Genomic DNA, 54523 nt, shown 5'->3' with positions numbered 1-54523 from the left:
TCGTCAAGGAGATCCAGCGCTCCCTGCTGTCCGCCGACGTCGACGTCTCCCTCGTGATGGAGCTGTCGGACTCGATCAAGTCCCGCGCGCTCGAAGAGGAACCGCCGGGCGGCACCACGGCGAAGGACCACGTCCTCAAGATCGTCTACGAGGAGATGGTCGAGCTGGTCGGCGACTCGACCCAGCTCCCCCTCGAGAACCAGACGATCCTGCTGGCCGGCCTCCAGGGGTCGGGGAAGACGACCTCCGCGGCGAAGATGGCGTGGTGGTTCTCGAAGAAGGGGCTCCGCCCCGCGGTCGTCCAGACCGACACCTTCCGCCCCGGCGCGTACGACCAGGCGAAGCAGATGTGCGAGCGCGCCGAGGTCGACTTCTACGGGAACCCCGACAACGACGACCCGGTCGACATCGCGCGCACCGGCCTCGAAGAGACCGCCGACGCCGACGTTCACATCGTGGACACGGCCGGCCGACACGCGCTCGAAGACGACCTCATCGCGGAGATCGAGGAGATCGAGAGCGTCGTCGACCCCGACCGCTCGCTGCTCGTCCTCGACGCGGCGATCGGCCAGGGCGCGAAAGAGCAGGCCCGCCAGTTCGAGGAGTCGATCGGCATCGAGGGCGTCGTCATCACCAAGCTCGACGGGACCGCGAAGGGCGGGGGCGCGCTGACCGCGGTCAACGAGACCGACTCCTCGATCGCCTTCCTCGGGACCGGCGAGACGGTCCAGGACATCGAGCGGTTCGAGCCGTCCGGGTTCATCTCCCGGCTGCTCGGGATGGGCGACCTGAAGCAGCTCTCCGAGCGCGTCGAGCGCGCGATGCAGGAGACCCAGGAGGAGGACGAGGACTGGGACCCCGAGGACATGCTTCAGGGCGAGTTCACCCTGAAGGACATGAAACGGCAGATGGACGCGATGAACAAGATGGGGCCGCTCGACCAGGTGATGGACATGATCCCCGGGCTCGGCGGCGGGATGATGGACGAGCTCCCGGACGACGCGATGGACGTCACCCAAGACCGGATGCGCCGGTTCGAGCGCATCATGGACTCGATGACCGAGGAGGAGCTGGAGAACCCGCGCGTCGTCGGCCAGTCGCGCACGCGGCGGATCGCCCGCGGCTCCGGCACCGACGAGGAGACGGTCCAGCAGCTGCTCGAACAGCACTCGATGATGGAGCAGACGATCAGCCAGTTCCAGGGGATGGGCGACGGCGACATGCAGCGCATGATGAAGAAGATGGGCGGCGAGGGCGGCGGCCTCGGCGACATGATGGGCGGCGGCAAAGGCCCGTTCTGAGCGGCGCCGCGAGAGGGCCGTGCGAGAGCCCGCCCCGTCCGGTCGAGCCGACGACAGGACACTTCTGACGCGGCCGAGACGACCTCGACGTGAACGTTCCCGACGCGGTGACCGAGAACCTCGGATACGCCCTCCTCGGCGGCCCGGCGGTCGCCGCGGTCTCCGGGCTCGCCGGGGCGGCCGTCTTCGGTGCGGCGGGCGGCGTCGCCTGCGGGGCGACCGCGTACGGCCTCGGGTGGGCGCTCGCCGCCCGCCGGTCGCGAGGAGACGCGGCACCGCCGTCGGAGGCGGACGAGTCCGGTGACCGCCGCGAGGCCGAACTGGAGGCCGAGAAGGGGTCGTACGGCGGCGGTGGCGGATAGCGCGGGACCGTCCCGCCCGGCGGTCGGCGCTTCAGGCCCTTTATGTCGCCGACCGAGCAAGGACGCCCGATGCCTTCCCGTCGAATCGGCGAGTACGACGCCCTGCTGCTCGTCTCGCTCGTCTGGTTCCTCGGGAAGTTCGTGCGGTACCTCTTTCCCCCGCTGTTCGAGTCGATACAGGGCGCGTACGGCGTGAGCAACGCCACCGTCGGGACCGCGTTCACCGGCTTCATGGTCGTGTACGCGCTGTTGCAGTTCCCGAGCGGCGCGGTCGCCGACCGCGTCGGCCCGGTGCGCGTGATCGTCGCCGGCGCGCTCGTCGCCGGGGCGGGCTCGCTCGCGGTCGTCTTCGACGCCCCCTTCGCCGCGCTGGTCGCCGCCATGGTCGTCATCGGCGCGGGCACCGGGGTCCACAAGACGGTCTCGGTGCGGCTGATCGCCCGCGTCTACCCCGCCCGCACCGGCCGGATGCTCGGCGCGCACGACACGCTCGGGGCGATGGGCGGGGTCGCCGCGCCCGCGGTCGTCGCCGCGGTCCTCTCGGCCCCGCCCGCGATCGCGACCGTCCTCGCCCTGCTCCCCGGCGCGGACTGGCGGGCGCCGTTCCTGCTCACCGGGGCCCTCGCCGTCGCGCTCGCGGTCGCTACCGCAGTGCGGCTCTCCGGGTCGGCCGCGGCGGCCTCACCGACCGACGAGGACGAGAGCCCCGGCGCGGCGGCGTACCTCCGGCTGTTCCGGAAGCCGCGGTTCGCGGCGTTCGTGCTGGTGACGGTGGCCTTCTCGTTCGCGTACAACGGGACGGTCGCGTTCCTCCCGCTGTACCTCTCGGAGGCGGCCGCGCTCCCCGCGACGACCGCGAGCCTGCTGTACTCCGCGCTGTTCGCGGTCACGTTCGTCCAGCTCGTCTCCGGCGACCTCTCGGACCGGCTCGGCCGCTTCCCGGTCATGGTCGCCGCGCTGGGCCTCGCGACGGCGGCCCTCGCGGGTCTCGTCGCGCTCGCCGGGGCCGGCGCGCTCTCCCTCGGCGCCCTCGTCGTCGCGCTGGGGCTCGGTTCGCACGGGTTCCGCCCGGTCCGCGGCGCGTACCTCGTCGAGGCCCTCCCCGACAGGCTCGCCGGCGGCGGGCTCGGCGTCGTCCGGACCCTCCTCATGGGCGGCGGCGCGCTCGCGCCCGCCGCCGTCGGCGTCATCGCCGACGCGGTCGGGTTCCGGCCGGCGTTCGCCCTGCTCGCCGGCTCGATGGGGCTCGCGGCGGTCGGGGCCGCCGGGCTCTGGCTGACGGAGTGAGCGGGCGCGTCCGATCGCGCCCCCCGCCCGCGGCGCTCAGTCCAGCGGCTCGGGGTCGAACGCCTCCGGGTCGAACTCGTGGTCGCGGAGGCGGTCGGCGTCGACGGACCGCAGCACCGACTCGTTCGTGGCCTCGAGGACGACCGGCGGGGCGACGCCGGCCTCCGCGGCCTCCAGCCACCGACCGACGCAGAGACACCAGCGGTCGCCCGGCGTCAGCCCGGGGAAGTCGAACCGCGGGCGCGGCGTGATCAGGTCGTTGCCGCGGTCACGGCTGTACCGAAGGAACTCGGCCGTGACGACCGCACAGAGCGTGTGCTCGCCGGCGTCCCCGTCGACGTCGCGGCAGCGGCCGTCGCGGAGGTAGCCGGTGGTCGGCTCGTGGCCGCAGGCGGCCAGCTCGCCGCCGAGGACGTTGCGCTCGTCGCGGTCGCCGTTCGCGTCGTCCGTCGACATGGACGCGGCTACGGTCCCCGAGGGAATAAACGGCCGGCAGCCCGCCGCGGGCCGTCGGACGAGCGTTCGCCCCGCGGTATAAGTGGGACGCCGCCGAACTATCGCCGATGAGCCGGAACGACGAGGTCGCGACGCGGTTAGAGGAGTTCGCCGACCTCCTCGAGGCGACGGGCGTCGAGTACAAGCCGACCGCCTACCGACGGGCGGCCGAGAACGTCCGCGACCACCCCGCGCCGATCGAGGGGCTCGCGGCCGAGGGCGAGGACGCGGTCGCCGAGATCGACCGCGTGGGCGACGCCATCGCCGCGAAGATCGTCGAGTACGTCGAGACCGGCGCGATGGCGGAGCTGTCCGCGCTCCGCGAGGAGCTCCCGGTCGACATGGCCGGGCTGACCGCGGTCGAGGGGGTCGGCCCGAAGACGGTCGGCTCGCTGTACGACGCGCTCGGAATCACCGACTTAGACGAGCTGGAGGCCGCCGCGGAGGCGGGCGAGATCCAGACGGTGTCCGGGTTCGGGGCCAAGACGGAGGAGAACATCTTGGACAACGTCCCGTTCGCGCGGGAGTCCCGCGAGCGGACCCGCCTCGGGGACGCCCGACCGGTCGCGGACGACGCGCTCGCGTACCTCGCCGACCGCGACGCCGTCGAGTCCGTCGAGGTGTGCGGGTCGATCCGCCGGTGGAAGGCGACGATCGGCGACATCGACCTGCTCGTCGCCAGCGAGGCGCGCGAGCCGATCGTCGAGGCGTTCACCGACTGGCCCGCCGCGGACGCGACCATCGAGGCGGGGACCGGGAAGGCGAGCGTGCGCGCCGACGGCACGCGCGTCGACCTCCGGATCGTCGACCCCGACGAGTTCGGCGCCGCGCTCCAGTACTTCACCGGGTCCCGGGCGCACAACGTCGCCGTCCGCAACCGGGCGATCGACCGCGACCTCAAGCTGAACGAGTACGGGCTCTTCGACGTGAGCGACGTCGACGAGGAATCCGCCGACGACGCCGTGGACGGAGCAGAGACGGACGCCACCCGCGTCGGCGAGCGCGTCGCGGGCGAGAGCGAGGACGCGGTCTACCGCGCGCTCGACATGGACCCGGTCCCGCCCGAACTGCGCGAGGACCGCGGCGAGGTCGCGGCCGCCGCCGAGGGGGCGCTCCCGCTGCTCGTCGACTCGGGCGACCTCCGCGGCGACCTCCACACCCACACCGACTGGTCCGACGGCGGCTTCTCGATCGCCGAGATGGCCGCCGCGGCCGCGGAGCGCGGCTACGACTACCACGTCGTCACAGACCACGCGACCGGGCCGGGGATGGTCGGCGGCGTCGGCCTCGACGAGGCGGCAATCGAGGAGCAGGCCGCGGCGATCGCCGAGGCGGCCGACGAGGTCGACGTCCCGATCCTCCACGGGATCGAGGCCAACATCGACGCCGACGGCGACCTCTCGACCGACGACGAGACGCTCGCCGCCCTCGATCTCGTCGTCGCGTCCCCGCACGCGGCGCTCGGACAGAACGGCGAGGCGGCCACCGAGCGGCTGGTCCGGGCGGCCGAACACCCGCACGTCGACGTCCTCGGCCACCCGACCGGCCGCCTCATCAACGAGCGACCGGGGCTCGACCCGGACGTCGAGGCGGTCGCCGAGGCGGCCGCCGCCTCCGGCACCGCGATCGAGGTGAACGCGAACCCCGCCCGGCTCGACGCCGACGGGGAGTTCGTCCGGGCCGCGATCGAGGCGGGGGCGACGATCGCCGTCGACACCGACGCGCACGCCCCGCGCGAGCTCGACAACGCGCGGTACGGGATCCACACCGCGCGCCGCGGGTGGGCGGAGGCCGCGGACGTGCTCAACGCGCGCTCGCTCGACGGGCTCCGCTCGTTCCTCCTGTGACCGGGGACGCCGAGCGCGACGCCCCCGAGTCGTCGGCCGGCGACCGCCCACCGGTCCTGGTCGACGTGATGTGCGGCAAGCTCGCGACCTACCTCCGGATCTGCGGCTACGACGCCGCCTACGCGCTCGACCGCGGTATCGAGGCCGACGACCGGCTCCGAGAGATCGCGGCCGCCGAGGACCGCGTCCTCCTCACGCGTGACCGCGAGCTCGCCGACAGCGCGCCCCGCGGCGACCCCGCCGTCGACGCCGTCCTCCTCACCGAGCGCGACGTGGTCGGCCAGCTCCGCGAGTTCGCCGCCGCCGGATACCCGGTCGAACTCGCCGACGAGCCGACGCGCTGCGGGTCGTGTAACGGTCCCGTCGAGCGCGCCGACTCCCCCGAGATCGACGCCTCCCCCGCCGACCGGCCGGAGTACGTCCCAGACGACGTCGGGACGGAACGCCCGGGGTGGCGCTGTACGGAGTGCGGCCAGTGGTTCTGGAAGGGCGGCCACTGGGACGACGTGGCGGCGCGGCTCGACGGGATCTGAATGCGCGGCGCCCCGACCGAGCGTAACCGGTTTGCCCGCTCGCCGCGTACTCCTCGCCGATGGAACGCGAACGGGCCGTCGACCGCTTGGAGTCGCTCGTCGATCGCGTCGCGAGCGAGCCGATGCCGGTGCCCGTCCGCGAGGTGTGGGCGTTCGGCGACGTCGCGCTCGGGCTCGACCCGGTCGACCGGCTCGACGTTTACCTCACGAAGGACGTGATCATGGGCGGCGACGGCGACGCGGCCGCCGAGTTCGAGGCCGAGTACGGGATCCAGGGAGTGGGTACGACGGTCGACGCCGAGTGGGCGACAGCGCACCCGGACCGCGTGCGGACGAGCGACAACGGGTACGCGGCTCCGGAGAAGTGCCTCGCGGCCGAACTCGTCGCCGACGACGAGCCGATCCACCTAGAGGTGTGTAACGCGAGCTTCGAGGACAACGTGCGCCAGCGCCTGAAGGGGGCGCTCGCCCGGGACGCTTACGAGGAAGTGCTCGACCCCCGCGGGGTCTGCCTGTGGGTGGACGGCACCCGCGACGAGGAGGCGTTCGAGCGACTCCGCGCGGGCGACCTCGCGATGCCGACGCTGCCCGCCGCGCTCGGGATGCTCGGCGCCGACGAGAGCGCCGCGAACGAGGCCGCCGACGTGCTGAAGGGGCGGCGCGCCGAGCAGGAGGGGTCGTCCGTCCGCGGCGACATGGTCTGACGCCGGGCCGCCGCGGTCTCGTCGGCGCGTCGCTCGGTCGCCCTCGCCTCGCTCAGTCGCCCTCGTTTCCGATCAGGAACTCCCCGTCCCGGTACACCGTCTCCCCGTCGAACGCGATCCGCGCGTCGGCGCTCGCGTCGCGGATCAGGTCGGCGTGGACCGCGCTCTCGTTCCCGGTCCGGTCGTCGGGGACGCACTCGGAGAGGGCGTCGCCGAGCGCGACGTGGACCGTGCCCGCCGCCTTCTCGTCGAACAGGACGTTTCCGGTGACGCGGTCGACCCCCTCGTTGGTGCCGATCCCGAGCTCGCCGACGCGGCGGGCCCCCTCGTCCGTCCCGAGCAGGGAGTCGAGCACGTCCGCGCCGCGCTCGGCCGCCCAGTCGACGACCCGGCCCTCCGCGAACGAGAGGCGGATCCCGGCGGCCTCCCGCCCGCCGCGCCGCAGCGGGTGATCGAACCGGACCTCTCCCTCGACGCCGTCGACCGTCGGCACGGTCGCGACCTCGCCGCCCGGCATGTTCTCCCGGCCGGCGTCGTTGTACGCCTCCATCCCCGCCACGTCGAACCGGAGGTCGGTGTCGTCGCCGGCGACCACGCGGACCTCCTCGGCGGCCGCGAGCCGGTCGGCGACCCGCGCCTGTCGCTCCCGCATCGCGGCCCAGTCGCGGTCGACGGCGTCGTACACGAGCGAGCGCCACGCGGCCGCGCTCAGGTCGGCGCGCTGCGCGTCGGCGGGCGTCGGGTGCTGCGTGATCACCCACCGGGTGTCGAGCCGCTCCCGGAGCAGCGGCTCCTTCGCGCGGCTCGCCGCCCGCCCCGTGTCGGCGTCGACGTCGCTCGTCTCGGCGGCGTTGCGCGCGCCCTTTATCAGGATCACGGCGTCCGTCTCCGCGAGCGCGGCGACGCGGTGTCCCTTCGGTCGGTAGTCGTCGGGGTCCATCTCGCGAGCGTACGCCCGCGTCGCGCGCGGATTCCGCCACACGGTCGTCGGGCGCGCGCCGCGGCGGCCGAGCGCCTCGTACAGCGCCACGACGAGGTCCTCGGCGGCGGTCGGCGCGCGAATCTCCACGTCGTCCTCGGGACCGACGTCGGTACAGTGGTCGACGAGCACGCGGGCGTGGCGACGAATTCTGTCGTCCATACCGTCCGGTAGGTCACTCGAAGGAAAGTCGTGAGCCACGCGCCCGGGACGGAAGTGAAACTGGACGCCGCCGCGTCAGTCGCCGCCCGCCACCCGTCCCACGGTCACGTCGAACGGGACGTACTCCACGCGCTCGTACTCGCCCGCGCCGATGGCGTCGACGACCTCCCGGCCCATCTCGCGCCAGCGCCCGCGGAGGTCGTCGTACGCGCGCTCGGAGGTCGCGGCCACCAGCTCGTCGCGATGGTCGGCCAGCCCCGCGCCGGAGGCCTTCCGCGCCGCCGACCGCAGCGCGGCCTCGGCGTACGGCGGCTCGGTGCGCTTCTCGTGGACGTACCGCCGGGTGCGCACGCCGACGAGCCCCGCCGCGTCGAACGCCTCGCGGACCCGGTCGCCGAGCGCCACGTCCGTCTCCACCCCGTCGACGTACGCCTCGCGGGCCTCGCGCTCCAGTCGCTCCTCGGCGGCGACGGTCGAGGCGACCCGCACGTCGCCGTTGTCCGGCTCGATCGCGGCGACCAGGTCGTCGGAGACCCGGGCGAGCTCCCGGACCGCGGCGGTCGGGTCGGGCAGGTTGATCAGCAACGCCTGACAGACGGCGAGGTCGACCGCGTCGGCCGCCATCGGCAGTCGAGCCGCGTCGCCGGCCGCGTAGCCGATCTCCCCGTCGCTCTCTTCGCGGGCGACCGACAGGAGCTCGCGGTCCGCGTCGACGCCGATCACCGACGCGTTCGGCCCCGTCGTCCCGCCGTCACTCCCCGTCGCTCCCGTCTCCGCGGCCAACACGCGGGTCAGCTCCCCGGTGCCGCAGCCGACGTCGAGGACGCGCTCGCGGCTCGACAGCGACAGGTCGGCGAGCGCTTCGCGATCGTCCTCCCACATCCCGCGGCGGGTGTGTTCGAGGTACTCGGCGGAGAAGCGTCGCACGCCCCCGGTTCGGCGCGGGCGAAAATAAACGTCCGGAGATCGACTGCGGCCCGCCCCTTGGTCCGCCGCTCACTCCTCGTCGGGATCTCTTTCGTCGCCGTCCGTCTCGGTTTCGCCGCCGCCGAACCCGAGCACGTCGACGGCGAGGACGGCGGTCACGCCGGCGCAGTAACCCACGAACGCGCTGGTCACGCCGATCGCGGCGAAGCTCAGCGCCACGTCGCCGAGCCCCGGATCGCCGCCGTTGACGCCGGGGACGCCGACGAGCGTCCCGACGAGGACGAACCCACCGAGGACGACCGCCGGCACGGCGCCGACGGTCAGACAGGCCGGTCCCCCGCAGCGGGCGTACGCACCGGCGGCGGCCAGCGGCCCGGGCGCGTAGAACACCAGCAGCGGGAGGAGCCGGTCGGTCAGCGCGGCCGCCGCCGTCGCGCCGACCGACTCGGCGACGAACGCGGCGACGAGCGCGAGCGCCACGACGGCGGCGAACCCGACCACCAGGCCGACCGCGCGACCGCGGCGGCGACCGACGAGCAAGGCTCTCGTGGTGGACATGTCCGCGGATCGCCCGCGAAATGACTTAAAACCGCGTCGGACGGACGGCGTCGGTCCGGACGACGCCTCAGTCGCGGCGGAGCTCGCGCACGCGCTCGATGTTCCACGCGAAGCTCTTCCCGTCCTCGGTCGGCGTCTCCAGCGCCAGCGGCACGTCCGCCAGGTCGGGGTGGTTGAGGAACCGCTCCATCCCCGCCTCGCCGATGTGGCCCTCGCCGATGTGGGCGTGTTCGTCCTTGTTGGTGCCGCACTCGTGTTTCGAGTCGTTGAGGTGGACGTACTCCAGGTGTTCGAGGCCGACCACGTCGTCGAACTCGCCGATCGTCTGATCGACCGCCTCGGGCGTCGAGAGGTCGTACCCCGCCGCGAACGCGTGCGCGGTGTCGACGCAGACGTCGATGTCGGTGTCGGTGCGGTCGACGATCCCCGCGAGGTGCTCGAACTCGCCGCCGAGCTTCGTCCCCGCGCCCGCGTCGCTCTCGATCAGGATCGTGACGCCGTCGGGCACGTCGACGTCGTCGATCACCGACGCGGCGTTGTCGAGGCCGCCCTCGACGCCGGCCCCCGTGTGCGCGCCGAGGTGGACGTTCACGTACGGGATGCCCAGCTTGTCGGCCGCGTCGACCTCCTTTTGCATCGAGTCGAGCGACTTCTCGCGGAGCCCCTCCTTCGGCGTACAGAGGTTCACGAGGTAGGAGGTGTGGATCACCCACGGCCCCTCCAGGTCGCGCTCGGTGCCCTCCCGGAACCGCTCGGCCTCCTCGTCGCCGATGCCCGGGTCCTGCCACACCTGCGGCGAGTGGGTGAATATCTGTCCGCAGTTGCCGCCGACCTCGACCTGGTTCGCCACGGCGTTGTCCACGCCGCCGGCGATGGAGACGTGCGCGCCGACCTTGAGACTCATACCGGTCACAGGGGGGCGGCCGGAAAAGCCTCTTCGGAACCGGGTGAATCGCCGCCGACGTTCGTCCCTACGCGCCGCCGCTCCCGGGCCGGGTCCGGATCCACTCCTCGTTCCGGTACTTCTCTTCGACGAGCTCTTCGGCCCGCTCCAGCTCCGCGTCGGTCCACGAGCCGTCCGCGTCGACGGTCGCGCCGGGCGTCGCGCCCGCCCAGTCGGCGAGCGCCGCCTCGACGGTCCCCACCGCGTCCGGGCGGTCGACGTCGACGAGGTCGTCCATCCCGACGACGCGCTCGCGGAACTCCTCGGCCGTCACCGGCGGGTCGGCGAAGACGCCGAGGTGCCGCGCCGCGTCGACCGAGAACGTCAGCGAGCCGTGCTGGATCACCGCCTCGCGCTTGCGGTACTGCGCGTTGCCGGCGATCTTCCGCGGGTCGGTTCGGTCGCCCGGCCCCGGGGCGACCACGTCGTGTGCGGGGTGGAGCTCGCGGAGGTAGCAGGCGGGCCGGTGGAGCTCCGGCATCGGTTCGTCGACGTAGTCCGCGTCGATCCCGAGCCGGTCGAACGCGTCGAGGACGGGCTCGCACAGCAGGTGGTAGCAGTCGAGCAGTTCGCCCGGGACCGTCTCCGCGGGGACCGCGATCGAGTAGGCGATGTCCCCCGTCCGGTCGTGGTAGATGCCGCCGCCGCCGGTCTGTCGGCGCGACACCTCGATCCCCTCGCGCTCGCAGAACGCCCAGTCGACGCTCGCCGGCTCTTGGTGGCGACCGAGCGTGAGACAGCTCGGGTCCCAGCGGTAGGTCCGGAGCGTGGCCGGACCCCCGGCCGCGGCGGTCTCGGCGGCGACCTCGTCTAACGCCATCTGCTCCGGTCCGGGGCGGGCCTCCTCGCGGATCAGCCGCCAGTCGACCGCGGGCGCGCTCATGTTCGCCCCATCGCCCGCCGCTCCGAAAGCGGTTGCGCTCGGCCCTCGCGGTCGGCCCGATCGAGATTTGCTATCGCGGCATACGCTATATCGCCCCCGGCGCCGAACGCGCGTCCCTTTTACGAATCGCCGGAGTAGGGGCGCGCATGGTGCGAAACGTCGCCGGCGACATGGCGGAGCTCGACCCCGAGGACTTCTACCTCCTCTCGGGCGTCGAGCAGGGGATGCGCTTCTCGGAGTGGGTCCGCCGCGACAAGCTCCCGGACTACGCCGACCTGACGCGCGAAGAGGTCGACTACCGGATCGACCGCTGCCTCGACCGCGAGCTGATCGAGCGGAAGACGATCCAGTACGAGGGGTACCAGCTCACCTTCGAGGGGTACGACGCCCTGGCGCTCCGGACGTTCTCGGAGCGCGAGACCATCGACGGCGTGGGGTCGCCGCTCGGGCTCGGCAAGGAGGGCGACGTGTACGAGGCCCAGTCGTTCCGGCCGCTCGCGCTGAAGTACCACCGCGAGGGGTACACCAACTTCCGCGAGGTGAAACGGGAGCGCGAGTACACCGCCGACCGGGACCACGTCTCGTGGCTGTACACGGCGCGCAAGGCGGCCGAACGGGAGTACGAGGCGATGGAGGCGATGTACCCGGACGTCTCCGTCCCCCGGCCGGTCGATCACAACCGCCACGCCATCGTGATGGAGAAGTTCGCGGGCGTCGAGCTCTCGCGCGCGAAGCTCGACCCGGAGCAGGCGGTCGGCGTCCTCGACCTGATCCTCCGCGAGCTCGCGACCGCCCACGAGCTCGGCTGGATCCACGCCGACGCCTCCGAGCACAACGTCGCGGTCGCCGAGAGCGGCGTCACTATCTTCGACTGGCCGCAGGCGGTGCCCGTCGACCACGAGAACGCCCGGGAGTTCCTCGAGCGCGACGTCGAGAACCTCGTCCGCTACTTCGGCCGGAAGTACCCCCACGAGGTGCCCCGAGACGCCGATATCGAAGGGATCGCCGCCGCTATCGCCGACGACTCGTTCGAGAGCGTTCGGGCGTTCGGCGCCGAATAAATCGCATAGCGCGATACGAAACTGCGGATCGCCCGCGACACCGCCGGTCACCGCCGCGCCGCGTCTGCGCCGCTCTCCCCGGTCCGACCGTCCCGCTGGGATTTAGGGCGGCCTAAGATTCGAAACCGTCTTAATCCTTTAGGGTGGCCTAAACCGTATGGAACGAGACGCGGACCGACCCGCCGGCACGCGCCGCGACGCGATCAGGTACTGCGGCGCCGTCGCCGGCGCGGGACTGCTCGCCGGATGTAGCGGCACCGAGTCGACGCCGGACGGGTCCGGCTCCGACGGGAACGACGGTTCGGCGGCCGACGGATCCGGCGGCGACTCCTCGAGCGGGGGCGACGGCACCGACTCGTACACGGCCGAGATGGCGCCGGTCGGCGAGGTCGCGTTCGACTCCGTCCCGGAGGACGTGATGGTGTACAGCCTGCTGTACGCCGACCTCGCGGTGGCGCTCGGACACGGCGACGCGGTCAACTCGCTCGGGTTCGACGCCGAGGCGGGCGGAAACACGCTGGACGCCTACTACGCCGGCCTCGACGGCGTCTCCTTCGACCGCGAGGGACTGACGCAGCTCAACTCCGGCTCCGGCGGCGGTATCTCCGTCGACCGCGAACTGCTGTACGAACTCGACTCCGACCTCCACCTCGCGGACCCCTGCCTGTTCGCGTCCTTCGACGGCTGGAGCGAGGACGACGTGGCCGACGTGCGCGACCGGGTCGCCCCGTGGTTCGGGAACGTCTACAGCCGCCGCCACTCCGAGCCGCCCGAGGGCTGCCGCGACGACTACGCGTACTACACCCTCCCGGAGATCGGCGAACGCGTCGCCGCCGCGTTCCGGGAGTCGGAGCGGTTCGCGGCGCTCGACGCGGTTCGTCGGGACCTGGTCGAGACGATCCGAAGCGACCTCCCGCCGGCCGAGGAGCGCCCGACGGTCGCCTCGCTGCTGTACATGGACGGGACCTACTATCCCTCTCGGACCGACGAGCCAGGGTTCGCGAACGCGCACGTGCGACCGTTCGACGTCCCGGACGCGTTCGCGGGCGACGACGTCACGTACGAGACGGCCTACGACCACGAGCAGCTACTGGAGGTCGACCCCGACGTCGTCCTCCACCAGTACGGGATCGCCTCCTACTACGACGTCGGTGCGACCCGCGAGGAGCTGGCCGACCACCCGGTCGCGGGCGAGCTCTCGGCGGTCGCGAACGACCGCTTCTACCCGTCCGGTGACCCGGTCCAGGGACCGATCATGAACCTGTTCCAGCTGGAGATGACCGCGAAGCAGCTGTTCCCGGACCGGTTCGGCGCGTGGCCGGGCTACGAGCACGGCGACGACTACCCCGGCATCCCCGCCGACGAGCGCCTGTTCGACCGCGACGCGGTCGCGTCGATCGTCACCGGAGGGGCGGAATGAGCGACGCCGCCGATCGCGACGTGGTCGTGGTCGGCGGCGGGCCCGCCGGCTGCGCGGCCGCGGTGTTCGCCGCCCGCGACGGCCTCGACGTCACCGTCTTCGACCGCGGTCGGTCGTCGCTCGCGCGCTGCGCGCACCTGGAGAACTACCCGGGCTTCCCGGCCGGTATCGACGTCGGGACGCTCGCCGACCTCATGCGTGCGCAGGCCGAGCGCGCGGACTGTACGGTCGTCGCGGACCTCGTCGAGTCCGTGGCGCGGTCGGGCGTCGACGGCGACGGGGGCGCGGCCGCGCGGTTCGTCGTCACGCCGCGGGAGGGCGATCCGGTCACCGCCCGCCGAGTGATCGCGGCGACGCGCTACGGCGGCGAGTACCTGCGCGGGCTCGACGACGAGGACGCCATGTTCGAGCGGCGCGACCGCGGCGGCGAGACGCGGGAGACCTTCGACCGCGAGTACGCCGACCGCGACGGGACGACCCCGGTGGATGGCCTCTACGTCGCTTCCCCGTCCGACGCCGACCGACAGGCGGTCACGGCCGCGGGGCGGGGCGCTCGCGTCGGCAAGCGAGTCGTCGCGGACGCGCGGGTCGACGACGGCTGGTGGCCGGCGGCCGCCGAGCGCGTCGACTGGGTCCGCCGCGAGGCGGCGCTCGACGACGAGTGGGCGGACCGCAACCGCTGGGCCGAGTGGTTCGACGCCGAGCACGCGGACGGACCGGTCGACCCGGACTCGGAGCGGTTCGCGCGGGTCCGCGAGGCCGCCGTCGACGCCGCGCGCTCCGCGTACGTCGACGCCGACGAGGAGGCGGCCCGCGCGGCGGCGGGACACCGCGCGCTCGCCGCGCACCTCGACCCGGAAGCGGTCGTCGACGCGCACGGGGCCGACGCGCTGCTCGACGCCATGGACGACGAGGCGGTGGCGGCGTACGCGGCCGGCGACGGACCGAACGCCGGGCCGGTCGAGGAGGGGACGCGGTGAGCCGCGACGGGCCGACGGTCGGCGGCGGGGTCGCGGGCGGCCGAGCGGCGGCCGACGACCGGCTCGGGTGGCTGTTCGACCCCCGTCTCCTGACGGTCGCGGCCGGGAGCCTCGCGCTGGTCGTCCTCGCGGGGCTCGCTCAGGTGAGCTTCGGGGCGTACTCGATGACGGTCGGGCAGGCGTGGCGGGCGGTCCTCGACCCCGCGGTGCTGCTCGATCCGCGGTGGCTACTCAACTTCCTCGTCGGGGAGGAGCTCATGCGGGCGATCACCGGGTTCCGGGGCGAGTTGCCGGAGCTGGCGCGCGAGACGCTCGTCGTCTGGAGCATCCGCCTGCCGCGGGTGCTCGTCGGCGCTATCGTCGGGATGAACCTCGCCGTCTCCGGCGCCATCTTTCAGGCGGTGACGCGGAACGAGCTGGCGAGCCCGTTCATCCTCGGCGTCTCCTCCGGCGCGGGGCTGATGATCCTCCTCACGCTCGTCGTCTTCGGCGGCCTCTCGGCGTTCCTCCCGATCATCGCGGCGGTCGGCGGCTCGGTCGCGTTCCTGATCGTGTACGCCATCGCGTGGAAGAACGGGACGAGCCCGGTCCGCCTCGTCCTCGCGGGCGTGATCGTCGGCACCGTCTTCAACAGCCTCCAGACGGGGCTGTTCTTCTTCGCGGACGACATCGGCGTCGTCCAGTCGGCGATCCAGTGGACGACCGGGTCGCTGACCGGGACCGACTGGGAGCAGGTGCGGACGGCGCTCCCGTGGACGCTCGTGGCGCTCACGCTGTCGCTCGCGGGCTCGCGGCAGTTGAACCTCCTCCTCTTGGGCGAGCAGACGGCGAAGTCGCTGGGGATGTCCATCGAGCGGGTGCGGTTCGGGCTCTCCGGCGTCGCGGTGCTGGCGGCGGCCGCCAGCATCGCGGTCGCGGGGATCGTCAGCTTCGTGGGGCTGATCGTCCCTCACGTGGTCCGGAACCTCGTCGGCAGCGACTACAAGCGGGTGATCGTCGGCTGCCTGTTCGTCGGCCCGGCGCTGATGGTCGGGGCCGACGTGGGGGCGCGGCTCGGGATGAGCGTCCTGACCGGCGCCGACGCGCAGATTCCGGTGGGGATCGTCACCGGGCTGGTCGGCGGCCCGTACTTCCTGTACCTGATGCGGCGACAGCGGAACGTGGGTGACCTCTGAATGGCCATCGAACGCGCGAACGCGACGGAGCGGGACGAATCGAGCGGCCCGAGCGAAACGAAGCGATCGGGCGGCACCGACGCCGCGGAGACCGACGCGAGCGACCTCGACGGCGAGGACCTCGTGCTGGCCTACCCGGAGGCCCCGGAGCCCGTGATCGACGGCGAGTCGATCGCGGCCGAACCCGGCGCGGTGACGGCGCTCGTCGGCCCGAACGGCTCCGGGAAGAGCACTCTCCTGAAGGGGCTCGCGAACCAGCTCGCGCCGGACGACGGCTCCGTGCTGCTCGACGGGCGAGACGTCCGCTCGATGGACACGAAGGCGCTCGCACGGAAGCTCGGGCTCCTCTCACAGGAGAGCACCTCTCCGGACAGCATCACCGTCGAGGACCTGGTGTACCACGGGCGCTACCCGCACCGCGGGTTCTTCGAGCGGACGACGGAGGCGGACGCCCGCGCCGTCGAGCGCGCGATCGAACTGGCGGGCTGCGGGCACCTCCGGGACCGCGAGGTCGGGAGTCTCAGCGGCGGGCAGAAACAGCTGGCTTGGATCGCATTGGTGTTAGCGCAGGACACCGACGTGCTCCTGCTCGACGAGCCGACGACGTTCCTCGATTTACACCACCAGATGGAGGTGATGGAGATCATCGAGACGCTGCGTTCGGAGAGCGAGGTCACCGTCGTCGTCGTCCTCCACGACATCGAACAGGCCGCGCGACTCGCCGACCGCGTTGTCGCGCTCAAGGACGGTGAAGTCCGGGCGCGCGGCCCGCCGGAGGAGGTCGTCACGGAGGAACTGCTCTCGGAGGTGTTCCGCGTCGACGCCGACGTCGTCGACACCGACCGCGGTCCCCGCGTCACGCCGCTGCGAGCCAGACACGAGGAGTGAGCCGACCCGGCGTCCGGGGCCGGCAAGTGTTTAGGTGGGCCTAAAGATCGGAGCGGTTAAGTTGTTTTAGGGTAGCCTAAAAATATGCTCAACGACGAAACATCCGGCGCGTCGACGCGCAGAGCGTTCGCGAAGTACGGCGGCGCGGTCGCCCTCGGCGGCCTCCTCGCCGGCTGTACCGGCGGCGAGTCCGACTCCCCCGCCGACGACGCGGAGGACTCCGGCCCGTCCGACGACGGTTCGGGCGGGTCGTCGGGCGAGCCGGACGAGACCGGCGACGGAAGTTACACGGCGTCCATCTCGCCGACGGGCGAGGTGACGTTCGAGTCGCCGCCGGAGACGGTGTTCACCCGGCTCACCCACCACGCGGGCATGGCGTTCGCGCTGGGGAAGGGCGAGGGCGTCACCGCGCTCCACGCGCCGGACTACTACGACGGGCTCTGGAACCAGTTCGTCGAGCGGCTCCCGGGCGTCTCGCTCGACTGGTCGGGCCTGTACTCCTCGTGGCAGCCGGACAAAGAGAAGCTGTACGAGCTCGACAGCGACGTCCACCTCGCCGACCCGGCGTGGATCACTCGGCAGGACGCGTGGAGCCGCGACGACATCGACGAGATCGGCGAGCGCGTCTCGCCGTGGTTCGGCAACTCGCTGTCCGACCGCCATCAGGAGCCGACGGGCGAGTGGGCCGACGGCTACCAGTACTACGGCCTGTGGGAGCAGTTCGAGATCGTCGCCGACGCGTTCCGCGAGCGCGAGCGCTACGAGGCGCTCGCGACGGTGCGCGAAGACCTCCTCGCGACGATCGACGAGCGCCTGCCGCCGGAGTCGGAGCGCCCGACCGCGATCATGGTCGCCGCCGCCGACATCGAGCAGATCTACGCGTACACGCTGAGCAACCCCGGCTTCCTCACGTCACACACGCGTCCGCTCGGACCGCGCGACGCCTTCGAGGGGAGCGTCGACTCCGGCACGGTCGTCGACTTCGAGACGATACTCGAGGCCGACCCCGACGTCATCCTCTACCTCGGCGGCTTCGAACCGGGGACGGACATGGCCGGCCGGCGGGCCGCCTTCGAGGAGGACCCCGTCGGGTCGGAGGTCACCGCGGTGAAGAACGACCGCGTCCACCCGCAGGGCGCCCGCTACCAGGGACCGGTCCTCAACCTGTTCCAGCTGGAGATGACGGCGAAGCAGCTGTATCCCGAGGAGTTCGGCGCGTGGCCCCGCTACGAGGAGGGTCCGTACCCGGCGATCCCGGACGACGAGCAACTGTTCGATCGCGAGCGGGTCGCGGACGTCATCAACGGGGACCCGTAGATGCGCGCCCGCGAGTGGGCCGTTGCGGCGACGTACGGCGACCCGACCGACTACGACGTGCCCGCCTTGCCGACGTGGCGCGTCGAGCGCGGCGGGAACGGCGACCTCGCGTTCGCGGCGGCCGGCCGCGACGAGCCGTTCATCGCGGCCGAGCGGCCGGTTCGGGTGCGCCGGTGACCGGCGCGGGCGGGCCCGTTCGGACGCCGCGGTCGAGCGCCCCCCGCGACCGAAGTCACTACTTCGGCGCGTCCCTGCGAACCGGTATGGACCGGAGCGAAACTCGGGCGGTCGACCGCCGCCCACGCCGGGTGTTCGGCAGATGACCGACGACGGGACCGCGGCTCGCGACGTGGCCGTCGTCGGCGGGGGCGTCGCCGGGCTCTCCGCGGCCGTCTTCACGGCCCGACAGGGGCTCGACACCCTCGTCGTCGACCCGGGCGAGTCGATCCTGCGGCGCAACGCGCGTCTCGAGAACTTTCCCGGGTTCCCGCTCGGGGTGAACCCGCGCCGGCTCCTCGACCTCCTCGGCGAACAGGCCGAGACCGCCGGCGCGGACCGGCTCGACGCGCGGGCCACCCGGGTCGGGACGGTCGGCGCGGTCGACGACGCCGCGGCGGACGACCCCGACCCGGCGGCGAGCGCGCGGTCCGACGCCGCCGCCGACGGCGCGCGGTTCGTCGTCGAGACCGACACCGCCGACCCGGTGCGGGCGCGGTACGTCGTCGCGGCCACGAAGAACGAGGTCGGCTACCTGGAGGGGATCGACGGCGTCGGGATCGTCGACCGCGGGAAGTCGTACGTCGACGTCGACGAGCGCGGACGGACCGGCGTCGACGGCCTGTACGCGGCGGGGCGGCTCGCGGAGAAGCCCCATCAGGCCGCGGTGTGCGCCGGCCACGGCGCCGAGGTCGCGGTCACGCTGTTGGAGGACGCCGACGCGCCATTCTACCACGATTGGGTCGCGCCCGAGGGGTACTTCACCGACCGCGGCCGCGAGGTGCCGCCCGGCTGCGAGGAGATCGACGCCGACGAACGCCGGGCACGCGAGGCCGCCGCGCTCGACGCGACGCGCGAGCGGTTCGCCGAGCCGCACCCGGACCCGCAGGAGACGCACCCGAGCCTGGAGGACTGAACGCACGCGACCGGACCCACCCAACCGTGATCGGACCCACGCTACTCGACATCGCGGGCCACATCGAATCGCTCGCGGCCGACGACGGCGAGTTCTCGCTCGTCTGCGCGCGGTACGGCGACCGGCCCGTGCCGGCCTCCTGCGCCCCGGACTCCCGCGTCCCGGCGCCCGCGTCGCCGCCCTACTCCTCGTCCGGCTCGATCCGCACGAGGTCGGCCTCGACGTCCTCGACGAACGCGCCCTGCCCCCCGACGGTGACCTCGCCGTCGTCCGTCTCGACGACGAGGGAGTGTTCGACCGGGAACTCGTTGTTCGTCGGCTCTACCATCCCCTGCTTCGTCTCGACGACGCGCCCGACGAGTTCGACCGCCTCGTCGTCGTCGGTCCGTCTGCCGGCGACGGTCACCCGGGGCGGGTCGCCGGCGCGGAGCCGTAACGTCGCCTGGAGGACGGTGTGTCTGAAGTCCGTGTACTCGGCCGGGAGCGGCGCCGGGTCGGCGACGAGTACCTCGGTCGCGGCGGGCCAGTAGTTCCCGAGGAACGAGCCGACGATCACCGGCGCGAGCTGCTCCTGCGCGAAGGCGATGGCCTGCCGGTCGGTCGTCGACCGGCGGAGCAGCTCGGGCGGGGCGACGACGCCCGCCGCGGAGTCGACGGTGAGCAGCGTCGGCATCGCCTCGCTCCAGGTGCGGACGACGTTCGCGACGCCCGACAGCGCCGGGTCGTCCGCGCCGAGGTCGGCCGCCGCGTCGGAGACGACGAGCAGGACCAAGACGCCGCGGTCGGCCGCGTCGACGAGCGCGTCCCTGATCTCGGGGAGCTGTCCGGCGGTGAGCGACAGCGTCACCTCGGAGTCGGCGCCCTCGAGCAGCGAGCGCATCCGCTTGAGGACGGTGACTCGCGACTTGATCACCTCGAACTGCTCGGCCTGGCGCTCCACGCGGGAGTACCGCTCCGCCAGTCCGGGCCGCATCGCGTCCACGTCGGACCGGAGCCGGTCTATCACCTCCTCGGGCGGGTTCGCGCGGATCGTCGTCGGCACGACGTGGTCGTTCACCTCGACGAAGCCGCGCTCCGCCAGCGACTCGCTCACGCTGTAGACGTACCGCTTCGAGACGCCCGCCGCGTCGGCGACGGTGCTCGCCTTCGCCTCGCCGTGTTCGAGCAGACTGAGATAGGTGTCGACCTCCTTGTCGGAGAGTCCGAAGCGACGGAGGAGGTCGGTCAGCGTCCGGTCGTCCATACGCACGCCTCTGCCGAGCGACACTTATAAGGGTCGGTACCGGGCGGCGCCGCGGCCCCGCGACCCACCGGCGACGGCCGACCGCTCACCGGAGCACGGCGACGGCGTCGACCGCGACCCGCCCCCCGCCCTCGCCGTCGCGTTCCACCGCGCTCCCGTCGCCGAACAGGTCCGTCTCGACCCCGTCGGGGACGGCGACCGTCGCCGGCTCCGCCGCGAAGTTGACGACGACGAGCAGGGGGTCGCCCCCGTTCCCGTCCCCCCTCGGCGGCGTCCGCTCGTACGCGGTCACCCGGTCGGCGTCCCCCTCGACGACGCGCACGTCGGCCGCCCGACCCTCGAACGTCACGTCGCCGTCGCGGAGGAGCGGTTCGGCCCCGCGCAGCGCGACCAGCCGCCGGTGGAACTCGGTGAGGTCGTTGTCGCCGTCGTGCCACCGGATCGGCCCGCGGTACGTCTCGTTGCCGCGCTCCTGTCCGGCGTAGATCATCGGCGCGCCCGGCAGCGTGAACGTCACCGCGGCGGCCGCGCGGAGCGCGTCGCGACCGTACTCCGCGAGGTAGCGGTCCTCGTCGTGGTTCTCGACGTACCGCATCTGCGAGCGGCCGTCGTCGAAGCCGAGCCACTCGCCGCGCGCGAGGGCGGCCTCGACCGCGTCGGCCGGCTCCTCGCCCGCGCCGACCGCGCGGAGCGTCTCGTACAGCGAGGTGTCGTAGTGGCGGTGGAACTCCCCCTCGCCGTAGAACGGGTCGTGGGGCAGCGTCTCGTCGAGGAGGAGGGTGTCGTCCGGCACGCGGTCGGCCACCTCCTTCCAGAAGCCGTGGGGGACCCCCCACGCCACGTCGGCGCGGAAGCCGTCGACGACCCCCGCCCACTCGTCGACGACGTCGAGGAGCCACTCGCGGACCGCCGGGCTGTCGAAGTTGAGGTTCGGGATGCGGCCCCACTCGAAGTAGTAGTCGGGGGCGTCGCCGTCGTCGAGCTCCGCCCAGTCGATCCCGGTCACGTCGGCGGCCGCGTCGGTCCGGCGGTAGTGGTCCGCGTACGCGTCGACGCCGGCCGAGTGGAGCTGGAACGCCGGGTGGTCGCGGGAGGTGTGGTTGATCACCAGGTCGAAGACGACCCGGATGTCGGCGTCGTGGCACGCCGCGACGAGCGACTCGAACGACTCGCGCGAGCCGAGGTCCGCGGCGGTGTCGTAGTAGTCGGTGACGTGGTAGCCGTGGTCCGTCGGCGAGGCGAGGACGGGCGTGAGCCAGAGCGCGTCGACGCCGAGGTGCTCGAGGTACTCGACCCGGCGCTCGATCTCCGCGAACGTCGTCGGCAGCGTGTCGCCGGCGAACGACCGAACGAAGGCCTCGTAGATCGTCGGCGACTCGGCCCACTCGGGCGTCGGGTTCGGGTCGGTGACCCCGACCGACGCGGCCGTCACGCCGGCGTCGTCTCCGTTGGTCGCGGGGGCGCCCACCCGAACCGTCTCCGCAGCGCCGTACCGCTCCCCGTGCGGGACCGCGTGAATCCGGACCGAGTCCGGGAGCGCGTCGAGCGGGACCGAGAGCGTCCGGCCCTCCGCCCGCGACTCGATCGCCGCCACCGTCTCCGGGCCGGCGTCGCGGTCGTCGACGAGGAACGTCGCGTCGAGGGCGTCAGGGTCGCCGGCGCGCTCGACGTCGTCGACGGCGGGCGCGGGATCGACCGCGGCCGCCAGGCGGAGCCGGTCCGCCTCCGCCGGGGCGTCGGTCTCGACGACTGCCGCGTCCAGCGAGACGCGCGGCCGCCCGGGGCCGGGGACCTCGCACTCGCCGTGGAACGCCGCCGAGCGGTCGCCGTCGGGGACGAAGGCGAAGCCGTGGCGCCCGGGGGGGACCCGCACCGTCGCGACCCACTCGTCGCCGTCGCGCTCCGCCCGGTCGAGCGCGAGCCGGTTCTCGTTGTGGGGCCACAACAGCGAGACGCGGTCGGGGTCGCCGTCCGTCGCGACGTCGGCGGCCGGGACGCGGATCTCCGTCTCCCGCCGCTCGTCGGGGAAGGCGCGGACGCGCTGTCGGTGCGTCCCGTCGGGCGCGTCGAGCGCGAGGACGTAGGTTCCGGGGGCGTCGGGCGCGAGGTGGACGACCGGGTCGTCGTCGCGAACGGTTTCGCCGGCCCGTAGCACCGGACCGTCGCCGGGGTCGAGCGCGGCGTCGCCGCCGGTCGCGGTCGCCGAACTCGGCGGCCCGGTCGCGTCGGGGTCCGGGCCGTCTCCGGCGGCGAGGTCGCTGTCGGCGGGCGCGTCGCGGACGCGCCAGCGGTACGTTCCGTCGGCGTCCGGGGACCGCGCCGCCAGCTCGACCGACTCACCGACGCTGGTCGTCCGCGGGGGGCCGGGTTCGTGCACGCCCCGGCTGTCGGCGCGCCGCGGTTTGAGGGTTTCCGTTCGCCAAACGAATGAACAATAATTACACCAAAGCTTCATACCGAGCGGCGGCGTGTGTTCGCGTAATGCAGCTTCGCGACGCGCTCGACGACTACAAGCGCCACGCCGGCGGCGGGACGCGCTTCCCCGGCGAGCGGCGCACCGTCTCCGGTCGGTTCTCCGGCGGCGACGGTCGGCTCGTCCACGTCGGCGACGACGGCGAACTCCGCGACTTCGGCTACCCGCTCACCGGCCGGACCGGCCTCGTCCGGTCGCGGATCGGGCTCGCCGTCGGCGACGAGGTCACGTGGCTCGACGCGGCCGACACGACGCAGCGGTACGTCGGCGACACCGCGCTGGTCGAGACGGTCCACGAGACGCCGCGCGCGACGGTCACCCGCCACGACGTGACGCTCGGCGACGCGCACCTCACGCGGGCCTCGGTCGAGTTCGCCGGCGCGGACGACGGGGACGCGGACGCGACCCCCGTCGACCCCGCGGACGCCTCGCTCGTCGTCTACGCCCGCTTCGCGCCCGACGGCCGCGACGACCGCGTGGGGCAGCTCCGGTTCGACGACGCCGTCGAAGTGTACCACGCCGACGAGCACGACTTCCTCGCGAGCGCGACCGGCTTCGCCGACCTCCGCGGCCAGCTCCCGACTACGTTCCCCGAGCTGCTCGCCGACGACCCCACGGACCTCCCGCGCGACCGCGACGGCGACCGGTACGAGGAGGAGCGCCTCTCCGGCGAGGTGATCGCCGACGTGCCGCTCGACGACGGGGTCGCGACGGTCGCCACGCTCCTGACGGACGGGGCGGAGACCGACCGCGAGGCCGCGCGCGAGCGTCTCGACGACCTGTTCGCCGACCACGACGACGTCGACGCGCTCGCGGACGCGGCCGCCGACGCGCTCCCCTCGGTCCCCGAGTCGGCCCCCGCCCGCGAGTCGGTCGTCGCGGACCTCCGGGTCCTCTCGCTGCTCTCCGCCCCGTCCGGGCTCCGGATCGCGGGGCCCGACTTCGACCCGTACTACGAGCACTCCGGCGGCTACGGCTACACGTGGTTCCGCGACGACGCGGAGATCTCCGGGTTCCTGCTCGGGGCCGCCGACGCGCTCGCCCTCGACCTCGACGACTGGCACGCCCGGTCCGCGGAGATGTACGTCGCCACGCAGCGCCCCGACGGCTCGTGGCCCCACCGGGTGTGGCCCCGCGACGGCGCGCTCGCCCCCGGGTGGGCGAACGCGCGCATCGAGGACGGGCCGGACGTCGACTACCAGGCCGACCAGACGGGCAGCGTCGTCGCGTACCTCGCGCGGGCCCGCGAGGCGGGCGTCGACGTCGAGGGGCTCGACTCGACCCTCGTCGCCGCGCTCGCTGGGCTCGACCGCACGCTCGAACCGGACGGCCGCCCGGTCGTCTGTCAGAACGCGTGGGAGGACTCCGCGGGCCGGTTCGCCCACACCGCCGCGACGTTCCTCGAGGCGTACAGCGAGCTCGGCCGCCACGGCGAGGGGCTCGCGGTCGACGCGCTCGACGACCCCGACGCCGTCCCCGGCGCGGCGTCGCTCCCGGACGACCTCGCCGCGCACGCCCGCGACCGGGCCCGCGAGGTGTACGACGCGCTCGACGACCTCTGGGTCCCCGAACGCGGCTGCTACGCCGTCCGCGAGACGCTCGACGGCGGGATCGACGATCGGCTCGACTCGGCGACGCTCGGACTCGCGGCCGCGCACCGCTCCTTCGACGCGCTCGGCGCGGCGGGCGACGGGTCCGGAGCCGGCGGCGCGGTCGACGAGGAGCGCCTCGACCGACTGGTCTCACACGTCGAGACGGTCGTCGACGGCCTCTCCCACGAGACCGACGACATCGCCGGCCTGATCCGGTACGAGGGCGACGGCTGGCGGCGGGCCGACCAGCTCTCGGAGAAGGTGTGGACGGTCTCGACGGCGTGGGGGGCGAACGCCTGCGCGGAGCTCGCCGCGCTGCTCGCGGCGCACGACGACCCGCGCGCCGCCGAGATGGCGGCCCGGGCCCGCGACCTGCTCGCGCACGTCTCGCCCGGCGGAACGCTGTGCGAGCCGACGACGTACCTCCCCGAGCAGTACTTCGACGACGGGACGGCCGACAGCGCGACGCCGCTCGGCTGGCCGCACGCGATCCGGCTGGCGACGGTCGCGCTGCTCGACGACGAACTGCCGCAGTTCGCCGACGCCGCGACCGCGGACGACTGACCGAACCCCGGCGACTATTCACACACCAAATCCGCGGAGCGGCGCGCGCCTCCGAGCGGCAGCCACCGGCGGCCGCGAGGTGCGCGTGCGAGGGAGTCGGGCACGACGTGGGCGACCGGAGGGAGCCCGCGGAACGCGCCCGACGAGGCTGGGGAGGCGTGAGGTGCGGTCGCTGTGCGGGTGGGACTCAAAGGGGCAGCCGCGGGGCGGGCGCAGGCGACGTAAGTACCATAACGAGCGAACGAAGTGAGCGACCGAGGAGCGTGGTTCGAGACGCCCCCGGCGTCCCGTCATCACGAAAGGCGCGAAGCGCCTTTCGAACGACAGCGAGCGTGCGCCCGCCCCGCGGCTGGGGCTTTGGAGGTATCCGTGACCGCTCCGCTAGCACCGATTCATAAATACACGCCGAAGCCGCTGCCAAACAGATATTATCGCCACTCGTCGCGGGGAACGCAGTCGGACTCGCGGACCGTGATCCACCGGGTGGTCCGCTCGTCCGGGTCGACGTCCCGCTCGAAGAACGTCACCTCGCCGCCGCCGTCGCCGTCGGTCCGTTTACAGACGAGCTCGGGCGACTCGTCGCGAACACGCGCGGATGACGTGGACGTGGACATACGTCACGATTGATCCCCGGTCGGATAATAACTGTTGGTTTCAGTCGGTGAGTAATAGAAACTACAAAAGTAGTTAGCGCCGCACCGGGACGCCGCGATCGTCGAGGTACGCCTTCGTCTCCTCGATCGAGTAGTCACCGAAGTGGAAGATGGAGGCCGCGAGGCCGGCGTCGGCGTCCGCCTCGGTGAACACGTCGTACATGTCCTCGGGACTGCCGCAGCCGGAGGAGGCGATCAGCGGGGTCGAGACGGCCTCGCCGACCGCCTTCATCAGGGGGACGTCGTAGCCGTCCTTCGTGCCGTCCTTGTCGATGGAGTTGACGAACAGCTCGCCCGCGCCGCGCTCCTCGGCCTCCTTCGCCCACGAGACGGCGTCGATCCCGGTGCCCTCGCGGCCCCCCTTCTTCGTGCACTCGAACCACACCGTCTCGCCGTCCTCGTCCTCGTAGAAGTGGTCGCCCGCGTCGTCGTACCGCCGCCGCGCGTCGACGGAGATGACGATGCACTGGCTGCCGAAGGCGGCCGCCCCCTCGTCGATGAGTTCCGGGCGCTCCAAGGCGCCGGTCGTGATCGAGACCTTGTCCGCGCCCGCTCGGAGGGTCTCCTTGATGTCTTCCTTCGTGCGGATACCGCCGCCGACCGTCAGCGGGATGAAACACTCGTCGGCGACGCGGTTCACCACGTCGAGCATCGTCTCGCGGCCGTCGGCGCTGGCGGTGATGTCGAGGAAGACGAACTCGTCGGCCCCCGCGGCGTTGTACTTCTTCGCCAGTTCGACGGGGTCGCCGGTGTACTCCAGATTCTCGAAGTTGACGCCGGTGTACACCGCGGCGTCGCCCTCGTCGTCGAGGTCGACGTCGATACAGGGGATGATACGCTTCGTGAGTCCCATTCGTTGTCGGGGCGTTGACCGCGCCCGCTGTTAAAATGCGCGGGGCTCACTCGACGTCGGTGGGGGCCTCGCTCCGCTCGCCCCGCTCCGCCCGCCGGTCGTACTTCGCGACGGCGCGGTCGGCGCGCGTCGAGATGCCGTTCGGGTTCCGGGCGGGGCTCCGGTCCCGGCGGCGCGCGACCAGCCCGTCGGAGGTCCCGCCGGTGAGCCCGAGGAGGACGTCGCGTCCGGTCGCGGCCCACCGCGTGGGGGTCGACTCGCCGCGGACCACGTCTTTCGCCGCGGCAACCGCGTCGGCGAGCGCGTGCGACCCGGTCCGAAGGAGGACCGTGGGGCGGACGCCGTAGTTCTTCAACAGGCGGTAGGCGAGCCCGCGGTACTTCCAGCCCCACTCGCTCGCGCTGCGCCCGCCGTCCGCCGCGGTCGGGGTCGGGAGCTCCTTCCGCGCGGCCAGTCCGGACCGCCACGCGACCTCGCGGTCCATCCGCGCGAGCCGGTGTGCGGCGTCGCGCGCGCCGCCGACCCGGAGGTACTCGTCGAAGCCGTCGAGGTCGCGGAGGGCGTCCCGCCGGAACGCGACGTTCCCGCTCTCGAAGTAGGTGACGTCCCGGCCGGCGATCCGGTTGCGCTCCGGCTCGTTCGGGCCGACCGCGTCCGCGTCGTCCGGCGTCCCCGGACCGGTCCCGGCGGCGTCGGTCTCGACGTCCGACCTCGCGGCGTCGGCCTCGACGCCCTGCTCCGCGGTTTCCGCTCCGACGCCCGTCGCCCCGGCGTTCGGCTCGTCCAGCGGTATCGGCGTCACCGGGCCGGAGGCCACGGGCGCGACGTCGAGGCCCTCGGCGACCGCGTTGCGCCACCCCGGCTCGACCCGATTGTCGTAGTCGACCAGCGCGACCGCGTCGCCCGTCGCCACCTCGATGCCGGCGTTGCGGGCGACGTTCACCGTGCGGTCGGAGATCTCGACCAACACGTCGACGTCGCCGCGGTCGCGAACCATGCCGGTCGTGCCGTCGGCCGAGGGCCCGTTGACGACGATCACCTCGGCGTCGGGGGCGTCGGCCGCCAGCGCGTCGAGGCAGGCGGCCAACCGGTCCCGACCGTTGAGCGTCGGGACGACGACCGAGAGGTCCATACGTGCGGTTATCGGGGCGAGGAGGTAAAAAGGACTGCGTGTGTGCGTCCGGTCCGGTCGTCTCGCGTCGATTCGACTACGAGCCGGGAAAAACGGCGTCCGACCCGCTCAGACGGTCAGGTAGTACACCTGCTTGCGCGCGTCCTTGAAGCTGTACCGCGAGTCGACGAGGCCCTCCTCTTCGAGGCGGTTGAGCGCGTAGCGGACGGTGCGGTCGGGCAGCAGCGACTCGTCGGCGAGGCCGCCCTGCGAGAGGGGGGCGTCCCCCTCCAGTACCTTCGCGACGAGCTTTGCGCTGGGGGGAAGCTCGCGCAGGCGGTCGCGGTACTCGGTCTCCGACAGGCGGTCTTGGTCAGCGGTCTCCGCGGGACTGGTACTCATGTCTCACACGAATTCCACGAGTAGTGGTAAAGGTTGGCTACATATAGGGGAATCTGCCTGTGATAATATAATGTCTTAATATTACTTCTCACCGGGCTATCATAGACGATCGATCAGGCGTATTTTCCGGGGGCGGCCCGTACCCCGCGGCGTGATCCCCGAGTCCCACGTCGACATCCTCGAGGCCGAGTCGTACGCCCACTTCGCGACCGTCGGACCGGACGGGCTCCCCCACGTCACGCCGGTGTGGGTCGACCACGAGGACCGCGAGTACGTCCTCGTGAACACCGCCCGCGGGCGGCGCAAGGAGCGGAACGTCCGCGAGAACCCGAAGGTCGGCGTCAGCGTGCTCGACCCAGACGACCCGTACCGGTACGTCTCCGTCCGCGGGGAGGCCGAACTGACCGAAGAGGGCGCTCGCGAACACATCGACGAGCTCGCCCGCCGGTACTTCGGCGTCGACGAGTACCCCCACCACGACGAGGAGGAGGGCGCGCGCGTCATCGTCCGGATCCCCGCCGAGAACGTCGCCACGAGCGGCTGATCGGCCGGGTCTCCGGAGCGTTCGGGCCGCTCGCAGCGGCCGCGATCGCGTCGAAGCCGACCGACCGCAGCGGGGTCCGCGCCGGACCGCATCCAGTACGGTTTTGTCGGTCCGGCGTCCATCACGGACAACGTGAAGGGACAGGACTGGTACCAGGCCGACGAGGTCGCCGAGGAGTACGACGACCTCAGGTTCTCCGGAGGCGGACAGCTCATCGATCGCCGCGAGAAAGCGGCCGTTCTCGCCGCGTTAGGTCCGATCGACTCGGGCCACCGCGTGCTGGAAGTCGCCTGCGGCACCGGTCGGTTCACCACGATGCTCGCCGACCAGGGCGCGGACGTCGTCGGGCTCGACGTCTCGCGCGAGATGCTCGAACAGGCCCGCGAGAAGGTGGCGGCCGCCGGCCACGCCGACGCGGTCGAGTTCCTCCGCGGCGACGCCTCGCGGCTCCCGTTCCCCGACGACCACTTCGACACGGTGGTGGCGATGCGCTTTTTCCACCTGATGGACGACCCGACCCCGTTCGCGAAGGAGCTCCGCCGAGTGAGCCGCGATCAGGTGTTCTTCGACACGTTCAACAGCCGCAGCCTCCGGACGCTGTACACCTGGCTCCTCCCCATGGGCTCGCGGCTCTACTCCGAGCGGCAGGTCGCCGCCATGCTCGGCGAGGCGGGGCTCACGCTCGCGAACGAGGAGCACGACTTCGTGTTGCCGTACGGCTTCTACCGCGAGCTCCCGGGCCCGGTCGCGAAGCCGTTCCGGGCGATAGACGAGCTCGCGGGGGAGACGATCCCGGGCGACTACGTCGCCTCGGTGTCGTACTGGGACGCTCGGGTGGCGGACGAGGAGTGAGCCCGGCGCGACGCGCCGGATCCGGCCTGTCCCGCCGACGCGGATCGACTTCTCGACCCTTCCTCTTCGTGTCGGTCGACACCGACGATCTGACGGTTTCGCCGCCGGTCAGCCGGCCTCTTCGACGACTTCGCCGACGGCGAAGTTGGACTTCACTTCGGTCACTTCGATCTTCACGCGCTCGCCGACCTCGGTGTCGGGGACGATGATCACGTACCCGCGCTCGACGCGGGCGATCCCGTCGCCCTGCTTGCCGAGGTCCTCGATCTCGACGTACCGCATCTCGCCCGGCTCGACCGGGGGCTGCGGCCCGTCGTCGCTCCGCGTCGAGGTGGCGTCGGCGTCGTCCGCCGAGGCGGTTCCCCCGTCGTGGGCGACGAGCGCGACGCGGTACGTCTCGCCCGGTTCGAGCGAGCCGGTGTCGATCTCGCGGTTGGGCACGTCGACGACGTACTCGCCGTCGTCGGTCTCGCGAACTTCCGCGCTGAACAGACAGAGGAGCTTCTCGGAGATTTCCATAGTAGACTCCATCGGAGGCTAGTCGCGGGCCAGTATAGTTGTACCGCCGACACTGTCAGGCGTCCCGGGGATCCGCGCGAGGGCTCCGATACCAGTTGACGAATACACATATGTACTTCGACAGAGATGTCCCGCGTATGGTTCTCTCAGACGGTCGCACGCGCAGCCGGGTCGCCCTCGTCCTCGCGGTGGTGGCGCTCCTCTCCCCGCTCGCGACGGGGGTCGCGGCGGCCCAGTCGATACAGAGCCCCTCCGGATCCGTGGTCGTCGCCGAGGGCGAGACGGTCGACAGCGTCGAGACCGCGGCCGCGACGATAATCGTGCGCGGCACCGTCGAGGGCGACGTCTCCGGCGCGGCCGGGTCGATCCGGATCGCCGAGACGGGGCGCGTCGGCGGGAACCTCCGGGCCGCCGCCGGCACCGTCGCCATCGACGGGACGGTCGGCGGCGACGCCGAGGTCGGCGCCGGCTCCTTCGAACTGACGGAGACCGGGCGGGTCGACGGCGCGCTCGACGTCGGCGCGGGGTCGGTAACGGTCGACGGCGGCGTCGGCGGCGACGTCCGCGCGGCCGGTGACTCGGTCGTCCTCGGCCCGAACGCGGCCGTCGACGGCGAGTTCCGGTACGACGCCGAGACGTTCACGCGGAGCCCGGACGCGGCGGTCGCCGGCGACGTCGTGGAGGACCCGAGCCTCGGCGGCACCGTCGGTATCGGCCGCGGCGGGGGGGACCTCCTGCCCCCGTGGGCCGGTGCCGCGTACGGCGTCGCCGCCAACCTCGCGCTCGGCGCGGTCCTCCTGTTCGCGTTCCCCCGGTTCTCTCGGCGGGTCGGCGACCGCGTCGGCGCCGACCCGCTCGTCAGCGGCGGCGTCGGCCTCCTCGGGCTCGTCGTCGCCCCGGTCGCGCTCCTCCTCCTCGCGATCACGATCGTCGGGCTTCCGCTGGCGCTCGTCGGGTTCGCGGCCTACGGCGTCGCGATCTGGGTCGGCTCCGTCTACGGGCAGTACGCCCTCGGCGCGGTGGTCCTCGACCGACTCGACAGCCCGAACCGGTGGCTCGCGCTCCTCCTCGGCGTCGTCGCGGTCGCCCTGATCGGGCTCCTCCCGTGGGTCGGCGGGGTCGCGGAGCTGCTCGTCCTGCTGCTCGGCCTCGGCGCGCTCGCGCTCGGCCTGTCCGACGCGTACCGCGATCGCGGAACAGCCGCCGATCCGGAACCGGTCGCCGCCGACTGACGGCGCGACTCGCGAGTCCGCTCCCGACTCGGGGCCGCGCTCGCGGCCGGCGGCCCCCCCGGCACCAACGACTTTGTCGCCGCTGCGCGAAGGGCCGCCCATGCCGATCCTCGACCTCCCGGACGCCGCCGTCTCGCCCCCGATCGTCACGCCGTTCGACGCCGACGGCGACGTCGACGCCGACGCGCTCGCGAACCACGTCGACGCGCTCGTCAAGGCCGGCCTCGACGGGATGGTCCCCTGTGGAACGACCGGCGAGTTCGCCAGCCTCGCCGACGCCGAGCGCCGGACCGCGGTCGAGACGGTCGTCGACGCGGCCGACGGGCGGGTCCCGGTGATCGCCGGCGCGGCCGACACCGCGGTCTCGCGGGTCCGCGACCACCTCTCGGCCGCCGCGGCCGCCGGAGCCGACGCGGGGCTCGTCACCCTCCCGTACTATCACACGTCGACCGACCCGGCGGGCCAGCGGGCGTTCCTCGACGCCGTCGTCGACGACCCGCCGCTCCCGGTGCTCCTGTACGACATCCCGGCGACGGTCGGCGAGTCGATCGACGTCGACGTCCTCGCCGGCGCGGCGGATCGGGAGTCGGTCGTCGGGATGAAGGACACGACCGGCGACCTCACGCACCTCGAGGCGAAGATCGGCGCGACGCCGGACGCCTTCGCCGTCTTTCAGGGGGTCGACGCGCAGCTCTACCCGAGCGCGAGCCTCGGCGTCGACGGCGGGATCCACGCCCTCTCGCAGGCGATCCCGGAGGTGTTCGTCGCGCTCGCCGACGCGATACGCGACGGCGACGACGACCGCGCGCTGGCGCTCCACCGCCGCGCGGTCGCGCCGCTTTTCGCCCGCTGCGCCGACCACGGCTTCGCGCCCGCGACGAAGGTCGCGGCCGCGCACCGCGGGTTCGTCCCCGACCCGCGCGTCCGCCCGCCGCTCACGCTGCCCGACGAGGCCGATCGCGAGCGGATCCGCGCGGACGTGGACGCGGCGCTGGACGTCGTCTGAACGCGGCGATCGCGGGGCGCTGACTGCCGGTCTATCTTTACTCGCCGCCGATCGGCGTCCCATCGGCCGCCTTCGGGCCCTCGGAGTCGAAGACGACGACGTCGCCGTCGGTCCGCTCGCTGGCGGCCGGGTCGTAGCCGTCGCGGACGCCGATCGCCTCCTCCAGTTCGCGCACCGCGCGCTCCTTCAGCGCGGCGGCCAGCTCCTCGGCGTCCTCCCGGGAGATGTCGCGGCCGAGCCCCTCGCACTCGTGGGCGCGGACGACGCCCGCCTCGTCGACCGCCTCGCCCATCGGCTGGCTCGTCCCGTCGAGGGCGACGCTGAACGGGTAGGTCCGACAGATCAGCGGCCGGGCGTCGTGGACCGTACACGCGCCCTCCCCGCCCGACTCCTCGTAGAAGGTACAGTCGCCGCAACCGTCGGTCGCGAGCGCCCACTCGAACGTCTCGCCGCTCGGCTCCCCGTCGGCGTCCGGCTCCAGCCCGAACGGCATCGGTCGCGCGACGTCGCGCCAGTCGTACGCCTCATCGAACTCGGCTTCGGCGGCGTCGGCGACCCGACGGACCTCGTCCGGAAAGACGGTCGCGGTATGGGGTTCGCGGTCGGCGTCGTCGCCGTCGTGGCAGCCGGACTCGGCCTCGTCGACTCCCGCTCCCGCGGGCGCGCCGCCCGGTTCGTCGGGGGCGTAGCCGGTACAGCAGCCGCCACAGCGCGTGCACTCGAACCCGATCGACTCGATGGCGTCCGCGAGGTCGGCGACGTCGAGGTCGCGGGCCGCGGCGAGTTCGGCTTCGAGCGACTCCATACCCGCTCGTTACGTCGCGCCGGGGTTAACGTCGTCCCTTCCGCTCACGGGGGCCGGTCGGCGGCGGCCGCGCGCCGGGCGAAGGAGCGAAGTGCGGTCGCCGCCTACCGGACGGGCGTGAAGGAGTTCGAGCGGAAACAGCTCTTAGAACGGGTCAACCGAGAGTCCTCGACGGTCGGCGTCGACATCCCGGAGTCGATCGAGATCCAGGGCGAGGAGATCGACCTGCGGTCGTTCGTCTTCGAGATCAAGCGCCGCGACTCGGTCCCGCCCGGCGAGCGCGACCGCGTCGACCGCGCAAAGCGGAACCTGCGGCGCGAGCGGCTCGACCGGCTCGAACCGATCGAGGAGAACGAGGTGAGCTACGAGGAGGGCGAGGAACTGGCGTCGTCGATCATCGGGATCGACCGCGCGCTGGAGGCGCTGGAGGGGCTCGACGCGCCCGACCCCGAGACGGAGGCGAAGCGGCAGGAGGCCGCCGACCGGAAGCGCTGGATGAGCTTCCTGAAGAAGGCGCTCGGCCGCGACGACGGCGGGGGCGGCGGTCGGACGCGCTTCTGACCGGGTCGACGGCGCTCGCCGGTCGCGGGGCTCAGTTCCCCGTGAAGTCGATCCGCGATCCGCTGCCGTCGCCCTTCCCGGCGGAGGGACCGAGCCGGACGAACTCGTAGGCGTCGTCGTCGAGGTACACCGCCCCGTCCGCCACCGCGACGCCGACCGACTCGAGGACGGCCCCCTCGCAGGGCCCGAAGTTACAGTAGCCGCCGTCGGCCTCGAAGGTGGCCCCGTGCTTCTGACAGAACACCTCCCCGTTGCGCACGAACGCCCCGTCGTCCTTGTCGAGGCGCACGTCCGTCCAGTGCTGGCAGTAGTTCCGGAACGCGCGCACCTCGCCCGCGGCCCGGGTGACGACCGCCTCGACCTCCGGCGACCCGTCCTCGCCCTCCCCGAGGTCGCCCTCGCCCTCGTCGACCGTCTCGGCGTCGACCGGGCGCAGCGTCGCGAGCAGCGTGCTCTCCTCCGGAACGTCTTCGACGCCGGCGATCCGGCGGCTCTCGTCCATGTCCGTGGGAGGCCGGCGACCGGCTTGAACGTTGCGCGTTCCCCGGCCGGAGACTCCCCTCAGACCCCGAGCCACTCGTCGTCGCGGACTTCGTGGCCGCGGTCCCGGCAGTAGCTCGCCGCCTCCCGGCGGACCGCCCGCGACCCCGGGACCGACTCCGTCTCCGCGATCCGGTCGACGACCCAGTCGGCCACGGCGCGGACGCCCTCCTCGTCGTCGAGCGCGTCGACGCCGCTCAGGGCGCGGAAGGTCCGCTCGAACGCCTCCTGTTGCGACCGGCCGAACTGCCCGTCCGGGAGCGCCGCCGCCGCCTCGACGACGCGTTTCATCGCCGCCGCGACGGCCGGGCGGCGGGCGCGCTCCCCGACCGTCGCCGGCGCGTCGAACGCCTCCACGTCGGCGTCCGGGATCAGGTCGGCGACGACGTAGATGCGGGCCGGCGACTCGAGCTCGCGCTCGCCGACCGCGGCGACGATCTCCCGGCCCGTCGCCGGGAAGGTCAGGGGTTCGAGCGCCGCTTCGAGGTCCCCGACGGCCGCGTCGTCGACCGGCGGTTCGGCCTCGTCGCCGCGGGCCAACTCCTCGTCGACCTCGCGCCGGCGCTGCCGTCGGTCCTCCTCGGCCGCCTGCTTCTCCCGTCCGTCCTTGGTGTCTGCCATCCGATAACTACGGTGTCAGGTGGCATAACTGTGTGCCCGAAATCCGTCGAGCGAGCGCGAAAGGCCGCGTTTCGTCCGTTCACAGCCGCTCGCCGTCGTAGTACCGCTCCTCGACGCGCCGGTCGAACAGCCGCGAGAGGAGCGTCGTGAGCGGCCCGGCGACCCCCTCGCCGTCGCCGTCGACCGCGATGCCGTCGACGGTCGCCACGGGACGGACCTCCCACGTGGAGTTCGTGAGGAACACCTCGTCGGCCTCGCGGACCGCGTCCGGCGCGTACGTCCCCTCCTCGACCGGGATCCCCTCCGACTCCGCGATATCGATCACGGTCGCGCGGGTGACGCCGGGCAGGATCGGGCCGTCGAGCGACGGGGTCCGGAGCGCGGCCCCGTCGGCGAAGAAGAGGTTCGCGGTCGCGCCCTCGGCGACGTTCCCGTCCGGGTCGAGCATGAGCGCCTCGTCCGCGCCGGTGACGCGGAGTTCGAGCCGCGCGAGGATACCGTTGAGGTAGTTGTGCGTCTTCGCCGCGGCCGGCAGCGCGCGGCTCGCGGGCTTGCGGGTCTTGGTCGTCTGGAGCGTGGCGGGACCGTCGTGGGCCGGGTCGCTCCCGACGCCGCCGCGGGGGAGCGGCTTCGCGATCACGACGACGGTCGGGTCGACCTCGGGGCGCGGGTCGAGCGTGCCGGGCTGGACCCCCCGGGTGACGGAGAGCTTCACGTACGCGTCCGCGAACGAGTTCGCGGCGAGCGTCTCGTCGACCCGCCGTTTCAGCTCCGCGCCGGCGATCTCGTGGTCCAGTCCGAGCGTCTCGCAGGTGTCCGCGAGCCGGTCCGCGTGCGCGTCCCACCGGAAGATCTCGCCGCCGTACGCCCGCATCGTCTCGAAGGCGGCGTCGCCGTAGGCGAACCCGCGGTCCTCCACCGAGACGGTCGCCTCCGCGGCGGGGACCAGCTCCCCGTCGACGTGGTACACCCGGTCGCCCTCGTCTGCCGCCGCGGACCCGTCGCCGTCGCCGGCCGGCGCGCCCTTGTCGTCCGCGCCGCTCATCGCTCGCACGCCTCCACGAAGTTCCGGACCATGCGCTTCCCGCGGGGCGTGAGGATGCTCTCCGGGTGGAACTGGACGCCGACGTGCGGCTTCTCCCGGTGGCGCACGCCCATCACGACCTCTCGCTCGTCCTCGGTGCGGGCGGTCTCGACCAGCTCGTCGGGGAGGTCCTCGCGCTCGACGCACAGCGAGTGGTACCGCCCGACGCGGAGCCCGTCGGGGAGGCCGGCGAAGACGCCCTCGCCGTCGTGGGTGATCGTCGAGGGCTTCCCGTGGACCACGTCGGGCGCGTGGCCGACCCGGCTGCCGCGGCTCGCGCAGAGCGCCTGGTGGCCGAGGCAGACGCCGAACACGGGGCGGTCCAGCTCGAAGAGCGCGGTCGATATCCCGGCCTCGGCGGGGGTGCCCGGGCCCGGCGAGACGACGACGCCGTCCGGGTCGAGCGCGCGGACGCCCGCGAGGTCGACCGCGTCGTTCCGCCGGACCGTCACCGCGCCGGCGACCTCGCCGACGTACTGGACGAGGTTGTACGCGAACGAGTCGTAGTTGTCGACGACGAGAATTCGCGCGTCGGCGTCGCCCGCGCCCGGCCGCCAGCCCCCGTCGGCCGGTCCGGCGGCGGGCTCCGAGTCGGCCTCGTCGGCCGTCATCGCTCCACCGCCCCCTCGACCGGCTCGTCGACCGCCATGCCGCCGGCGGCGAGCGCCTCGTCGACCGCGCTCACCAGCGCCCGCGCCTTCGCGAGCGTCTCCTCGTACTCCGCGTCCGGGTCGGAGTCGTGGACGATCCCGGCCCCGACCCGGAGGTGGTACTCCGCGGCGTGGCGCACGAGCGTCCGGATGACGATGTTCAGCGTCGCGCGGCCGTCGAACCCGGCCGCGAACATCGACCCGGTGTAGGGTCCCCGACGCGTGGGTTCCAGCTCGTCGATGATCTCCATCGTCCGGGGCTTCGGCGCGCCCGTGATCGTCCCGCCGGGGAAGCAGGCCGCGACCGCGTCCGCGAGCCCCACGCCCCGCCGCGCCTCCCCTTCGATCAGGCTCACGAGGTGCATCACCTCGCTGTACCGGTCGACGCGGCGGTACTCGCTCACGTCGACCGTGCCGAACCGCGACACCTTGCCGAGGTCGTTGCGCTCCAAGTCGACCAGCATCGCGTGTTCCGCGCGCTCCTTCTCGTCGCCGGTCAGTTCGGTCTCCAGGTCCGCGTCCGCCGCCTCGGAGTTCCCTCGGGGGCGCGTCCCCGCGATGGGCTCCGTGACGAGGCGCGCGCCGCGCTCGGGGTCGGCGGTCGGCTCGCGCTCCAAGAGGAGCTCCGGGCTCGCGCTCACGAGGTCGACGCCGGTCGGGCGGTCGCCGAGCTCGATCAGCCCGGAGTACGGGGCCGGGTTCACCGCCCGGAGGGCGTCGTACGCGTCGACCGGGTGGACCGCGGCCGGCGCCGTCAGCCGCTGGGAGACGTTCGCCTGGAACGTGTCGCCCTCGCGAATGTACTCCTTGACCCGCCGGACCGCGTCGGCGTACCCCTCCCGGCCCACGTCGCTCTCGAAGGTCGCGTGGTCCGCGGTCGGATCGGGGGCCGCTGTCGACCCCGGTTCGCCGGCCTCGATCCGGTCGATCAGTCCCGCCGCCCGTTCTCGCCCCCCGTCGAACAGCGCGTCGAGCGCCTCCCTGTCGGCCGCCGGGTCGTCGAGCCCGGCCGGCACCCGGGGACAGGCGGTGACGCGGAGCGCGACGGACTCGGACTCGCCGTCGGCGTCGACGGGGCACTCCCAGGCCGCGATCCGGTCGAACAGCGCGGCCTGAAGCCGCGGCAGTCCGCGGTCGTCGACCGCACCGGGGCCGTCGGGGGCGGCGGGCGGGAACTCCTCCAGCTCGCGGGCGGCGTCGTAGGAGAGCCAGCCGAACGCGCCGCACGGGTACGGCACCTCGCAGTCGCCGCGGGCCAGCGCCTCGCCGTCGAGGACGCCCTCCAGCGCCGACAGCGACGGCGACGGGCGTCGGTAGTCGCCCGCGGGCCCCGCGCCGTCCTCCGCCCCGGATCGGCCGCCCTCACCGCCCACGTCGGCGACGACCGCCTCGCCGGAGACGGTCACCCGCTCGATCGGGTCGACGCCGAAGTACCCCCAGCCCGACTGGCCGCCGGTCGTCTCGTAGAAGATCCCGCCCGGGCCGTCCCGGGCGCGACGGTAGGCAGCGAAGGGGTCGTCGACGGCGACCCGGAGCTCGACCGGGACCCGCGCCCCGTCCGCCGCCGCGGCCGCGACCGCGCGGAACCGGTCTCGATCGGTGTGTACCGCTCGCCTCATGTGACGCTCTTCGCCGGAGGCGAGGAAACAGTTGCGGTCGCCCGAACGCGGCCGGCCTCAGAACTCGTTCGCGCGGTCGATCCACGTCGCGGCGCGCTTCTCGCCGACGCTCGCCCCCTCGGCCACCGCGGCGGCGTCCGCGCCGGCGAGGTCGCCGACGGTCTCGATGTCGATCCCGGCGAGGCGCTCGGCGTACGCCGGGCCGATCCCCTTGATCTCCTCGACGCTCGGCCCGCGGTCGTCGTCGTCGACCGCGACGTCGTCGTCGCCGCCCGCCGCGGCCTCCGCCGGCTCGGCCGCGTCGTCCGCCGCCTCGTCGACGAGCGACTCGGTCGAGGCCGCGGCCTCCGTCTCCGTCGCGACCGGCTCGTCGCCCTCGTCGGGTTCGGCCGCTCCCGCCTCGGCCTCGTCGATCACCGCTGCCGGGTCCTCCGCCTCGTCGTCCGGCGTCGAACTCTCCGCCGACTCGCCGGCCGCGGACGGGCTCTCCGTCGCCTCGTCGTCGTTCGCGGCCGGCTCGGCCGCCGGTTCCGACTCGCGCTCGACGGTCACTTCGGTCTCGCCGGACTCGCGCCCGCTCGAACCGCTCCCGAATCCGAGCTTCTCTTTGAGCTTCTGGAGTAGGGCCATTACCGACGGCTACACGTGGGAGATATTTAAAAACCGTCTCCGGGGGGCTCCGCCGTCGTCCCGTCTCGCCGGTTTATTAGTGTTCCCGGGGCGTCTCCCGGGTATGGACGTTATCAACCCCGTCATGTGGTCGGTCCACGTCGGCTTCGCCGTCCTCTGGGTCGGCAGCGTGCTGTTCGTCACCCTCGCGGTCCTCCCGCCCGCGCTCCGCGGCGACATCGGGACCGCGGCGCTCGACTCGGTGGTCGGACGGCTGCGCTGGATCACGCGGATCGGCGCGCTCGCGTTCGTCCTCTCCGGCGGGCACATGGCGGGCACGCTGTACACGCTCGAGGCGCTGACGGGCACGCCCCGCGGCCACCTCGTGTTGACCATGCTCGGGCTGTGGTTCGTCGGCACCGGGCTCGTCGAGGTCGCCGGCTCGAAGCTGGCCGACGGGCTCGACGCCGACAAGCTCCGCGAGCCCGCCCGCGACGCCAAGCCGTTCCTCTACGGGGCGTCGGCCGTCTCCGTCGGCCTCATCCTCACCGCCGGACTGCTCGCCAGCCCGGGGCTCGTGTAGTCCCCCCACCCTCCGCCGCCTTACTCCAACGCCGCGCGCAGCGCCGCGTTCATCGCGTCGACCGGCGCGCTCTCGCCGGTCCAGGTCTCGAACGCCTCGACCCCCTGGAACAGCAGCATCCACGCGCCGTCGACGGTCGTCGCGCCCGCGGCGGCGGCCTCGCGAAGCAGGCGCGTCTCGATCGGCGCGTACACCGCGTCGAGGACCGCGAGGTCGCCGTGGAGGTGGTCCGCGGGGACCGGCGTCTCCTCGGGCGCTTCCATCCCCACGCTCGTCGCATTGACGAGCAGGTCCGCGGCCGCGACGCGCTCGCCGAGGTCGTCGAGGCCGCCGCCGGTCGCGCCCGGCACCGCCTCGGCCAGTTCGACCGCCCGCTCCGCGGTTCGGTTCGCGACGTGGACCGCGCCGCCCGCGTCGGCCAGCGCGAACGCGGCCGCCCGCCCCGCGCCGCCCGCGCCCACCACGAGCGCGTCGCGACCGTCGATCGCCACGTCGTGGTGCGCGAGCGCCCGCGTCACGCCGGCTGCGTCGGTGTTGTGGCCGCGCGGTCGGTCGGCCTCGCCGGCCCGGACGGGACCGTAGTCGACCGTGTTGACCGCGCCGATCCGCTCGGCGAGCGGGGCGGCGTCGACCGCGTCGAGCGCGTCCCGCTTGAACGGCACCGTGACGTTGAGCCCCGCGACGCCGAGGTCCGCGGCCCCGGCCACCGCCGCGGCCGCCGCGTCCGCGTCCGGTTCGAAGGTCACGTACCGCGCGTCGAGGCCGAGCGCCTCGTAGCCCGCCTCGTGCATCGGCGGCGACAGCGAGTGGCCGACCGGGTTCCCGATCAGTCCGTAGACGTCCATGCCCGCCACCCCGGCCGCGACCGACAAAAGGGGGTCGGTCGGGGCCCGATCGCGGTCGAACGGGACCGACCGCCCGGTCACCTACTCGCGCTGGCCCTCGGCGTCCCGCTCCGCGTCGATGACGTCTTCGAGGGTCTCGGTGCCGACGTCGCTGGCGACCTTGACGCCGACGAGCGACACGACGATGCCGCCGACGATGAACGCCGCGAGCTGCTGGACCGGGGTCATCGTCATGCCGTACGCCGACAGCGGCTCGTGGATCGCCTCCTGCGCGAGGAAGTAGCCCGCGAAGCCGCGGACGACCAGCGCGACCGCGGCGATGACGAAGGGGAGGTTCAGGTACGGAGTCCTGATCCCCTCGTCGCGGATCAGCTCGTCCAACAGCCGCCCGACCGCCGCCGTCACGCCGCCGACCGCGAACCACGGCACCGCCGAGTAGGTGAACTCCACGACCTCGACGAGCCGGGGGGAGCCGGGGCCCAGCTCCGAGGCCGCGAGGAAGCCGAAGAACCCGCCGACCAGGGCGAGCCCGCCGGCGACGACGTACGTCACGACCGACACCTGGCCGGCGTACAGCGCCTCGCGGACGCGCTCGGGGACGCCGGCCACGAGCCGGTCGATCGCGAGCCCCTTGTACAGCAGCGCGGCCCCGAGGAGGCCGGCGACGCCGGCGACCGCCTCGCCGGCGGAGAACCGGTAGAACAGCACGGGTAAGAGGAGCAGCGCGACGCCGATGGGGACCAGCACCGTCGACCGCAGCTGCTCGTCGGCGAGGAACTGCTTGAGGAGGTAGTATGTGGACTCGATGTCGCGGGCCTGCCGGACGACGACGCGGTCGACGGAGTCGACGGGGATCCGCGACTCGACGACCGGGAGGACGCGCTCGTCCTCGGCGGAGTCGACGACGACGATCGCGGCCCGCGGGTCGTACCGCTCCACGAGGTCGTCGAGTTGGGCCGCGATCGACCGGTCCGCGCCGACGGCGGTGTCGCTCTCGGCGGAGACGACCGCCACCACCGACTCCTCGCGCTCGTCCCTGAGGTCGCGCGCGACGCGCAGCGACTCCAGCAGGCAGTTCACGCTGGCGTCCTCGGGGTCGTCCAGCCCGGCGTCGGTGACCAGCGACCGGACGGCCTCCCAGCCGGCGACCGGCATCGGGACGTTGGTGGCGCGACCGATCGCCCCCGAGCGGTCGACGCAGATGACCAGCGTCGTCACGTGTCGACCCACACCGCCGCCGACCAAAAATCCTCCCCGTCGGCGGTCGGCGATCGGCTCGCCCGGCTCGGCCCTGCGCCGCCCGCTATCGCAGTTCCACGTCGATGTCGCCGCCGTCGTCGGCGAAGACGCCCGCGACGCCGCTCCCCGCGGCGAACGCGACGCGCTCGGCCCCGATGCCGAGCCGCTCCGCCAGCCCGCGCTCGGGGGTGAACTCCCGGACCTCGGGCTCCGCGCCGACGAGCTCCGCGAGCCGGTCCTCGACGTCGGCCTCGGTCCCCAGCTCGTCGACGAGTCCCATCTCGGCGGCGTCGTCGCCGAGGTACACGCGCGCCTCGGTCTCGCGGACCGCGTCGGGGTCCATGTCGCGGCCCTCGCTCACGGTCTCGACGAACTGCTCGTAGTAGCCGTCGATGATCCCCTGGAGGTACTCCCGTTCGTCATCCTCGATCTCCTTCAGCGGGACGCCGGCGTCCTTGTACTCCCCCGCGGTGAACTGCTCGTAGGAGATCCCCAGCTTGTCGGCGAGCCCCTTCGCGTTCGGGCGGGACCCGACCACGCCGATGGAGCCGACGAGGCTCGCCTCGCGGGCCCACAGCTCGTCGCAGCCGCTCGCGATCCAGTAGCCGCCGGAGGCGCAGGTGTCGGTCGCGTACGCCACCGTCGGGCCGTCGAAGTCGGCGGCGGCCCGCCGGATGTCGTCGCTCGGGACGACCTCGCCGCCCGGCGTGTTGAGTTCGACGAGCAGCGCCTCGACGTCCTCGTCCTCGTCGGCCGCCTCGATCTGCTCGACCACGTCGTCGGCGGTCGCCCCGCCCGGGCCCGACAGCGGCGAGGGTCTCCCCTGGCTCCGTCGGATCGGCCCCGACACGGTCACCTTCCCGACGTTGTACTCGTCGGCGTCACCGAACCGGCCGCCGGTGAGCCGCGAGAGCACCGCGCGGCCCGCGATCGTCGTCGCCGCGCCCACCGCGGCCGCCGCGAGCAGTCCCTTCCGTCCGTTCGCCGGCGCGTCGTCCATACCGTCGGTTGGGCGCGGGTCCGTTTATATATACTGTCGCGGGGCGACGCGCGTCCCGGGGCGACCGGGCCACGGCGCCGGTCGTCCGCACGGTTCGACTCGCGACCGTCCCGTCGCTCGGTCGCCAAGGGTCGAATTTTTGTCCCCCTGCGTCGATGAACGCCACAGGAATGGGCGGAAACGAGGGCGAAGACGGGTTCGTTCAGTACGGTATCGACGACAGACCGCCGCTCGGGAGGTCGCTCCTGCTCGGCGCGCAACACTACCTCACGATGGTCGGGGCGAACATCGCCGTCCCCCTCATCCTCGCCGGCGCGATGGGCATGCCGGAGTCGGTCATCCCGCGCTTCGTCGGCACGTTCTTCGTCGTGTCGGGGATCGCGACGCTCGCCCAGACGACGTTCGGCAACCGCTACCCGATCGTCCAGGGCGCGCCGTTCTCGATGCTCGCGCCGGCGCTCGCGGTCGTCGGCGTCGTGACGGCGAACCCGCCGGCCGGCATCGAGGCGTGGCGGGCGGCGCTGCTCCAGCTCCAGGGCGCGATCATCGTCGCCGCGCTCGCCGAGGTCGCGATCGGCTACCTCGGCCTCGTCGGCCGGCTGCGGAAGGCGCTCTCGCCGGTCGTCATCGTCCCGGTCATCGTCCTCATCGGCCTCTCGCTGTTCAACGCCCCCGAGATCACCGCGACCAGTCAGAACTGGTGGCTGGTGGGGCTGACGCTGGCCGCCATCGTCCTGTTCTCGCAGTACCTCGGGACGCGGTCCAAGCTGTTCCAGCTGTTCCCGGTCCTCCTCGGTATCGTCGTCGCGTGGGTGCTCGCCGCGTCCCTCTCGGTTTTCGGAGTCTTCGAAGCGGGCACGCCGGGGTACGTCGACCTGGCGAGCGTCGCCGCGGCCGACCCCGTCCACCTCATCTACCCGCTCCAGTGGGGCGTGCCGAGCGTCACGCCCGCGTTCGTCATCGGCATGCTCGCCGGCGTCGCGGCCTCGATCGTCGAGTCCATCGGCGACTACCACGCCGTCGCCCGGCTCTCCGGCATGGGCGCCCCCGGCAGCGAGCGGACGACGCACGGGATCGGGATGGAGGGACTCATGAACGTCTTCTCGGGCGTGATGGGGACCGGCGGGTCGACCTCGTACTCCGAGAACGTCGGCGCCATCGGCCTCACCGGCGTGGCCTCGCGGTACGTCGTCCAGATCGGCGCCGCGCTCATGATCCTCGTCGGGTTCGTCGGCTACTTCGGCCAGCTCGTCGCCACCATCCCGAGCCCGATCATCGGCGGGCTCTACATCGCCATGTTCGCCCAGATCGTCGGCGTCGGGCTCTCGAACCTCAAGTACGTCGACCTCGACTCCTCGCGCAACATCTTCGTCGTCGGCATCGCGCTGTTCACCGGCCTGGCCGTCCCGGAGTACATGCGGAGCGTCGGGGGCGCGGACGCCCTCCAGCAGGGGCTTTCCGAGGCGTTCCTGCTCGGCCCGTTCCTCGGGGCCGACGTCGTCGCGAACACCGTCTTCGTCATCGGCTCGACGGGGATGGCGGTCGGCGGGCTCGTGGCGTTCCTCCTCGACAACTCGATCCCGGGCACGGCCGCGGAGCGCGGCCTCACCGCGTGGGAGGACGCGACCGAGGCGGAATCGGAGTTCACCTCCGCGTACGACCGCTTCGTCGCCGAGGACGAGCCGACCAGCACCGACTGACCGGCCGCGAACCTGGGCGGTCGGCAGCGGTCCTCCGCTCGCGGCCGAACCCCGGGCATCAGTGCGCGACGGGCGACGGAGCCGCCGCTCGGCGCGTCGAAAAAGAACCGCAGAAACGTCGCTTCGACCGGCTTACAGGAGGCCGGTCTTCTGGAGCTTCATCAGGTCCTCGGTGTCGAGCGTCTCGCCCTCCTTGAACTTCTGATAGATCTCCTCGGCCTCTTCCTTCTCCTCCTCGCGCTTCTCGGCGCGCTCGTCCTTGCGCTCTTCCTCCTCCTTCTTGTCGAGCTCGCGCAGGCGCTTCTGGACGCGGACGAAGTCCTCGTGGTGGCGGTCGGCCGCCTCCTGGGCCTCGACGAACAGCTCGTGCATCTCGTCGGCCTCGTCGCGGATGTCGTCGGCCTCGCGGTAGGCCTCGATCATCTGGTTGTGGTGTTCCTGGGCCTTGTCCGCGAGCTCCGTCACCTTCTGGTGGTGCTGGGACGCCTCGGACCGGACCTCCTCGGCCTCCTCGACGAGGTCGTCGAGCTCGCTCGTGTCGTCGACCTTCTCCTTCTTCTCGGCGAGCTTCTCGCGCTTGTCGTCGATCTTCTCGATGAGTTCGCGCTCGTCCTCCGCGTCGAGCACCTCGGTCTGCTGGCGGAACTCGAGGTCCTCGATCTCCTCTTCGAGCTCCTCGATGGACTTCCCGGAGCCGAGCTCCATGTCCTGTTTGAGCTCCTCGACCTCGTCGAACAGCTCGTTGGCCTCGGCGTTGAGCTCGTTGCGCTTGTCCTTGTGCTCTTGGACCTGCTCGTTGAGCTCGTCGCGCTTCTCGCGGTGCTCCTGGGCCTCGTCGACCTTCTCGCGCGTCTTCGCGTTGAGGTCGTCGCGCTTGGAGGCGCGCTCGGACGCCATCTGGTTCAGCTCGTTGCGTCGGTCTCGCAGCTGCCCGGCGCGTTTGATGAGCTGGCCCTTGGAGCCGTTGTCCAAGTCGTCCTCAGAAAGGTCCACGTTGTCCGCCTCGTCCATCGGTTCCACGTCGTACTGCTCGATGACTTCTTCTTTCGTTACCATTTGTTATCTCTCCATCACCGCTCCGGCGATAGCGGACGCTCGCTGTGGTGCGTCGGGCCGTCGGCAAGAACTCCCGTTCATTTCAGCGTGCGATTCCACCAGCGCCAGAGGCGTTCTGGTACCCGCAACTACCTGCGGACGGCATATAAATACTTCGGTGATTCTCGTGCGTACCGGTCTCACGGCGCGTGTACCGCGGGATTTCGTGGTTACCGTTCACACGGGGTGGCGACATGCGTCGGACCCGACGGCCGCGGTTCGCCGTCGACCTCGGTCACGCCCCGTCGCCGCCGACCTCGTACGAGAGGACGATCCCGTCGTCGAACCGCTCCGTCTCGACGAGCGTGAGCTCGGGGAACTCCTCGGTGAAGCCCGCCCCGTCCGCCAGCGTGGGCGCGTCGCGGCCGCCGATCACGAACGAGCCGACGTAGACGTGGAGCTCGTCGACGATCCCGGCCTCGAAACACGAGAAGATCACCTCGCCGCCCCCCTCGACCATCAGGCGCTCGACGCCGCGGTCCGCGAGCTTCTCGACCCCCTCGGCGACGTCGACGCGCTCCTCGCCGGCGACGATCACCTCCGCGCCGGCGTCGGCGAGCTCGCTCCGCCGGTCGCGGTCGGTCGCGGCCGAGACGAGGAGGTACGTCGTCGCCGCGTCGTCTAAGATTCGGGCGTCGGTCGGCGTCCGCCCGGTCGAGTCGACCACGACGCGCGCGGGGTCGCCCGACCGCCCGCTCTGGAGCCGCCCGACGCGGCGGTCCTCCTCGTCGAGCGTGAGGTGCGGGTCGTCCGCGAGGACGGTGCCGACGCCCACGAGCACCGCGTCCGCGGCCGCCCTGACCCGGTCGACCCGGTCGAAGTCCTCCGGGCCGGAGATCCGGAGCTGTTCCCGGCGGCGGGTGGCGAGCTTCCCGTCGACGCTCTGGGCCGCGTTGACGACCACGTGCATACCGGAGGGTCGGCCGGACGGGGAATGATCGTTTCGGTCCCGGAGAGGCGGTTCGTCCGAAGATATACGGGCCGCGACGCCGAAATGGGGCCGATGCGGACCTCGACGCTCCTGATACTGGTCGGCGCGCTCCTGTTCGTGCTCCCGCTCCCGGGGACGTTCGTCCTCGGCGCGCTGGTCGTCCTCGCCGGGCTCGTCGCTCGCCTGTTCGGCCTCTGAGGCGACACGGTTTCCCCCGCGCCGGCCGAGCGCCTACGCGTGTCCGACCCAACCGCCCACCACGTCGGGATCACCGTCGCCGACCTGGACCGCGCCGTCGACTTCTACGCCGAGACGTTCGACCTCGACGTCGTCGCCGAGTTCGCCGTCGGCGGCGACGCCTTCGCCGAGGCGGTGGCCGTCGAGGGCGCGTCGGCCGCGTTCGCCCACCTCGACGCCGGCGGCTCGATAGTCGAGCTCGTCGAATACGAGCCGGCGGGCGAGGAGAGCGCCGACCCGCCGGAACTCAACCGCCCCGGGGCGACGCACCTCGGGCTCACGGTCGACGACGTGGAGGCGTTCTACGACGGCCTCGCGGACGACGTGGAGACGCTGAGCCCGCCGCGGACCACCGAGAGCGGGACCACCGTCCTCTTCGTCAGGGACCCCGAGGGGAACCTGATCGAAGTGCTCGACGCCTGAGCGGCGCGGCATCGGTCGGTCCGTCGCCTCACTTCACCTTCGTGCCCGGCTCGGCGTCCTCGTAGGTGGTGAGGAGGTCGGCGTCCTCCCCGGCCGCGAGGACCATCCCGTTCGACTCGACGCCGAACAGCTCCGCCTTCTCCATGTTCGCGAGCACGACCACCTTCGTGTCGGGCAGGGCGTCGACGTCGTGGAGCTGCTTGAGCCCCGCGACGATCGTCCGGGTCTCGGCGCCGAGGTCGACGGTGAGCTTCAGCAGGTCGTCGGCGCCGTCGATCCCGACCGCGTCCTCGATCCGCCCGACGCGGATGTCCAGTTCCTGGAAGTCGTCGAAGCTGATGCGGTCGTCGCTGAGGGGTTCGATGTCGGTCATGTCGGTGTCGGCTTCGTCCGCGTCCGTCTCGTCGTCGGTTCCGTCGTCGGCGTCGTCCGCCTCCGACTCGGCGACGCGCGCGTCGAGCTTCTCGTTGAGCGCCTCGACGCGCTCGTCTTCTATCTGTTCGAACAGCTCGGTCGGCTCGCTCAGCTCGCCCGCCGGGCCCTCGCGGGCCGCCTCGACGGTGACCTCGTGGACGGAGCCGGGCTCGCCGAGCTGCTCCCAGAGGCGTTCGCTCTTCTCGGGGCCCAGCGGCTCGAAGAGGACCGCGATCGCCTTCGCGAGCGCGACGCAGTCGTAGATGACCTGCTCCGCCTCCGCGGGGGCCTCGTCGACGAGCTTCCACGGCTCGTTGCGCTGGATGTACTCGTTGCCGTACCGCGCGAGGTCGGTGACCGCGTCGCCCAGCGCCCGCACGGAGTAGTCGTTGACCGCGGCGGCCACGTCGTCGACCGCCTCGTCGATCCGCGCCGCCACGTCGTCGCTCGGGGCGTCGGCGTCGGGGCCGCCCTCGAAGTTGCGGTGCGCGAAGAGCAGCGAGCGGTAGAGGAAGTTGCCGACGGTCCCCACCAGCTCGGTGTTGACGCGCTCGGCGAACTTCTCCCACGAGAAGTCCACGTCCTGCTGGAACCCGCCGTTGGTGGCGAGGTAGTAGCGAAGCGGGTCCGGGTGGAACCCCTCGTCGAGGTACTCGTCGGCCCAGACCGCGCGGTCGCGGCTGGTCGAGAACCCCTTGCCGTCGAGGGTGACGAACCCGCTCGCCATCACCGCGCGCGGCTCCGCGTGGTCGGTCGCCTCCAGCATCGCGGGCCAGAAGATCGTGTGGTGCTGGATGATGTCGCGGCCGATCACGTGGACGATCTCGCCGCCCTCGGGGTGGTCGTCGCTCGCGCCCTCCTTCCAGGCCGCCTCCCAGTCGAACGCGTCAGCGCCGACGCGCTCGGAGTACTGCTTCGTCGAGGAGATGTACTCTATCGGGGCGTCGACCCAGACGTATAAGACGAGGTCCTGCGGGTTCTCGCCGGGGAGGTCGATCCCCCAGTCCATGTCGCGCGTGATACACCAGTCCTGGAGCCCCTGTTCGATCCACTCGCGGGGCTGGTTCCGGGCGTTCGCGGTGCCCTCGAGGCGGTCGAGGAACTCGGAGAGGTAGTCGGCGAACTCGGAGACCGCGAAGAACTGGTGGGTGCGCTCGCGGTACTCCGCGGGGTTGCCGGTGATCGTCGACTCGGGGTCCTCGACCTCGCCGGGTTCGAGGTGGCGCTGACACCCCTCGTCGCACTCGTCGCCGCGGGCGTGCGCCCCGCAGTACGGGCAGGTGCCCTCGACGTAGCGGTCGGGGAGATACTGGTCGTCGACGGGGTCGTACGCGACCATGATCTCCTTCTCGTAGAGGTGACCCGCCTCGTCGAGGTCGCGAACGAGCTCCTGGGTCACCGCCGTGTTCGTCTCGTCGTGGGTGTGGCCGTAGTTGTCGAACTCGACGTTGAACTTCGGGAACGTCTCGGCGTACTGCTCGTGCCAGTCGAGCGCGAAGTCCTCGGGAGCGACACCCGCCTGCTCGGCGTTGACCGCGACGGGCGTGCCGTGCATGTCGGAGCCGGAGACGAACGCGGTCTCCTGGCCGAGTCGTTCGAGCGCGCGGCTGTACACGTCGCCGCCGACGTAGGTGCGGAGGTGACCGATGTGGAGGTCGCCGTTCGCGTACGGCAGTCCACAGGTCACCACCGCCGGGTCGGCCGTGGGGAAGTCGTCGTGGCTCATGTGGTGTGCGTATGTCGTGTGTCGGTCGATCGGGTCTAAAGCCCGCTGGTTCGGGGCCGCCGCGGGCGGCGCGGGGTCGGGCGCGTCGCCGCCGCGTCGGCGGTCCGGGCGCTGCGGAAGGCGGTGGGATTCGCCGCCGCGCCGCCGGCGACCGCGTTACCGGTCGGCGACGGCGCGACGGGTCCGCCCGCCGCTAGAAGGAGCGCGTCCGCATTCCGAGCCGCCCAGTCCGTGTCACACTCGCGAGTTCGGGCGGTTCGGTCTAAAAGGCGTCGCCCGGCGCGGGCTCACGGCAGGCGCGGACGACCCGCACCGCGTCACAGCAGCTCGCGGACGATCCGCGCCGCCTCGGCCGCGGTCGGCGCGAGGACGTACACGATCGGCTCGACGCCGACCGCGCCGGTCTGGTACGCCACGAGCGTCTCCGCCTCGTCGCCCGCCGGACGGTCGGCCCCTCGGACCGCGTCGGCGACCGCCTCGCGGGTCTCGCGCTCGGCGTCGAACTCGACGGTCGGGTGCGACTCGCCGAGCGCCGCGACCGTCTCCGGGTCGTACCGGAGGTTCACCGCGCCCCGGACGCCGGACCCGGCCTCGCGCGCCGCGAGCAGCACCGTCGCGACGTGTTCGCTCACGCCGAACTCGGGCTCGCCGGGGACCATCGCGCGGCCCTTCACGTCGACGAGGCGGCCGGGGACCGCGGCGACGTCGTCGACCGTGACGGCGTCGGCGGTACACTCGGCGACGTTCGCGCCGACGTTCGGGATGAGCCCCGCGAAGCCGGAGGCGTTCGTCAGGGTGCGGAGCCCGCGCCGGACCGAGGTGAGGACGCGCTCGCGCTCGCGGAACCCGCTGTCCGGGTCGTGGACCGAGAACTCCACGTCGGCGTCCGCGAGCCCCGGCATGGCGTCCTCGTGGAGGTCCGCGAGCAGGTCCCCCTCCTCCAGCTGGCGGATCAGCACCTCGATCTCGACGAGCGCGGCCACGGGGGTGAGGTCGCCGCTCGCGAGCCCCTCGCCGACGCGCTCGACGAGGTCGCGCACGCGCTCGTCCGCGACGATCTCCTCGTGTCTGGCGACGTCGCCGGCGGCGTACTTCGAGACGGCAGACTGGGAGATGCCGAGCGCGTCGGCGACCTCGCTCTGGGTGAACCCGCGGTCGCGGAGGTCCTCCGCGAGCATCGAGCGGACGGTCGGCAGGAACTCGTCGACGACGACCTCCTCGACGAACCTCATTCGCCCTCACCCTCCGACCGCCCCGTCTCCCCGTCGTCGCCCTCCCCGGCGAACTCCGGGTCGTCGCCGATCCGCGACGCCTGCGGGCCGTCCTGTCCCTGGTACTTCGAGCCCCGCTCGGCCCCGTACGGCCGCTCGGCGGGCCGCTTCAGCTCCGTGAAGGTGAGCTGCGAGACGCGCATCCCCGGCGAGAGCGCGACCGGGGCCGTCCCCAGGTTCGAGAGTTCGAGGGTGATCTGCCCCTCGTAGCCGGGGTCGCACAGCCCCGCGGTCGCGTGAACGACGATGGCGAGCCGCCCGAGCGATGACCGCCCCTCGACGTGGGCGACGAGGTCGTCCGGGATCGCGACGCGCTCGGCGGTCGTCCCGAGGACGAAGTCGCCGGGGTGGAGGATGAACTCGTCGCCCTCGGCGACGGTCGTCTCCGTGACGTACTCGCTCACCTCGCCCGCGTCGGTCGGGTGGATACAGGGGATGTTGGTGCGCTGGAACTCCAGGAAGCGCTCGCCGAGCCGCAGGTCCACGCTGGCGGGCTGGACCTGCTGGTCGACGTCGTCGAGCGGCTCGATCGCGAGGTCGCCCTCGGCGAGCCGGTCGAGGATGTCGGCGTCGGACAGGATCATACCGAGAGGGGGAGCGCCGGTGGCATAAAAACTCCCGAATCCGCGGTCGCCGGCGTCCCCGCGGCTGGCGCGGCCGATCGGTCCGGTGGGACTCAAACCGCCGCGATCACGAGCGCGATCGCGGCGAAGAACGTCGCCACGCCCGCCGCCGCCCCGCGACCGAGGTCGTGTTCGGCCTCCAGCCCGCCGACGACCACGACCCACTGGACCGCGATCGCTACCGCGGACGCGACCAGCAGCGGGCCCGCCGCGCTCGTGATCGCGGCGACGAGGTCCGTCGTGAGCGCCTCGAACGACGACCCCACGGGCGTCGCGTTCGAGAGCGTGTACCAGATCGCGACGATCCCGGCGCCGAGCCGGAGCAGCTCCGCGCCGAGGGCCCACCCGGCGATCACGAAGGAGTCGGCGACGGAGCCGGAGCCGCCGGCGACGAGCGCCCCGACGTGGAGCGCGAGCGCGAACACCACCCACCAGAGCGGCACGCCCAGCAGGCCGTAGTGGATGTACCCGCCCGCGGCGTCCCGTAGTTCCTCGCCCGCGTCGACCTCGATCCGCTTCGGCTCGTCGCACTGCTCGCCGATCACGGAGTCGGGGTCGTCGCCGAACGTCTCGCAGGTCGACTCCGAGGGGCGATCCGGGTTGTCGACCGTGATCTGCTGGTCGACCGTCGCGTCGAAGACGGCCCCGAGCGCGATGATTCCGACACTGGTGCCGATCGTGACGACGACCAGCATCGCGACCGCGACGGTCCCGGCTCGGGGGGAGCCGAAGGCGTCGCGGACGCGGTCGATGAGGCTGCCGGGCAGACTCGCGAGGGCGGCGAACGGGGAGGGCATCGGCGGGTCATCGCCGCCGACGGACAAGTGCTTTTCCGCTCGGTGGCGGCGACCGCGGTCCGGGACCGATCCGACGCCTCACGCGGGCCGCGTCACTCCCGGTCGAGTTCGGTCTCCGCGTCGGCGTCGGTCTCCTCGGCCTCGCTCGCGGCGGCCTTCCGCGCGCGGTCGGCCGCCAGTTCGCGGTCGATGTCGTCTTCGACGTACCCCATCGACTCCACGGTGACGACGTTCCCCCCGCCGGGGTCGACCACCATCACCTCCTCGCCCTCGTCTATCGTCCCCTCCATCGACCGGGCGGAGTAATGGGGGCTGAACCCGCCGCCGGCGAGCTTCACCTCGCCGCCCGTGGGCGTCACGCGCTCCGTGACGGTCCCGGTCTTCCCCTTCAGCGAGTCGCTGTCGCTGGTCTGCTGTTGGCCCTTCCCGCCGTAGAGGTCGAACTCGTGGTAGCCGTAGAAGGCGGCGGCGCCGAACGCGAGCGTCAGAAGCGCCATGAACAGGGTGAGGAGGGCGCCGGCGACGCCGAGCGAGGTCAACACCAGCCCGCCGAGCCCCGCGCCGATGAGCGCGATGCCGACGACGATGAAGTTCGCCCCCGGCGCGAGCGCCTCCGCCATCGAGAGCAGCAGCCCCGCGGTCAAAAGCAGGAGCGGGAGGGTGTCCGGCGAGAGGAGCCCGGCCTGTGCCAGCGCGTTCATGTTCGGTCCTACGGCCGCGTACTGATAAGTGATGGTACGGGGCGGCCGCGGCGTCCGGCGAGTCGCCGGTCGCCCCCGGCCCGCGCCGTCCGGCTCAGAACCCGACCAGCAGCGAGCCGACGGTGAGGGCGACGCCGAGGACGACGAACGCCGCGTGTTCGAGCGTGACGTCGCCCGGTTCGATCGGCCGGTCCTCCGGGGTCGCGGTGTCCTCGGTGATCCCGTCCGGCCCGACGTCGTCGACCGAGAAGCGCCACTCGGTCCCGCCGTCCGGCTGCTCGTCGCCCGCGTCGTTGGCCCGGCTCCGGTCGCCGGTGACCGGGGCGTCCCCGGCGTCGGGAGGCGAGGCGTCGTCGCGGGGACCGTCGCCGGATTCGTCGCTCATGGGCGCACGTACGCGACTCCGTAATAAATGGCTGGCGGGCGCTCCGCCTCGGAGGGACGCACTGCGGGTCGCGCCCCGGGCCGCGGCGCGACGGACGTCGAGGACCTATCGCTCGCGGGCCGCGCGGAGCACGTCGCCGTCGTAGACGACGCCGCGCTCGCCGTCGACGGTCACCGTGGTTCCCTCGGCGACCGACTCGGGCAGATGGGCGCCGGAGACCATGGGGACGCCCAGCTCGCGGGCGACGACGGCGGGGTAGCCGGTCATCCCCTCGCGGGCGTCGACGATGCCGGCGATCCGGCCGAGGTCGCCGTCGAACTCCCCGTCGAAGTCGGGGCCCAGCGCGACGACCGAGTCCTCGGGGAGCGCGTCGAGGTCGCCGTCCTCGGTCCGGTGGACCGGGGCGGCCACGCGGCCGGCCACGGCCCCCTTCCCGGTCACGAGGGTCTCGGCGGCGACGTGGACCTTCAGGGTGTTCGTCGTGTTCGTCCCCTCCAGCTCGGTGAGCATCCCGGAGAGGACCACGAGGGTATCGCCGGACGCAGCACCGCCGCGGTCGAGCGCGGCGTCGACGGCGTTGTCGAGGATCGCCTCCATGTCGTTCGCGTACTCGGTCAGGACGGGGCGGACTCCCCACGAGAGCGCGAGCTGTCGGCGGACGCGGTCGTCCGGCGTCGTCGCGACGACGGGCACGCCCGGGCGGAACATCGCGGTCTTGCGCGCCGTGAAGCCCGACTCGGAGACGGCGACCACCGTCGAGGCGCCGATGTCGCGCGCGAGGTAGCGCGCCGAGCGCGCCAGCGCCTCGGTGCGGGACCCCTCCTCGGCGGTCGGGACGCGCTGCTCGCGCGTCTCCGCGTACTCGCCGCTGGCCTCGACCTGTCGGACGATCCGGTCCATCGTCTCGACGACGTTGACCGGGTCCTCGCCGACCGCGGTCTCGCCGGAGAGCATCACGGCGTCGGTGCCGTCGAGGACGGCGTTCGCCACGTCGGAGGCCTCCGCGCGGGTCGGCCGCCGCGAGGAGACCATCGAGTCGAGCATCTCCGTCGCCGTGATGACGGGGACGCCCTCGTTGACGCAGGTCCGGATGATCCGCTTTTGGATCACCGGGACGTCCTCTAGCGGGCACTCGACGCCGAGGTCACCGCGGGCGACCATCACGCCGTCGGCCGCCTCGACGATCCCCTCCAGGTTCTCGACCGCGCCGGCGCGCTCGATCTTCGCGACGATCGGGATGTCGTCCCCGCCGTGGGCGTCCAGCTCGTCGGCGATCCGGTAGACGTCGTCCGCGTCGCGGACGAACGAGGCCGCGACGAAGTCGGCGTCCGTCCGGGCCGCGAGGTCGAGTTCGGCCTCGTCCTCCGGGGTGATGAGGTCGACGTCGATGGCGACGCCCGGCAGGTTCACGCCCTTCCGGGAGCCGAGCTTCCCGCCGGAGAGGACCGACGCGACCACGGACTCGCCGTCGACGCGCTCGACCCGACACTCGATGCGGCCGTCGTCGAGCAGGATCGTGTCGCCCGGGTCGGCGGCCCCGATCGAGTGGGTGAGGCCGACGCGCTCGGGCGTCGCGTCGTCGCCCTCGGAGAAGGTCACCTCGGAGCCCTCGGCGAGCGCGATCGGCTCGTCGATCTCGGCCGTCCGGACCTCCGGACCCTTCAGGTCGACCATCACCGCGAGCGGGTCGTCGATCTCCTCGTCGACGGCGCGGGCGCGCTCGATGACGGTCTCCCGGTGGTCGGTCGTCCCGTGGCTGGCGTTGAGGCGGACGACGGACATCCCCGCGTCGGCGAGGCCGCGGATCGTGTCCCGGTCGTCCGAGGCGGGACCGATCGTACAGACGATCTTGGCGTTTCGCATACCGCCGGCTTCGACGTACCGCCGGAAAAAGCCATCCGGTTGAGTCGCTCCCGAGTGAACGTTCGTGAGGAACGGTCTCGTCGGGGATTCAGGGCTTGGGGTGCAGCGACAGTCCATATACCAGCCCGCGGTCGGCGCGTGCCTCCGAGTGGCCGCCAGAGGCGGCCACGAGGAGCACGCGCGAGGGACGCGATGAGCGCTCG

The 54523-nt window shown here is 72.6% G+C and carries 56 protein-coding genes (1 of these 56 cut by a window edge); 24 read left to right on the top strand and 32 right to left on the bottom strand.

Translation table 11 applies throughout. The features are described from left to right. The 3 genes from Q0116_RS12305 to Q0116_RS12295 all read left to right on the top strand — a co-directional run. Positions 1-1301 carry the 3' portion of a signal recognition particle protein Srp54 gene (locus Q0116_RS12305; protein ID WP_297888742.1) on the top strand. It extends 91 nt beyond the left edge of the window, so 1301 of the gene's 1392 nt are visible here — the last part of the coding sequence; the start codon falls outside the window, past its left edge; its stop codon occupies positions 1299-1301. Positions 1302-1390: 89 nt separating this feature from the next. Beyond that, positions 1391-1663, top strand: coding sequence for a hypothetical protein (locus tag Q0116_RS12300; protein WP_297888739.1), 273 nt, complete (start codon positions 1391-1393; stop codon positions 1661-1663). Positions 1664-1732: 69 nt separating this feature from the next. Next, entirely contained in the window at positions 1733-2950 is a 1218-nt protein-coding gene (locus tag Q0116_RS12295; RefSeq protein ID WP_297888736.1) for an MFS transporter, read from the top strand. Between the two features lie 36 nt (positions 2951-2986). On the opposite strand, the gene Q0116_RS12290 is transcribed toward Q0116_RS12295, so the two are convergent. Then, positions 2987-3406, bottom strand: coding sequence for a DUF2237 family protein (locus Q0116_RS12290; protein WP_297888732.1), 420 nt, complete (start codon positions 3404-3406; stop codon positions 2987-2989). A 107-nt stretch (positions 3407-3513) separates the two neighbouring features. Between Q0116_RS12290 and polX the strand changes: the two genes are divergently transcribed. The 3 genes from polX (at position 3514) to Q0116_RS12275 (ending at position 6529) form a co-directional block, all read left to right on the top strand. Then, positions 3514-5292, top strand: a complete 1779-nt coding sequence (gene polX, locus Q0116_RS12285; RefSeq protein WP_297888729.1) for a DNA polymerase/3'-5' exonuclease PolX — start codon at positions 3514-3516, stop codon at positions 5290-5292. A 68-nt stretch (positions 5293-5360) separates the two neighbouring features. After that, positions 5361-5825 (top strand): Mut7-C RNAse domain-containing protein, encoded by a 465-nt coding sequence (locus tag Q0116_RS12280; protein ID WP_297888768.1) that lies wholly within the window; start codon positions 5361-5363, stop codon positions 5823-5825. 59 nt (positions 5826-5884) lie between these two features. After that, the gene (locus Q0116_RS12275; protein WP_297888725.1) at positions 5885-6529 is read left to right on the top strand and encodes a hypothetical protein; all 645 of its coding nucleotides are present in this window, start codon (positions 5885-5887) and stop codon (positions 6527-6529) included. Between the two features lie 52 nt (positions 6530-6581). Here Q0116_RS12275 and Q0116_RS12270 read toward each other — a convergent pair whose 3' ends face one another. The 5 genes from Q0116_RS12270 to Q0116_RS12250 form a co-directional block, all read right to left on the bottom strand. Further along, the gene (locus Q0116_RS12270; RefSeq protein ID WP_297888723.1) at positions 6582-7670 is read right to left on the bottom strand and encodes an aminopeptidase; all 1089 of its coding nucleotides are present in this window, start codon (positions 7668-7670) and stop codon (positions 6582-6584) included. A 75-nt stretch (positions 7671-7745) separates the two neighbouring features. Then, on the bottom strand, positions 7746-8597 hold the full coding sequence (locus tag Q0116_RS12265) for a class I SAM-dependent methyltransferase (protein WP_297888720.1): 852 nt from the start codon (positions 8595-8597) through the stop codon (positions 7746-7748). Positions 8598-8666: 69 nt separating this feature from the next. Next, positions 8667-9155 (bottom strand): hypothetical protein, encoded by a 489-nt coding sequence (locus Q0116_RS12260; RefSeq protein WP_297888718.1) that lies wholly within the window; start codon positions 9153-9155, stop codon positions 8667-8669. 67 nt (positions 9156-9222) lie between these two features. Continuing rightward, a complete protein-coding gene (locus Q0116_RS12255) occupies positions 9223-10059 on the bottom strand; it encodes a deoxyribonuclease IV (protein WP_297888716.1) in 837 nt (278 codons plus the stop codon). 67 nt (positions 10060-10126) lie between these two features. Further along, positions 10127-10981: a biotin/lipoate A/B protein ligase family protein gene (locus tag Q0116_RS12250; RefSeq protein ID WP_297888714.1), complete on the bottom strand. Its 855-nt coding sequence runs from the start codon at positions 10979-10981 to the stop codon at positions 10127-10129. A 146-nt stretch (positions 10982-11127) separates the two neighbouring features. Between Q0116_RS12250 and Q0116_RS12245 the strand changes: the two genes are divergently transcribed. The 8 genes from Q0116_RS12245 (at position 11128) to Q0116_RS12210 (ending at position 18954) form a co-directional block, all read left to right on the top strand. Continuing rightward, a complete protein-coding gene (locus tag Q0116_RS12245; protein WP_297888712.1) occupies positions 11128-12042 on the top strand; it encodes a serine/threonine-protein kinase RIO2 in 915 nt (304 codons plus the stop codon). A gap of 157 nt (positions 12043-12199) precedes the next feature. Then, positions 12200-13462, top strand: coding sequence for an ABC transporter substrate-binding protein (locus Q0116_RS12240; RefSeq protein ID WP_297888709.1), 1263 nt, complete (start codon positions 12200-12202; stop codon positions 13460-13462). After that, positions 13459-14442 carry an FAD-dependent oxidoreductase gene (locus tag Q0116_RS12235; protein ID WP_297888707.1) on the top strand — a complete coding sequence of 328 codons (984 nt, stop codon included), beginning with the start codon at positions 13459-13461 and terminating at the stop codon, positions 14440-14442. Before Q0116_RS12240 ends, Q0116_RS12235 begins: the two co-directional genes overlap by 4 nt. Positions 14443-14513: 71 nt before the next feature. Then, positions 14514-15617, top strand: a complete 1104-nt coding sequence (locus tag Q0116_RS12230) for an iron ABC transporter permease (RefSeq protein ID WP_297888765.1) — start codon at positions 14514-14516, stop codon at positions 15615-15617. Beyond that, positions 15618-16505: an ABC transporter ATP-binding protein gene (locus tag Q0116_RS12225; protein WP_297888705.1), complete on the top strand. Its 888-nt coding sequence runs from the start codon at positions 15618-15620 to the stop codon at positions 16503-16505. Positions 16506-16589: 84 nt separating this feature from the next. Then, the gene (locus tag Q0116_RS12220; RefSeq protein WP_297888703.1) at positions 16590-17822 is read left to right on the top strand and encodes an ABC transporter substrate-binding protein; all 1233 of its coding nucleotides are present in this window, start codon (positions 16590-16592) and stop codon (positions 17820-17822) included. Continuing rightward, entirely contained in the window at positions 17823-17999 is a 177-nt protein-coding gene (locus Q0116_RS12215; RefSeq protein ID WP_297888700.1) for a hypothetical protein, read from the top strand. Between the two features lie 142 nt (positions 18000-18141). Further along, positions 18142-18954, top strand: a complete 813-nt coding sequence (locus tag Q0116_RS12210; protein WP_297888697.1) for an FAD-dependent oxidoreductase — start codon at positions 18142-18144, stop codon at positions 18952-18954. Positions 18955-19135: 181 nt separating this feature from the next. On the opposite strand, the gene Q0116_RS12205 is transcribed toward Q0116_RS12210, so the two are convergent. After that, positions 19136-20197, bottom strand: coding sequence for a TrmB family transcriptional regulator sugar-binding domain-containing protein (locus Q0116_RS12205; RefSeq protein ID WP_297888694.1), 1062 nt, complete (start codon positions 20195-20197; stop codon positions 19136-19138). An 85-nt stretch (positions 20198-20282) separates the two neighbouring features. Further along, positions 20283-22574 (bottom strand): alpha-amylase family glycosyl hydrolase, encoded by a 2292-nt coding sequence (locus Q0116_RS12200; protein ID WP_297888692.1) that lies wholly within the window; start codon positions 22572-22574, stop codon positions 20283-20285. A 104-nt stretch (positions 22575-22678) separates the two neighbouring features. Here Q0116_RS12200 and Q0116_RS12195 point away from each other — a divergent pair, with 104 nt between their 5' ends. After that, positions 22679-24826 (top strand): glucan 1,4-alpha-glucosidase, encoded by a 2148-nt coding sequence (locus Q0116_RS12195; RefSeq protein WP_297888689.1) that lies wholly within the window; start codon positions 22679-22681, stop codon positions 24824-24826. Between the two features lie 428 nt (positions 24827-25254). On the opposite strand, the gene Q0116_RS12190 is transcribed toward Q0116_RS12195, so the two are convergent. The 4 genes from Q0116_RS12190 to Q0116_RS12175 form a co-directional block, all read right to left on the bottom strand. Next, positions 25255-25440, bottom strand: coding sequence for a hypothetical protein (locus Q0116_RS12190; RefSeq protein WP_099289029.1), 186 nt, complete (start codon positions 25438-25440; stop codon positions 25255-25257). 73 nt (positions 25441-25513) lie between these two features. Further along, positions 25514-26332, bottom strand: a complete 819-nt coding sequence (gene hisF, locus Q0116_RS12185; protein WP_297888684.1) for an imidazole glycerol phosphate synthase subunit HisF — start codon at positions 26330-26332, stop codon at positions 25514-25516. A gap of 46 nt (positions 26333-26378) precedes the next feature. Next, a complete protein-coding gene (locus Q0116_RS12180) occupies positions 26379-27464 on the bottom strand; it encodes a glycosyltransferase family 2 protein (protein WP_297888681.1) in 1086 nt (361 codons plus the stop codon). A gap of 108 nt (positions 27465-27572) precedes the next feature. Continuing rightward, positions 27573-27845 (bottom strand): helix-turn-helix domain-containing protein, encoded by a 273-nt coding sequence (locus Q0116_RS12175; RefSeq protein WP_149797282.1) that lies wholly within the window; start codon positions 27843-27845, stop codon positions 27573-27575. A 151-nt stretch (positions 27846-27996) separates the two neighbouring features. On the opposite strand from Q0116_RS12175, the gene Q0116_RS12170 reads away from it, so the two are divergent. Further along, positions 27997-28389, top strand: a complete 393-nt coding sequence (locus Q0116_RS12170; protein ID WP_297888676.1) for a PPOX class F420-dependent oxidoreductase — start codon at positions 27997-27999, stop codon at positions 28387-28389. Between the two features lie 132 nt (positions 28390-28521). Further along, complete coding sequence (locus Q0116_RS12165) at positions 28522-29241, top strand: class I SAM-dependent methyltransferase (protein ID WP_297888673.1); 720 nt, start codon at positions 28522-28524, stop codon at positions 29239-29241. A 108-nt stretch (positions 29242-29349) separates the two neighbouring features. Here the strand turns inward: Q0116_RS12165 and Q0116_RS12160 are convergent, their stop codons facing one another. Next, complete coding sequence (locus Q0116_RS12160) at positions 29350-29760, bottom strand: TRAM domain-containing protein (protein ID WP_297888671.1); 411 nt, start codon at positions 29758-29760, stop codon at positions 29350-29352. Between the two features lie 137 nt (positions 29761-29897). Here Q0116_RS12160 and Q0116_RS12155 point away from each other — a divergent pair, with 137 nt between their 5' ends. Together Q0116_RS12155 and Q0116_RS12150 are read left to right on the top strand one after the other, a co-directional pair. Beyond that, complete coding sequence (locus Q0116_RS12155) at positions 29898-30992, top strand: polymer-forming cytoskeletal protein (RefSeq protein WP_297888669.1); 1095 nt, start codon at positions 29898-29900, stop codon at positions 30990-30992. A gap of 100 nt (positions 30993-31092) precedes the next feature. Continuing rightward, positions 31093-31998: a dihydrodipicolinate synthase family protein gene (locus Q0116_RS12150; protein ID WP_297888666.1), complete on the top strand. Its 906-nt coding sequence runs from the start codon at positions 31093-31095 to the stop codon at positions 31996-31998. Positions 31999-32035: 37 nt separating this feature from the next. On the opposite strand, the gene Q0116_RS12145 is transcribed toward Q0116_RS12150, so the two are convergent. Next, positions 32036-32803, bottom strand: a complete 768-nt coding sequence (locus Q0116_RS12145) for a YkgJ family cysteine cluster protein (protein WP_297888663.1) — start codon at positions 32801-32803, stop codon at positions 32036-32038. Positions 32804-32920: 117 nt separating this feature from the next. Here Q0116_RS12145 and Q0116_RS12140 point away from each other — a divergent pair, with 117 nt between their 5' ends. Further along, entirely contained in the window at positions 32921-33364 is a 444-nt protein-coding gene (locus tag Q0116_RS12140) for a DUF5788 family protein (protein ID WP_297888660.1), read from the top strand. A gap of 31 nt (positions 33365-33395) precedes the next feature. Here Q0116_RS12140 and Q0116_RS12135 read toward each other — a convergent pair whose 3' ends face one another. The 6 genes from Q0116_RS12135 to Q0116_RS12110 form a co-directional block, all read right to left on the bottom strand. Next, positions 33396-33866, bottom strand: a complete 471-nt coding sequence (locus Q0116_RS12135; RefSeq protein WP_297888658.1) for a Rieske 2Fe-2S domain-containing protein — start codon at positions 33864-33866, stop codon at positions 33396-33398. A gap of 59 nt (positions 33867-33925) precedes the next feature. Continuing rightward, the gene (locus Q0116_RS12130) at positions 33926-34525 is read right to left on the bottom strand and encodes a hypothetical protein (RefSeq protein ID WP_297888655.1); all 600 of its coding nucleotides are present in this window, start codon (positions 34523-34525) and stop codon (positions 33926-33928) included. A gap of 79 nt (positions 34526-34604) precedes the next feature. Further along, a complete protein-coding gene (locus Q0116_RS12125; protein ID WP_297888652.1) occupies positions 34605-35570 on the bottom strand; it encodes an aminotransferase class IV in 966 nt (321 codons plus the stop codon). Next, entirely contained in the window at positions 35567-36220 is a 654-nt protein-coding gene (locus Q0116_RS12120) for an aminodeoxychorismate/anthranilate synthase component II (RefSeq protein WP_297888649.1), read from the bottom strand. The genes Q0116_RS12125 and Q0116_RS12120 overlap by 4 nt, the downstream gene beginning before the upstream one ends. After that, positions 36217-37878 carry an anthranilate synthase component I family protein gene (locus Q0116_RS12115; protein WP_297888646.1) on the bottom strand — a complete coding sequence of 554 codons (1662 nt, stop codon included), beginning with the start codon at positions 37876-37878 and terminating at the stop codon, positions 36217-36219. The genes Q0116_RS12120 and Q0116_RS12115 overlap by 4 nt, the downstream gene beginning before the upstream one ends. Before the next feature lie 57 nt (positions 37879-37935). After that, on the bottom strand, positions 37936-38508 hold the full coding sequence (locus Q0116_RS12110; protein ID WP_297888643.1) for a helix-hairpin-helix domain-containing protein: 573 nt from the start codon (positions 38506-38508) through the stop codon (positions 37936-37938). Positions 38509-38611: 103 nt separating this feature from the next. Between Q0116_RS12110 and Q0116_RS12105 the strand changes: the two genes are divergently transcribed. After that, entirely contained in the window at positions 38612-39070 is a 459-nt protein-coding gene (locus Q0116_RS12105) for a transporter (RefSeq protein WP_297888640.1), read from the top strand. Positions 39071-39090: 20 nt separating this feature from the next. On the opposite strand, the gene Q0116_RS12100 is transcribed toward Q0116_RS12105, so the two are convergent. The 3 genes from Q0116_RS12100 to sppA all read right to left on the bottom strand — a co-directional run bounded on the left by Q0116_RS12100 (position 39091) and on the right by sppA (position 42154). Continuing rightward, positions 39091-39915: a shikimate dehydrogenase gene (locus Q0116_RS12100; protein ID WP_297888637.1), complete on the bottom strand. Its 825-nt coding sequence runs from the start codon at positions 39913-39915 to the stop codon at positions 39091-39093. 81 nt (positions 39916-39996) lie between these two features. Then, entirely contained in the window at positions 39997-41133 is a 1137-nt protein-coding gene (locus tag Q0116_RS12095) for a DUF373 family protein (RefSeq protein WP_297888635.1), read from the bottom strand. An 85-nt stretch (positions 41134-41218) separates the two neighbouring features. Beyond that, the gene (gene sppA / locus Q0116_RS12090; RefSeq protein WP_297888632.1) at positions 41219-42154 is read right to left on the bottom strand and encodes a signal peptide peptidase SppA; all 936 of its coding nucleotides are present in this window, start codon (positions 42152-42154) and stop codon (positions 41219-41221) included. A gap of 170 nt (positions 42155-42324) precedes the next feature. On the opposite strand from sppA, the gene Q0116_RS12085 reads away from it, so the two are divergent. Beyond that, the gene (locus Q0116_RS12085) at positions 42325-43854 is read left to right on the top strand and encodes a uracil-xanthine permease family protein (RefSeq protein ID WP_297888760.1); all 1530 of its coding nucleotides are present in this window, start codon (positions 42325-42327) and stop codon (positions 43852-43854) included. A 132-nt stretch (positions 43855-43986) separates the two neighbouring features. Here the strand turns inward: Q0116_RS12085 and Q0116_RS12080 are convergent, their stop codons facing one another. Both Q0116_RS12080 and Q0116_RS12075 read right to left on the bottom strand, forming a co-directional pair. Continuing rightward, positions 43987-44910, bottom strand: coding sequence for a coiled-coil protein (locus Q0116_RS12080; RefSeq protein WP_297888629.1), 924 nt, complete (start codon positions 44908-44910; stop codon positions 43987-43989). A gap of 274 nt (positions 44911-45184) precedes the next feature. Continuing rightward, positions 45185-45859, bottom strand: a complete 675-nt coding sequence (locus tag Q0116_RS12075) for a 2,5-diamino-6-(ribosylamino)-4(3H)-pyrimidinone 5'-phosphate reductase (RefSeq protein WP_297888626.1) — start codon at positions 45857-45859, stop codon at positions 45185-45187. A 93-nt stretch (positions 45860-45952) separates the two neighbouring features. On the opposite strand from Q0116_RS12075, the gene Q0116_RS12070 reads away from it, so the two are divergent. Continuing rightward, complete coding sequence (locus Q0116_RS12070; RefSeq protein WP_254921775.1) at positions 45953-46078, top strand: hypothetical protein; 126 nt, start codon at positions 45953-45955, stop codon at positions 46076-46078. 39 nt (positions 46079-46117) lie between these two features. Continuing rightward, positions 46118-46540, top strand: a complete 423-nt coding sequence (locus tag Q0116_RS12065) for a VOC family protein (protein ID WP_297888623.1) — start codon at positions 46118-46120, stop codon at positions 46538-46540. Positions 46541-46568: 28 nt separating this feature from the next. On the opposite strand, the gene metG is transcribed toward Q0116_RS12065, so the two are convergent. The 7 genes from metG to pyk all read right to left on the bottom strand — a co-directional run bounded on the left by metG (position 46569) and on the right by pyk (position 54320). Then, the gene (metG, locus tag Q0116_RS12060; RefSeq protein WP_297888620.1) at positions 46569-48680 is read right to left on the bottom strand and encodes a methionine--tRNA ligase; all 2112 of its coding nucleotides are present in this window, start codon (positions 48678-48680) and stop codon (positions 46569-46571) included. 317 nt (positions 48681-48997) lie between these two features. Then, a complete protein-coding gene (locus Q0116_RS12055; protein ID WP_297888617.1) occupies positions 48998-49912 on the bottom strand; it encodes a thiamine-phosphate synthase family protein in 915 nt (304 codons plus the stop codon). Further along, positions 49909-50535: a dCTP deaminase gene (dcd, locus tag Q0116_RS12050; protein ID WP_297888614.1), complete on the bottom strand. Its 627-nt coding sequence runs from the start codon at positions 50533-50535 to the stop codon at positions 49909-49911. The genes Q0116_RS12055 and dcd overlap by 4 nt, the downstream gene beginning before the upstream one ends. A 92-nt stretch (positions 50536-50627) precedes the next feature. Continuing rightward, complete coding sequence (locus Q0116_RS12045) at positions 50628-51371, bottom strand: YIP1 family protein (protein WP_297888612.1); 744 nt, start codon at positions 51369-51371, stop codon at positions 50628-50630. 92 nt (positions 51372-51463) lie between these two features. Next, a complete protein-coding gene (locus Q0116_RS12040) occupies positions 51464-52072 on the bottom strand; it encodes an NfeD family protein (RefSeq protein WP_297888609.1) in 609 nt (202 codons plus the stop codon). Between the two features lie 94 nt (positions 52073-52166). Further along, on the bottom strand, positions 52167-52457 hold the full coding sequence (locus Q0116_RS12035; protein WP_297888606.1) for a hypothetical protein: 291 nt from the start codon (positions 52455-52457) through the stop codon (positions 52167-52169). A 105-nt stretch (positions 52458-52562) separates the two neighbouring features. Further along, positions 52563-54320: a pyruvate kinase gene (gene pyk / locus Q0116_RS12030; protein ID WP_297888604.1), complete on the bottom strand. Its 1758-nt coding sequence runs from the start codon at positions 54318-54320 to the stop codon at positions 52563-52565. Between the last annotated feature and the right edge of the window lie 203 nt (positions 54321-54523).

This window comes from uncultured Halorubrum sp., from assembly GCF_937146585.1.
GTDB classification, from domain to species: Archaea; Halobacteriota; Halobacteria; order Halobacteriales; family Haloferacaceae; genus Halorubrum; species Halorubrum miltondacostae.
The sequence above is the reverse complement of the archived record's forward strand: the minus strand, read 5'-3'. Positions and strand labels throughout refer to the sequence as shown.

What these genes read in the sequence shown, in the direction of transcription:
- pyk (WP_297888604.1), bottom strand. Translation starts at nt 54,320, where the DNA reads ATGCGAAACGCCAAGATCGTCTGTACGATCGGTCCCGCCTCGGACGAC.
- Q0116_RS12075 (WP_297888626.1), bottom strand. Translation starts at nt 45,859, where the DNA reads ATGCACGTGGTCGTCAACGCGGCCCAGAGCGTCGACGGGAAGCTCGCC.
- Q0116_RS12080 (WP_297888629.1), bottom strand. Translation starts at nt 44,910, where the DNA reads ATGGTAACGAAAGAAGAAGTCATCGAGCAGTACGACGTGGAACCGATG.
- Q0116_RS12295 (WP_297888736.1), top strand. Translation starts at nt 1,733, where the DNA reads ATGCCTTCCCGTCGAATCGGCGAGTACGACGCCCTGCTGCTCGTCTCG.
- Q0116_RS12255 (WP_297888716.1), bottom strand. Translation starts at nt 10,059, where the DNA reads ATGAGTCTCAAGGTCGGCGCGCACGTCTCCATCGCCGGCGGCGTGGAC.
- Q0116_RS12225 (WP_297888705.1), top strand. Translation starts at nt 15,618, where the DNA reads ATGGCCATCGAACGCGCGAACGCGACGGAGCGGGACGAATCGAGCGGC.
- Q0116_RS12180 (WP_297888681.1), bottom strand. Translation starts at nt 27,464, where the DNA reads ATGGACCTCTCGGTCGTCGTCCCGACGCTCAACGGTCGGGACCGGTTG.
- Q0116_RS12055 (WP_297888617.1), bottom strand. Translation starts at nt 49,912, where the DNA reads ATGAGGTTCGTCGAGGAGGTCGTCGTCGACGAGTTCCTGCCGACCGTC.
- metG (WP_297888620.1), bottom strand. Translation starts at nt 48,680, where the DNA reads ATGAGCCACGACGACTTCCCCACGGCCGACCCGGCGGTGGTGACCTGT.
- Q0116_RS12125 (WP_297888652.1), bottom strand. Translation starts at nt 35,570, where the DNA reads ATGAGCGGCGCGGACGACAAGGGCGCGCCGGCCGGCGACGGCGACGGG.
- Q0116_RS12100 (WP_297888637.1), bottom strand. Translation starts at nt 39,915, where the DNA reads ATGGACGTCTACGGACTGATCGGGAACCCGGTCGGCCACTCGCTGTCG.
- Q0116_RS12235 (WP_297888707.1), top strand. Translation starts at nt 13,459, where the DNA reads ATGAGCGACGCCGCCGATCGCGACGTGGTCGTGGTCGGCGGCGGGCCC.
- Q0116_RS12210 (WP_297888697.1), top strand. Translation starts at nt 18,142, where the DNA reads ATGACCGACGACGGGACCGCGGCTCGCGACGTGGCCGTCGTCGGCGGG.
- Q0116_RS12275 (WP_297888725.1), top strand. Translation starts at nt 5,885, where the DNA reads ATGGAACGCGAACGGGCCGTCGACCGCTTGGAGTCGCTCGTCGATCGC.
- Q0116_RS12115 (WP_297888646.1), bottom strand. Translation starts at nt 37,878, where the DNA reads ATGAGGCGAGCGGTACACACCGATCGAGACCGGTTCCGCGCGGTCGCG.
- Q0116_RS12195 (WP_297888689.1), top strand. Translation starts at nt 22,679, where the DNA reads ATGCAGCTTCGCGACGCGCTCGACGACTACAAGCGCCACGCCGGCGGC.
- Q0116_RS12105 (WP_297888640.1), top strand. Translation starts at nt 38,612, where the DNA reads ATGGACGTTATCAACCCCGTCATGTGGTCGGTCCACGTCGGCTTCGCC.
- dcd (WP_297888614.1), bottom strand. Translation starts at nt 50,535, where the DNA reads ATGATCCTGTCCGACGCCGACATCCTCGACCGGCTCGCCGAGGGCGAC.
- Q0116_RS12215 (WP_297888700.1), top strand. Translation starts at nt 17,823, where the DNA reads ATGCGCGCCCGCGAGTGGGCCGTTGCGGCGACGTACGGCGACCCGACC.
- Q0116_RS12130 (WP_297888655.1), bottom strand. Translation starts at nt 34,525, where the DNA reads ATGGCAGACACCAAGGACGGACGGGAGAAGCAGGCGGCCGAGGAGGAC.
- Q0116_RS12070 (WP_254921775.1), top strand. Translation starts at nt 45,953, where the DNA reads ATGCGGACCTCGACGCTCCTGATACTGGTCGGCGCGCTCCTGTTCGTG.
- Q0116_RS12120 (WP_297888649.1), bottom strand. Translation starts at nt 36,220, where the DNA reads ATGACGGCCGACGAGGCCGACTCGGAGCCCGCCGCCGGACCGGCCGAC.
- Q0116_RS12280 (WP_297888768.1), top strand. Translation starts at nt 5,361, where the DNA reads ATGTGCGGCAAGCTCGCGACCTACCTCCGGATCTGCGGCTACGACGCC.
- Q0116_RS12175 (WP_149797282.1), bottom strand. Translation starts at nt 27,845, where the DNA reads ATGAGTACCAGTCCCGCGGAGACCGCTGACCAAGACCGCCTGTCGGAG.
- Q0116_RS12190 (WP_099289029.1), bottom strand. Translation starts at nt 25,440, where the DNA reads ATGTCCACGTCCACGTCATCCGCGCGTGTTCGCGACGAGTCGCCCGAG.
- Q0116_RS12220 (WP_297888703.1), top strand. Translation starts at nt 16,590, where the DNA reads ATGCTCAACGACGAAACATCCGGCGCGTCGACGCGCAGAGCGTTCGCG.
- Q0116_RS12110 (WP_297888643.1), bottom strand. Translation starts at nt 38,508, where the DNA reads ATGGCCCTACTCCAGAAGCTCAAAGAGAAGCTCGGATTCGGGAGCGGT.
- polX (WP_297888729.1), top strand. Translation starts at nt 3,514, where the DNA reads ATGAGCCGGAACGACGAGGTCGCGACGCGGTTAGAGGAGTTCGCCGAC.
- sppA (WP_297888632.1), bottom strand. Translation starts at nt 42,154, where the DNA reads ATGGACGACGCGCCGGCGAACGGACGGAAGGGACTGCTCGCGGCGGCC.
- Q0116_RS12045 (WP_297888612.1), bottom strand. Translation starts at nt 51,371, where the DNA reads ATGCCCTCCCCGTTCGCCGCCCTCGCGAGTCTGCCCGGCAGCCTCATC.
- Q0116_RS12260 (WP_297888718.1), bottom strand. Translation starts at nt 9,155, where the DNA reads ATGTCCACCACGAGAGCCTTGCTCGTCGGTCGCCGCCGCGGTCGCGCG.
- Q0116_RS12160 (WP_297888671.1), bottom strand. Translation starts at nt 29,760, where the DNA reads ATGGAAATCTCCGAGAAGCTCCTCTGTCTGTTCAGCGCGGAAGTTCGC.
- Q0116_RS12085 (WP_297888760.1), top strand. Translation starts at nt 42,325, where the DNA reads ATGGGCGGAAACGAGGGCGAAGACGGGTTCGTTCAGTACGGTATCGAC.
- hisF (WP_297888684.1), bottom strand. Translation starts at nt 26,332, where the DNA reads ATGGGACTCACGAAGCGTATCATCCCCTGTATCGACGTCGACCTCGAC.
- Q0116_RS12270 (WP_297888723.1), bottom strand. Translation starts at nt 7,670, where the DNA reads ATGGACGACAGAATTCGTCGCCACGCCCGCGTGCTCGTCGACCACTGT.
- Q0116_RS12290 (WP_297888732.1), bottom strand. Translation starts at nt 3,406, where the DNA reads ATGTCGACGGACGACGCGAACGGCGACCGCGACGAGCGCAACGTCCTC.
- Q0116_RS12205 (WP_297888694.1), bottom strand. Translation starts at nt 20,197, where the DNA reads ATGGACGACCGGACGCTGACCGACCTCCTCCGTCGCTTCGGACTCTCC.
- Q0116_RS12245 (WP_297888712.1), top strand. Translation starts at nt 11,128, where the DNA reads ATGGTGCGAAACGTCGCCGGCGACATGGCGGAGCTCGACCCCGAGGAC.
- Q0116_RS12150 (WP_297888666.1), top strand. Translation starts at nt 31,093, where the DNA reads ATGCCGATCCTCGACCTCCCGGACGCCGCCGTCTCGCCCCCGATCGTC.
- Q0116_RS12040 (WP_297888609.1), bottom strand. Translation starts at nt 52,072, where the DNA reads ATGAACGCGCTGGCACAGGCCGGGCTCCTCTCGCCGGACACCCTCCCG.
- Q0116_RS12155 (WP_297888669.1), top strand. Translation starts at nt 29,898, where the DNA reads ATGGTTCTCTCAGACGGTCGCACGCGCAGCCGGGTCGCCCTCGTCCTC.
- Q0116_RS12135 (WP_297888658.1), bottom strand. Translation starts at nt 33,866, where the DNA reads ATGGACGAGAGCCGCCGGATCGCCGGCGTCGAAGACGTTCCGGAGGAG.
- Q0116_RS12035 (WP_297888606.1), bottom strand. Translation starts at nt 52,457, where the DNA reads ATGAGCGACGAATCCGGCGACGGTCCCCGCGACGACGCCTCGCCTCCC.
- Q0116_RS12250 (WP_297888714.1), bottom strand. Translation starts at nt 10,981, where the DNA reads ATGAGCGCGCCCGCGGTCGACTGGCGGCTGATCCGCGAGGAGGCCCGC.
- Q0116_RS12240 (WP_297888709.1), top strand. Translation starts at nt 12,200, where the DNA reads ATGGAACGAGACGCGGACCGACCCGCCGGCACGCGCCGCGACGCGATC.
- Q0116_RS12145 (WP_297888663.1), bottom strand. Translation starts at nt 32,803, where the DNA reads ATGGAGTCGCTCGAAGCCGAACTCGCCGCGGCCCGCGACCTCGACGTC.